General features: G+C 41.3%; 53 protein-coding genes and 1 tRNA gene (1 of these 54 only partly in view). 44 read left to right on the forward strand and 10 right to left on the reverse strand.

From position 1 onward, the window contains the following. The 9 genes from AMR95_RS14970 to AMR95_RS15010 form a co-directional block, all read left to right on the forward strand. Positions 1 to 179, forward strand: partial view of an ABC transporter permease gene (locus AMR95_RS14970; RefSeq protein WP_058838754.1) — the 3' end only. The gene continues 649 nt to the left of window position 1, outside the view; 179 of the gene's 828 nt are visible here — the last part of the coding sequence; its start codon lies beyond the left edge, outside the window; it ends in the stop codon at positions 177 to 179. A 17-nt stretch (positions 180 to 196) separates the two neighbouring features. Further along, positions 197 to 1,339, forward strand: a complete 1,143-nt coding sequence (gene ssuD / locus AMR95_RS14975) for an FMNH2-dependent alkanesulfonate monooxygenase (protein ID WP_058838755.1) — start codon at positions 197 to 199, stop codon at positions 1,337 to 1,339. 541 nt (positions 1,340 to 1,880) lie between these two features. Beyond that, positions 1,881 to 2,093 carry a hypothetical protein gene (locus AMR95_RS14980; protein WP_012009371.1) on the forward strand — a complete coding sequence of 71 codons (213 nt, stop codon included), beginning with the start codon at positions 1,881 to 1,883 and terminating at the stop codon, positions 2,091 to 2,093. Between the two features lie 115 nt (positions 2,094 to 2,208). Beyond that, positions 2,209 to 2,955, forward strand: a complete 747-nt coding sequence (locus AMR95_RS14985; RefSeq protein WP_058838756.1) for an ABC transporter ATP-binding protein — start codon at positions 2,209 to 2,211, stop codon at positions 2,953 to 2,955. Further along, a complete protein-coding gene (locus AMR95_RS14990) occupies positions 2,933 to 4,399 on the forward strand; it encodes a hypothetical protein (protein ID WP_058838757.1) in 1,467 nt (488 codons plus the stop codon). The genes AMR95_RS14985 and AMR95_RS14990 overlap by 23 nt, the downstream gene beginning before the upstream one ends. Beyond that, positions 4,383 to 5,288, forward strand: a complete 906-nt coding sequence (locus tag AMR95_RS14995; protein ID WP_058838758.1) for a PqqD family protein — start codon at positions 4,383 to 4,385, stop codon at positions 5,286 to 5,288. Before AMR95_RS14990 ends, AMR95_RS14995 begins: the two co-directional genes overlap by 17 nt. Continuing rightward, positions 5,285 to 5,566, forward strand: coding sequence for a hypothetical protein (locus AMR95_RS15000; RefSeq protein ID WP_058838759.1), 282 nt, complete (start codon positions 5,285 to 5,287; stop codon positions 5,564 to 5,566). Before AMR95_RS14995 ends, AMR95_RS15000 begins: the two co-directional genes overlap by 4 nt. An 80-nt stretch (positions 5,567 to 5,646) precedes the next feature. Next, entirely contained in the window at positions 5,647 to 6,303 is a 657-nt protein-coding gene (locus AMR95_RS15005) for a hypothetical protein (RefSeq protein WP_058838760.1), read from the forward strand. A 127-nt stretch (positions 6,304 to 6,430) separates the two neighbouring features. Further along, a tRNA-Gly gene (locus tag AMR95_RS15010) sits at positions 6,431 to 6,504 on the forward strand. A 98-nt stretch (positions 6,505 to 6,602) separates the two neighbouring features. On the opposite strand, the gene AMR95_RS15015 is transcribed toward AMR95_RS15010, so the two are convergent. Continuing rightward, positions 6,603 to 7,199, reverse strand: coding sequence for a hypothetical protein (locus AMR95_RS15015; RefSeq protein WP_224927855.1), 597 nt, complete (start codon positions 7,197 to 7,199; stop codon positions 6,603 to 6,605). 83 nt (positions 7,200 to 7,282) lie between these two features. Between AMR95_RS15015 and queG the strand changes: the two genes are divergently transcribed. The 10 genes from queG to AMR95_RS15065 all read left to right on the forward strand — a co-directional run bounded on the left by queG (position 7,283) and on the right by AMR95_RS15065 (position 17,925). Then, complete coding sequence (gene queG, locus AMR95_RS15020) at positions 7,283 to 8,431, forward strand: tRNA epoxyqueuosine(34) reductase QueG (protein ID WP_047202907.1); 1,149 nt, start codon at positions 7,283 to 7,285, stop codon at positions 8,429 to 8,431. A gap of 61 nt (positions 8,432 to 8,492) precedes the next feature. Beyond that, positions 8,493 to 9,395, forward strand: coding sequence for an amidase domain-containing protein (locus AMR95_RS15025; protein WP_058838881.1), 903 nt, complete (start codon positions 8,493 to 8,495; stop codon positions 9,393 to 9,395). Between the two features lie 43 nt (positions 9,396 to 9,438). Next, positions 9,439 to 9,912, forward strand: coding sequence for a tRNA (uridine(34)/cytosine(34)/5-carboxymethylaminomethyluridine(34)-2'-O)-methyltransferase TrmL (gene trmL, locus AMR95_RS15030; protein WP_034282301.1), 474 nt, complete (start codon positions 9,439 to 9,441; stop codon positions 9,910 to 9,912). Positions 9,913 to 10,084: 172 nt separating this feature from the next. Continuing rightward, positions 10,085 to 10,792 (forward strand): YrpD family protein, encoded by a 708-nt coding sequence (locus AMR95_RS15035; protein ID WP_039177393.1) that lies wholly within the window; start codon positions 10,085 to 10,087, stop codon positions 10,790 to 10,792. A 376-nt stretch (positions 10,793 to 11,168) separates the two neighbouring features. After that, a complete protein-coding gene (locus AMR95_RS15040; protein ID WP_024425326.1) occupies positions 11,169 to 13,064 on the forward strand; it encodes a PrkA family serine protein kinase in 1,896 nt (631 codons plus the stop codon). A gap of 126 nt (positions 13,065 to 13,190) precedes the next feature. After that, positions 13,191 to 14,354: a sporulation protein YhbH gene (gene yhbH / locus AMR95_RS15045; RefSeq protein WP_034282299.1), complete on the forward strand. Its 1,164-nt coding sequence runs from the start codon at positions 13,191 to 13,193 to the stop codon at positions 14,352 to 14,354. A 364-nt stretch (positions 14,355 to 14,718) separates the two neighbouring features. Continuing rightward, positions 14,719 to 15,351, forward strand: coding sequence for an HlyD family efflux transporter periplasmic adaptor subunit (locus AMR95_RS15050; protein WP_039177397.1), 633 nt, complete (start codon positions 14,719 to 14,721; stop codon positions 15,349 to 15,351). A 39-nt stretch (positions 15,352 to 15,390) separates the two neighbouring features. Further along, positions 15,391 to 17,010, forward strand: a complete 1,620-nt coding sequence (locus tag AMR95_RS15055) for a DHA2 family efflux MFS transporter permease subunit (protein WP_039177398.1) — start codon at positions 15,391 to 15,393, stop codon at positions 17,008 to 17,010. 17 nt (positions 17,011 to 17,027) lie between these two features. Beyond that, positions 17,028 to 17,552 carry an NAD(P)H-dependent oxidoreductase gene (locus AMR95_RS15060; RefSeq protein ID WP_024425322.1) on the forward strand — a complete coding sequence of 175 codons (525 nt, stop codon included), beginning with the start codon at positions 17,028 to 17,030 and terminating at the stop codon, positions 17,550 to 17,552. Positions 17,553 to 17,565: 13 nt separating this feature from the next. Further along, entirely contained in the window at positions 17,566 to 17,925 is a 360-nt protein-coding gene (locus tag AMR95_RS15065) for a hypothetical protein (RefSeq protein WP_058838761.1), read from the forward strand. A gap of 113 nt (positions 17,926 to 18,038) precedes the next feature. Here AMR95_RS15065 and cspB read toward each other — a convergent pair whose 3' ends face one another. Continuing rightward, positions 18,039 to 18,239, reverse strand: coding sequence for a cold shock-like protein CspB (cspB, locus tag AMR95_RS15070; RefSeq protein ID WP_008349061.1), 201 nt, complete (start codon positions 18,237 to 18,239; stop codon positions 18,039 to 18,041). A 211-nt stretch (positions 18,240 to 18,450) separates the two neighbouring features. Then, the gene (locus AMR95_RS15075; protein WP_058838762.1) at positions 18,451 to 19,542 is read right to left on the reverse strand and encodes a diguanylate cyclase; all 1,092 of its coding nucleotides are present in this window, start codon (positions 19,540 to 19,542) and stop codon (positions 18,451 to 18,453) included. A 97-nt stretch (positions 19,543 to 19,639) separates the two neighbouring features. Here AMR95_RS15075 and AMR95_RS15080 point away from each other — a divergent pair, with 97 nt between their 5' ends. Next, positions 19,640 to 20,020: a hypothetical protein gene (locus AMR95_RS15080; protein WP_058838763.1), complete on the forward strand. Its 381-nt coding sequence runs from the start codon at positions 19,640 to 19,642 to the stop codon at positions 20,018 to 20,020. A gap of 34 nt (positions 20,021 to 20,054) precedes the next feature. Here AMR95_RS15080 and AMR95_RS15085 read toward each other — a convergent pair whose 3' ends face one another. Continuing rightward, the gene (locus tag AMR95_RS15085) at positions 20,055 to 20,453 is read right to left on the reverse strand and encodes a hypothetical protein (protein ID WP_058838764.1); all 399 of its coding nucleotides are present in this window, start codon (positions 20,451 to 20,453) and stop codon (positions 20,055 to 20,057) included. Positions 20,454 to 20,604: 151 nt separating this feature from the next. Here AMR95_RS15085 and AMR95_RS15090 point away from each other — a divergent pair, with 151 nt between their 5' ends. Together AMR95_RS15090 and AMR95_RS15095 are read left to right on the forward strand one after the other, a co-directional pair. Then, positions 20,605 to 21,111 (forward strand): YhcN/YlaJ family sporulation lipoprotein, encoded by a 507-nt coding sequence (locus AMR95_RS15090; RefSeq protein ID WP_034282294.1) that lies wholly within the window; start codon positions 20,605 to 20,607, stop codon positions 21,109 to 21,111. 156 nt (positions 21,112 to 21,267) lie between these two features. Then, a complete protein-coding gene (locus AMR95_RS15095) occupies positions 21,268 to 22,143 on the forward strand; it encodes a hypothetical protein (protein ID WP_058838882.1) in 876 nt (291 codons plus the stop codon). A gap of 26 nt (positions 22,144 to 22,169) precedes the next feature. On the opposite strand, the gene AMR95_RS15100 is transcribed toward AMR95_RS15095, so the two are convergent. Then, entirely contained in the window at positions 22,170 to 22,814 is a 645-nt protein-coding gene (locus tag AMR95_RS15100; RefSeq protein WP_058838765.1) for a spore coat protein, read from the reverse strand. 144 nt (positions 22,815 to 22,958) lie between these two features. Between AMR95_RS15100 and AMR95_RS15105 the strand changes: the two genes are divergently transcribed. The 3 genes from AMR95_RS15105 (at position 22,959) to AMR95_RS15115 (ending at position 29,943) form a co-directional block, all read left to right on the forward strand. After that, positions 22,959 to 26,339, forward strand: a complete 3,381-nt coding sequence (locus tag AMR95_RS15105; protein ID WP_058838766.1) for a CheR family methyltransferase — start codon at positions 22,959 to 22,961, stop codon at positions 26,337 to 26,339. Between the two features lie 87 nt (positions 26,340 to 26,426). Continuing rightward, entirely contained in the window at positions 26,427 to 29,330 is a 2,904-nt protein-coding gene (locus tag AMR95_RS15110) for a 5'-nucleotidase C-terminal domain-containing protein (RefSeq protein ID WP_058838767.1), read from the forward strand. A 46-nt stretch (positions 29,331 to 29,376) separates the two neighbouring features. Beyond that, positions 29,377 to 29,943, forward strand: coding sequence for a class D sortase (locus AMR95_RS15115; RefSeq protein ID WP_041089565.1), 567 nt, complete (start codon positions 29,377 to 29,379; stop codon positions 29,941 to 29,943). A gap of 37 nt (positions 29,944 to 29,980) precedes the next feature. Here the strand turns inward: AMR95_RS15115 and AMR95_RS15120 are convergent, their stop codons facing one another. After that, complete coding sequence (locus AMR95_RS15120; RefSeq protein ID WP_058838768.1) at positions 29,981 to 30,889, reverse strand: RluA family pseudouridine synthase; 909 nt, start codon at positions 30,887 to 30,889, stop codon at positions 29,981 to 29,983. Between the two features lie 109 nt (positions 30,890 to 30,998). On the opposite strand from AMR95_RS15120, the gene AMR95_RS15125 reads away from it, so the two are divergent. The 15 genes from AMR95_RS15125 (at position 30,999) to AMR95_RS15195 (ending at position 48,967) form a co-directional block, all read left to right on the forward strand. After that, positions 30,999 to 31,346 (forward strand): DUF5365 family protein, encoded by a 348-nt coding sequence (locus AMR95_RS15125; RefSeq protein ID WP_041089569.1) that lies wholly within the window; start codon positions 30,999 to 31,001, stop codon positions 31,344 to 31,346. Positions 31,347 to 31,655: 309 nt separating this feature from the next. After that, positions 31,656 to 32,321, forward strand: coding sequence for an HAD family hydrolase (locus tag AMR95_RS15130; RefSeq protein ID WP_041089572.1), 666 nt, complete (start codon positions 31,656 to 31,658; stop codon positions 32,319 to 32,321). 15 nt (positions 32,322 to 32,336) lie between these two features. Next, positions 32,337 to 33,875 (forward strand): bifunctional GNAT family N-acetyltransferase/carbon-nitrogen hydrolase family protein, encoded by a 1,539-nt coding sequence (locus AMR95_RS15135; RefSeq protein ID WP_012009394.1) that lies wholly within the window; start codon positions 32,337 to 32,339, stop codon positions 33,873 to 33,875. Between the two features lie 227 nt (positions 33,876 to 34,102). Further along, positions 34,103 to 34,519, forward strand: coding sequence for a VOC family protein (locus AMR95_RS15140; protein ID WP_024425308.1), 417 nt, complete (start codon positions 34,103 to 34,105; stop codon positions 34,517 to 34,519). Between the two features lie 283 nt (positions 34,520 to 34,802). Further along, entirely contained in the window at positions 34,803 to 35,720 is a 918-nt protein-coding gene (locus AMR95_RS15145; RefSeq protein WP_039177433.1) for an AEC family transporter, read from the forward strand. 33 nt (positions 35,721 to 35,753) lie between these two features. Next, a complete protein-coding gene (locus tag AMR95_RS15150; protein ID WP_058838769.1) occupies positions 35,754 to 37,346 on the forward strand; it encodes a PucR family transcriptional regulator in 1,593 nt (530 codons plus the stop codon). Between the two features lie 255 nt (positions 37,347 to 37,601). Further along, on the forward strand, positions 37,602 to 38,942 hold the full coding sequence (locus AMR95_RS15155; RefSeq protein ID WP_058838770.1) for an aspartate aminotransferase family protein: 1,341 nt from the start codon (positions 37,602 to 37,604) through the stop codon (positions 38,940 to 38,942). A gap of 150 nt (positions 38,943 to 39,092) precedes the next feature. Continuing rightward, positions 39,093 to 39,650, forward strand: a complete 558-nt coding sequence (locus AMR95_RS15160; protein ID WP_024425304.1) for a glycerol-3-phosphate responsive antiterminator — start codon at positions 39,093 to 39,095, stop codon at positions 39,648 to 39,650. A 214-nt stretch (positions 39,651 to 39,864) separates the two neighbouring features. Further along, a complete protein-coding gene (locus AMR95_RS15165; protein ID WP_039177442.1) occupies positions 39,865 to 40,680 on the forward strand; it encodes an MIP/aquaporin family protein in 816 nt (271 codons plus the stop codon). A gap of 15 nt (positions 40,681 to 40,695) precedes the next feature. Further along, on the forward strand, positions 40,696 to 42,192 hold the full coding sequence (gene glpK, locus AMR95_RS15170) for a glycerol kinase GlpK (RefSeq protein ID WP_041089582.1): 1,497 nt from the start codon (positions 40,696 to 40,698) through the stop codon (positions 42,190 to 42,192). 139 nt (positions 42,193 to 42,331) lie between these two features. Continuing rightward, positions 42,332 to 43,993, forward strand: coding sequence for a glycerol-3-phosphate dehydrogenase (gene glpD / locus AMR95_RS15175; RefSeq protein WP_047202870.1), 1,662 nt, complete (start codon positions 42,332 to 42,334; stop codon positions 43,991 to 43,993). A gap of 145 nt (positions 43,994 to 44,138) precedes the next feature. Continuing rightward, the gene (locus AMR95_RS15180) at positions 44,139 to 45,884 is read left to right on the forward strand and encodes a phospho-sugar mutase (RefSeq protein ID WP_058838771.1); all 1,746 of its coding nucleotides are present in this window, start codon (positions 44,139 to 44,141) and stop codon (positions 45,882 to 45,884) included. A gap of 155 nt (positions 45,885 to 46,039) precedes the next feature. Continuing rightward, on the forward strand, positions 46,040 to 47,185 hold the full coding sequence (locus AMR95_RS15185) for a GAF domain-containing sensor histidine kinase (RefSeq protein ID WP_039177453.1): 1,146 nt from the start codon (positions 46,040 to 46,042) through the stop codon (positions 47,183 to 47,185). Beyond that, positions 47,182 to 47,832: a response regulator gene (locus AMR95_RS15190; protein WP_058838772.1), complete on the forward strand. Its 651-nt coding sequence runs from the start codon at positions 47,182 to 47,184 to the stop codon at positions 47,830 to 47,832. The genes AMR95_RS15185 and AMR95_RS15190 overlap by 4 nt, the downstream gene beginning before the upstream one ends. Before the next feature lie 250 nt (positions 47,833 to 48,082). Beyond that, complete coding sequence (locus AMR95_RS15195) at positions 48,083 to 48,967, forward strand: GNAT family N-acetyltransferase (protein ID WP_058838773.1); 885 nt, start codon at positions 48,083 to 48,085, stop codon at positions 48,965 to 48,967. A gap of 51 nt (positions 48,968 to 49,018) precedes the next feature. Here AMR95_RS15195 and AMR95_RS15200 read toward each other — a convergent pair whose 3' ends face one another. Continuing rightward, positions 49,019 to 49,267 (reverse strand): YhdB family protein, encoded by a 249-nt coding sequence (locus AMR95_RS15200; RefSeq protein WP_024425297.1) that lies wholly within the window; start codon positions 49,265 to 49,267, stop codon positions 49,019 to 49,021. A 248-nt stretch (positions 49,268 to 49,515) separates the two neighbouring features. Between AMR95_RS15200 and AMR95_RS15205 the strand changes: the two genes are divergently transcribed. After that, a complete protein-coding gene (locus AMR95_RS15205; RefSeq protein WP_231746903.1) occupies positions 49,516 to 49,779 on the forward strand; it encodes a YqzG/YhdC family protein in 264 nt (87 codons plus the stop codon). Between the two features lie 143 nt (positions 49,780 to 49,922). On the opposite strand, the gene AMR95_RS15210 is transcribed toward AMR95_RS15205, so the two are convergent. Then, positions 49,923 to 51,398, reverse strand: coding sequence for a catalase (locus AMR95_RS15210; RefSeq protein WP_039177466.1), 1,476 nt, complete (start codon positions 51,396 to 51,398; stop codon positions 49,923 to 49,925). 160 nt (positions 51,399 to 51,558) lie between these two features. Further along, the gene (locus tag AMR95_RS15215) at positions 51,559 to 51,990 is read right to left on the reverse strand and encodes an Rrf2 family transcriptional regulator (RefSeq protein WP_047202875.1); all 432 of its coding nucleotides are present in this window, start codon (positions 51,988 to 51,990) and stop codon (positions 51,559 to 51,561) included. A gap of 183 nt (positions 51,991 to 52,173) precedes the next feature. Between AMR95_RS15215 and AMR95_RS15220 the strand changes: the two genes are divergently transcribed. Beyond that, complete coding sequence (locus AMR95_RS15220) at positions 52,174 to 53,373, forward strand: globin domain-containing protein (protein WP_058838775.1); 1,200 nt, start codon at positions 52,174 to 52,176, stop codon at positions 53,371 to 53,373. Between the two features lie 67 nt (positions 53,374 to 53,440). Next, positions 53,441 to 54,865 carry a SpoVR family protein gene (locus AMR95_RS15225; RefSeq protein WP_442854367.1) on the forward strand — a complete coding sequence of 475 codons (1,425 nt, stop codon included), beginning with the start codon at positions 53,441 to 53,443 and terminating at the stop codon, positions 54,863 to 54,865. A gap of 47 nt (positions 54,866 to 54,912) precedes the next feature. Here the strand turns inward: AMR95_RS15225 and AMR95_RS15230 are convergent, their stop codons facing one another. Then, positions 54,913 to 56,277 carry an alkaline phosphatase gene (locus tag AMR95_RS15230; RefSeq protein ID WP_058838777.1) on the reverse strand — a complete coding sequence of 455 codons (1,365 nt, stop codon included), beginning with the start codon at positions 56,275 to 56,277 and terminating at the stop codon, positions 54,913 to 54,915. Between the two features lie 353 nt (positions 56,278 to 56,630). Between AMR95_RS15230 and AMR95_RS15235 the strand changes: the two genes are divergently transcribed. Further along, positions 56,631 to 57,461: a C40 family peptidase gene (locus AMR95_RS15235; RefSeq protein ID WP_025093318.1), complete on the forward strand. Its 831-nt coding sequence runs from the start codon at positions 56,631 to 56,633 to the stop codon at positions 57,459 to 57,461. Positions 57,462 to 57,671 lie beyond the last annotated feature (210 nt).

Here is a 57,671-nt window from a genome sequence, read left to right on the forward strand (position 1 = left end):
TAATGGGTTCAAGCAGCGGCGTCGGCTATATGATTATGGATGCAAGGCAGTTCTCTCAAACGGATAAAGTGTTTGTCGGAATTATCATCTTTGCAGTAGTAGGTAAGCTGACAGATTCATTTGTACGTCTGTTAGAAAAGCGTCTGCTCAAGTGGCGCACTAGCTATCAAGGTGAATAATAACAGGGGGCGATGTCATGAATATTTTATGGTTTATTCCAACGCATGGAGACGGCCGTTATTTAGGATCAGCAAAAGGGGCAAGACAGGCAGACTATCCATATTTTAAACAGATTGCTCAAGCAGCTGATCAGCTTGGTTATACAGGGGTCTTGCTGCCGACTGGAAGATCATGTGAAGATCCATGGCTGACGGCAGCTGCTTTAGCTGCTGAAACCACTCATTTAAAGTTTCTCGTGGCTCTTAGACCAGGGCTTATGCAGCCGTCTGTTGCTGCTAGAATGACGTCTACATTAGATCGTCTTTCAGGCGGAAGGCTGCTGATTAATGTGGTAGCAGGGGGAAGTAAAGAGGAGCTTGAAGGAGATGGACTGTTCATTTCTCATGATGAACGCTATGAGGCAACAGAAGAGTTTTTGACGATTTGGAAGCGGTTATTGAAAGGAGAAAATGTTCAATTTCATGGCAAACATCTACAAGCGGAAAATGGCCGGCTGTTATTCCCACCAGCTCAAACCCCCCATCCACCAGTCTTTTTTGGTGGATCATCATCAGCAGGAATTCAAGCGGCTGCCAAGCATACAGATGTCTATTTAACTTGGGGCGAACCGCCTGCACAAGTAAAAGAGAAAATTGAACAAGTGAAGAAACAGGCTGAAAAGGAAGGAAGAACGGTGAAGTTTGGCATTCGTCTTCATGTGATCGTGAGAGATACCGAAGAGGAGGCATGGCAGGCAGCGGAACATCTGATTCGTCATTTAGATCAGAAAACAATTGAGGAGGCGCAAAAAGTTTTACAGGGGATGGACTCAGTAGGTCAAAGACGAATGGTGGAATTGCATCAAGGGAGGAAAGACAAACTTGAAATTAGCCCAAATCTTTGGGCAGGCATTGGCTTAGTACGCGGCGGTGCAGGAACAGCACTCGTCGGAGATCCGCAAACAGTAGCAGATCGTATCATAGAATACCAGTCTCTAGGCATTGATACATTTATATTTTCTGGCTACCCGCACCTAGAAGAAGCTTATTATTTAGCAGAGCTTGTTTTCCCGCTTCTTCCATTCAAGAGATCGGGGGATACAGGACTCTCTGTGCCAGCTGGTGAAATCATTGGGAACAATCATTTTCCAGATGCAGCCTCTGCTGCTAGTTCCTCATAAATATGAAAAAGCAAAGCAGTCTGCGATGGCTGCTTTGCTTTTTTTCATAGAATAGGAGCGAGTCATATGTTGTGTACTGCTGAACAAGGTAAGGGCTTTTTTCCCAATCGATTTTCTTGTATATACATATTTTCAGAGTCAAGAGAAGAAGGAAAATATACTCACTCTTTTATCGGAATGATCAGTAAATATTTCATAATTGATGTTATTGCGACATATAATCAGGACTTTTATATCTGATATATCGGGGGAATTCTTTCTATCTCACAAAAAAGAAAGAATAAAAATGATAGATGATAAATATGGACTATTTGAAAAAGGGAAGAAAAAAGATGGTGCAAATGACATTAAATGGGTTTTGTGGTTCTTAAGAGGTGTTAAAATCTAGTAAATAAGAGAGGGTTTAAACAGATGAAAGTGAATAATTGAATAAAAAGTCACGTTTTAACCAAATGTATGTTCGGTCAAAAATGGGATGTTCTGTAGATGTTTGGCGTGTGACGCCTATGATACGATCATCATAAGCTGGGAGGTGAAAAGTATGACTTATGCAGCGCCGCAAGTTGACTATTCCACTATGGAACCTGCTATTATGGACCAAGCTTGGTTCTTAGTATTTGTTGCTGTCCTTCTTGGATTGGGAGCAACAGTCGTTCTAGGAGCAGCAGTTTGGTGTATCGCAAACGGCAAGGGTAGCTTTACAGGAGCCGTTCAGTGGGAAAGTGGCTTAAAAGTCCAAATTGAATGTAAGTAGCTATACTTAGGATTCATCTTTTTACTTCTTAGATAAGACACCAGGGCTAAACCGTCTGTGGCGGGCGGTTTAGCCTGATCTGTTTTTAAAGAATATGCAGACACTTGGAGGTTATATGTTTACGATCGAGAATTTAACCAAGACGTATAAAAATAACGTGACTGCTGTCAATGATTTTCATTTAAAGATCAACCCTCATCAAATCGTTGCTGTTGCTGGACCGAATGGTTCGGGTAAAACAACGATGATTAACTGTATACTTGGCATCATTAAGCATACAGAAGGAAAAATTCATTTGCAGGGCGTCACTAATGATGAACCATCCTTTAAAAAACAAGTAGCCTATGTTCCAGATGACCTGCTGCTCCCTGAAGCATTGACTGGTGCTGAATATTTAGAGTTTGTTTCTTCTATGTATGAATGTAAAACAATTCACAGAAGAAATCAACTAATTGAACTGTTTGATATGGACTCGGCTTTATCAAGACCGATCGAAACCTATTCACATGGGATGAAAAAAAAGACACAGCTGATTGCTGCCTTTATGCTTGATAGTCAATTGGTGATCATGGATGAGCCCTTTAGAGGACTTGATATTGAAGCGGTTATAAACACAAAGAAACTGATGAAGCGGTATGCCGAGCATCATGGTGCGATCTTGCTTTCAACGCATGATATGCTTTCAGCGGAAGAGCTGTGCCAGAAAATCGCCATTATTTCTAAGGGAAATAAAATGGATGAAGGAACAGTCTCAGCCTTAAAGGAGAAGTATCAATCAAGCACACTGGAACAGGTGTTTCTGAAAGCTTCAATGTTAAGTGATAGGGGTGCACATTTTGATGAAATCATTAATCATTTCTAAAATGATGCTTAAAATGTGGCAGCAGGAGATGTATAAGCTCTTTGATACTCAAACGAAGCGGATCATTGTGGTCTTATTCTTTTTGTTTGCCGTCACAATGGGGGCCATTATCGGATATAGCTTTACAGGTGTCTTTATGAAGGCTTTCTTAAATGGAGATGAACGGTCACTTGGATTACTCGTTGTCTCAATGGCGATCAATGCCTCTATTTTTACAAGCTTGTTATTCGTGTTGATCAAGGTCAGAACACCTGAACAAGACCGGTTTTCTATGCAGCTCAGCTGGTTTCCGCTCTCTACCTTTCAGAAAAGTTTTGGATACTTCATTCCGATGGTGACAGTGGTGACAGGACTTGTTTTATTTTTTATCGGTATTCTGCTTTTACCTAATTTTATTGCCCAGGGAATAGGTATTTTCTTTATCTTTACTTTCTTTTTGATGGTGCTTTTGCAGTCGCTCTTTGTCTTAATGCTCCTGCAGTTTATTTACAATATCACTTATTTACTCGTTTTGAAATTAAAATTACCGTTGCAAAAATTTGCAGCGATATTTGTTTTATTGGCACTCGTTGTTGCGTATGGATTGACGCATTTTGATATTAGCCAAATTCAGCAATCATATCTACAGTTTGATTATCATTTGATGTATTTTACAGCACCGTTTTTCTTAGCGGCACAAGGAATGTCTCCTGAAGGGGTGAATTATGCCATCTTGATTCTGTTCATCCTTTTATCGGCAGGCGGCGCATTTCTTTCTCTTGCGATGATGCCGATTATGGCAGAGAAAAAAGCGTTAACCTTTTTACACAAGCTGCCATTCTCTTCTTCAAAAAAGTGGTCACTTATTGTGAAGGAAATGAAGTCACAGGTACGGAATGAAGAAAACATTTTAAACTTTCTTATTCTTCTCATTGTGATCTTATTCGTTCGTTATCAATTTGGATTCCGTTTTGAAGAAGAAGCGTTTTTTGTTCTATGTGCTCTTGCTGGATTAACAGCTTTCAATTCGTTTGGCAATGATAAACGAATGCTGGGGATGTATAAAACATTTGGCCTGAGATCATGGGAAGTGGCTTTGTATAAGTTTATCGGCCTTCTGCTTGTTGGTGTACTGCAAATTGTTTTATTCATGCTGACAACGCTGACGCTTCCTGATCAAATTTGGCACGCGTTGATTGGTGCCGCTGTCTTATGCAATGCCACTGCACTCTTTTATATAGTAGGTATTTTACTTCCTCTTGATCGAAACAATCCCTACACAGGCATATTTTCATTTGGAGCGCTTATTTTACTCATGATTCCGATTGTTTTTATTGGAAACTATGTCATAGGGGCATCGAGTCAAACGCTTCAATGGCTGCTTGTCGCTGCATTTGAGGGCCTGCTTATCTTTGCCATATACAAAGGTTTTTCATGGAGGTATTCACATGATTCAACTTCTTAACAATAAGCTAAAGATTGAGCGGGTACCGGAACTAGCGCCGTATGTGACCTTACAAAAGAGGCATCTTACGGATACGCAGTATGGAAGCACACTCCCGATCAATGAAAGTGCCTATCATATGTTAACGAAAGTGGACGGTAAAAGGACAGAAGCGAGTATTACAGCAGAGCTCGCCGATTTATTTCAGGTCGATGAGTCGGTGATTGCTCGTGACTTTTATCAGCTGATGACGGGATTGAATCAGCATCACTTGCTGTCCATTCATTATCATTCACCGTATCGGATTGTGACAGCCTGCTGTCAATTTTTCAAGCAGTATCAAGTCAAAATGAAGGAACGATTTGATTGTACTGGTCACTCGTTCCTTCACATTTTTGGAACGGCTTTGTTCATGGTGACGCGTAAAATCATCTTTTTCTGGATGCTTTTCATGGTCATGGCAGGGCTCGCTTTTTTATTCATTCCTGATCCATCGATTGCAGCCATTGCGATTTATTTTACGATTATTTATTTCGGGTTAATTACCGGAACTGCCTTACATGAGGCGGCACATGGCTATGCGCATCGAAAATTTGCAGGGCGAGATGGTCCTCAAGGCTTTTTTGCGAGTGACATGATGTCAGTGAAGTTTGTAAGACCCGTATTAGATCCGTTTCAGAAAAAGCAGGTATGGATTACGCTGCTTGGACCGCTCGTTCCCGGTGTGATTGGCGCAGCAGGCATCATAGTGACCATTTTATTTCTAAAAGAAAATCCGGTTTCGACAGGTTTTTTCATTTTTTCAATCACGTATTTTATTCAATTACTCTATCTTCTTCCGTTTATGGGGGATGGTAAATCCATTATGAAGCAGCTATTGCTTGGTGGAATAGGAGGACAACGATCATGAACGTACAGGCGATGAAACAAGGCGCAATAGTTGGTGGTTTTTTGGGGTTCTTAGGCTTTCCGATGCTGACAATCGGCGTACTGTTCTATCATTTATTTCAATCAAAAACGAATGATGCTTTATTATTTAACAGTCTCGCTTTTGAGATGGAAGGCTCGTCCGCATTTACTTTTCAGATCAAGCCGAACTTTTTTATTTATATGATTGTGATTTTTGCTGTGAGTTTTCTCATTGTGGCATGCCTATCAGCAATAAAGCAGAAAAGAGCGAAAGGTTAGGAGAATTCTCCTAATCTTTTTTTGTATGACAAACCAAATTTTAGTATAATAAGAAATAAAAAACATCAAAGGGGATCACAATGTTTAAAAAATGGAGCATTCTTTTATTCACAGTTTTTCTATTAGCAGGATGTGGCGAGAAGGCTGCAGAAACGACGACAACCGAAAAGACGGTTTCGACAATAAAAACAGAGCCTGCCACTAAAAACCAAGTAACCATCGAACAAATGAAACTCTCAAAAAAAGAAAAAAACTTACTAGAAGCAGCAACGACTAATGAAAAGGTGGCTCTAACACTGAAAGGATTAACGAAGAAGAACAAGAGTATTACGTTTATCGGGAGCCATTACAAAAATGGCCGATTAGTGAATAAGGAAGCATCATCTGCTACCTTTACTTTACACCAGAATGGAACCGACCAAACGGTGAATGTACTTCTTCAATTACATCATGAGAAAGATACATATGAATCACAATTTAGTATTTGGTCAGATAAAAAGAATGATGGGATGACGAAAGCGACATCAAACTTTCCGTTCAAAGTAAGTGACTATGTATTTTCTGCACAACCTGAAACTGTCAAAGTTGCTTCTGGAGAAAAGGCTCTGATTGCGTATACAGCGGCGATGGGGAAAGACGGGGGTTCAACTATATTTGAAGAGATTGAGAAGAATCCAAAGCAAGCGCTGAAAAATAAGTCACATGCATACTTATTTTATATCCAGCTAGATAAATAACTATCGTAATATATACGGAGAATATGAATTTTTTTGACGAAAAATCTTCATATTCTCTTGACGAATTGTTAAGAAAGTTGTAACATAATAAAAGTCAACGCGATGACGTTGCTTTTAAAAAATTGATGCGGGTGTAGTTTAGTGGTAAAACCTCAGCCTTCCAAGCTGATGTCGTGAGTTCGATTCTCATCACCCGCTCCAATACATAATTTTGTTTATAACGCAGTATTTCGTTTCATAGATAAACGAAGTGTTGCGTTTTTTATTATGTCAGTATAATGTGAAAAAGCACTGTCAGGCTACAGTGCTTTTTCAATGAGTTCATATTTGCTTTCTCCGCCATGTATTTGTACAAACATCTTCGTCAAGGATTGAATAAGAGCTTCACTCTTTTCCCGGGAAATAGATGGAGGGAAAAGGATGATTTGAAGAATGTTCTTTGTGTCTGGAGAAATATGTGCTGTACTTGCTTGAGAAAATAATCCATTCAGTCCTGCGCCGTCCTGCCATTCGATGTGACCAGCCTCATGTTTTGTCAGTGAAAGCGGTCCTTTGATGCGATCGGCATCTAATGTCAGGATGGGTAAGAAATATTTTAGTGAGAAAAATATCGACAAATCCTGTACGGAATTGGTCGAGTCAATAAATTGTTCCTTTTGGATATCAGAAAGAAGTGAAAGGAAAGGAACATCCTTTAAAAGATCCGTCCATTCTTTGATGGCTGGTACTTCTTCTAAGACTTTATCTTCGTATTCAAAAAATAAAGATTCTTGAAACAGGCGTAAGCGGCCTTTTAACATTTGAGGTGATGTGCCAACTTCAATATGCGAATATTCAATCTGCCCAACATGGATAGACGGGTTTTGAGGATGAGAAATTTCCATATGTATCTTCACAGTGACTCACTCCAATCGGTCATGATACACTCGTATTATACTGAAAACAACAGAAGAAACAAAGAAAGGAGGTTTGCAAGGTGATTCATGTTGGAGAATTAAAAGAAGAATTGATTCAATATGCGAAAGAAATTGGTGTGGATAAAATTCGATTTGCAAGTGCCGATACATTTGATTCATTAAAGGACCGTCTCATCTTACATGAATCGTTAGGGTATTTGTCAGGCTTTGAAGAGCCTGATATTGAAAAACGGACAAACCCTTCTTTGCTGCTTCCGAAGGCCAAATCAATTGTTGCGATAGCGCTCGCGTACCCTTCCAAAATGAAAGATGCTCCACGAAGTACAAAGGATGCGAGAAGGGGGATCTTTTGCCGGGCTTCATGGGGAACAGATTATCATGTCGTGCTGAAAAAAAAGCTTGATATGCTCGAAGAATTTTTGCGGAGCAAGCATGTCGATATACGGACAAAATCAATGGTGGATACAGGAGAATTGTCTGATCGTGCTGTAGCAGAACGTGCTGGCATTGGTTTTAGTGCAAAGAACTGTATGATTATCACGCCAGAGTTTGGATCCTATGTGTATTTGGCTGAAATGATCACAAATGTCCCGTTTGAGCCGGATGAGAAAATTGAAGACCAGTGCGGAACATGCAATAAATGTGTGGATTCGTGTCCAACAGGTGCGCTTGTGAATCCTGGACAGCTGAATTCTCAGCGGTGCATTTCATTTTTAACGCAGACAAAAGGGTTTTTACCTGACGAATTTCGTTCGAAAATAGGAAATCGATTGTACGGGTGTGATACGTGTCAAACTGTCTGCCCGATCAATAAAGGAAAAGATTTTCATCTGCATCCTGAAATGGAACCGGATCCTGAAATTGCAAAGCCGCTGTTAAAGCCGCTTCTGACGATCAGCAATCGTGAGTTTAAGGAAAAATACGGTCATGTTTCAGGTTCATGGCGGGGGAAAAAGCCCATTCAGCGGAATGCAATTTTGGCACTCGCTCATTTTAAAGATACATCTGCCTTACCAGTGTTAATTGAGCTGATGCACAAGGACCCAAGACCGGTCATTCGGGGAACAGCTGCTTGGGCAATTGGGAAAATTGGCGATGATCAGCAGCTCCCAGAGCTGGAAAAGGCCCTTGAGCGGGAAAGTGATGAAGAAGCGAAAGCGGAGATTGTGAAAGGGATTGAGCTCCTGCAGACACCTTTAAATACTAAATAACATCCCTGTGAACATAGAATGAACCAAACAGAGATTTTAAAAAATGTTTGGTGGTGTCTGTGTGAAACAATTATTAGAGAAAACTTTAGAAGACAGGCTGGCGTATTTAATCAATGACCGTGCAATCAAGCAGCCGCAGCTTATGTCTGATGTGGAAGCAGTAGAGCGGAAAAAAGAGCTTTTTGCTAGAAGACAGGTTGAAATTGTGAAGGCGAAAGCAAAAACAAAACTTCTCGATTCATCCATTCAAGATGATGGTGCTCAGCATGTGCAGTATCTTGCTCATCTCACATATGTCTGCAAGGATGTAGACGATTCTTTTTATTTAGAGGAACAGGTGGAAAAAAGAGAAGCATTTCTTTATAACGACATGCTTGTCAAAGATCGGATGATGCTAGAAGAACGGCAAAGGGAAGAGCTTATGGATGAGCGCTTTCAGATCGAAGAACAATTCGGCAGAGCTTTTCACTATGACCGGCGGGCAGCTGTGCAGTATGCGGAGACTTACTGGAATAAGCGGAATCCAGCCTATAAAAATTTTGAAGATAACTGTACAAATTTTATTTCACAATGTTTGAAAGCAGGGAATGCGCCAACAAGAGGATATCCGAACCGCGGGTCTGGCTGGTGGGTGCGTCCGCATACGTGGAGCTATAGCTGGACGGTGGCTCATGCGATCAAAAATTATTTAGCGAATTCGAAAGCGGGTTTGAGAGCAAAGAAACTCAAAGAACCACGCGAGCTTCAAATTGGAGATGTCATTTGCTACGATTTTGAAGGTGATGGAAGGTATAATCATACAACTATTGTTGTTGATCATGACAAAGGCGGAATGCCTCTTGTGAATGCACAGACGTATGACTGCCGCATGCGTTATTGGTCATACGAGGATTCGACCGCCTATACACCTGCTATTCGATATATGTTTTTTCACATTTTGGACGATGCCGCGAAAGGTAGTTAGTGGTATAATGTTGAGCGGAAAAGAAAATTAGAGGTGAACTTTTTTGGGACTTCATGTCGTTTTATATCAACCAGAAATTCCAGCTAATACTGGAAATATTGCGCGTACATGTGCAGCAACAAATACAACCCTTCATCTGATTCGTCCGCTTGGTTTTTCGACAGATGACAAAATGCTGAAGCGTGCAGGACTCGATTATTGGAAATATGCCAATGTGGTCTATCATGATTCACTTGATGAATTGTTTGAGGCTCATCCGAAGGGGCAATTTTTCTATATCACAAAATTTGGCCAAAAGCCGCATACGACATTTGATTACTCTCAGCTGGATGAAGACTATTTCTTCGTCTTTGGCAGAGAGACAAGTGGATTGCCAAAAGATTTGATTGAACAGAATATGGACCGTTGTCTTCGCTTACCGATGACAGAGCATGTTCGTTCTCTGAATCTGTCGAATACGGCAGCCATTCTTGTATATGAGGCACTTCGCCAGCAGCAATATCGCGATCTCATATAAGATCATGATAAAAGCCGAGATACTGATCTCGGCTTTTTTATGTGAGATAAGATACAGATAGATGAAAAATACGACTTAATTATACTTTTTTTGACATGTTAAAAAATAGGTAGTATGATAGATTGTGATGGCGTTTTCAAAAAATGATGAATCCATTAGGAGGAGTAATGAGATGAAAAAGCTACTGATCACTAGTGCCATTAGCTCAGCAATTTTAATGGGGACGATTCCAGTCAGTATTCCAGGACTCTCTCAGACGCAGGAGATAGAAGCAGCTCAGCTATCAAAAGGGATTGGCGGGCGTACTTATATCAATAGTAACGGATCCATATTGGTCACAAAAATTCAGCTCCCTCCCGCAATGAGTGTGTCAAATGGTACAGCTTATATTTATTCTGGATTCACAGGTTCAAAGGAAGCGGATATTGGGCTTCAATACAGTCCAACCTATAATGTGTGGAAACCTACGATGAAAGTGGGAGCAAATAATCAAGAGACATATATCGAAGGAAAAAATGACTTTACGTATACAAAGGGATTTAAACCTGGAAGTACTGTTCAAATGACGATTTATAAAAATTTGAATGGGCATACAAGAGCGACGTTCTGGGGTACAAATAATGTTGGCTATACCGGACGCATTATTACAGAAATTCAAAACTCAAACATTGGCGCTGTGACTAAGTGGAAACTACTGTCGACGGTAGCAGTAACTGACGATATTTATCGAAAAGACATCCGTGCGAACTTCTCTACTCGTTTTACTGACATCACATTAGATAATCGTGCCGTCACACCTGTGGTCGATACGCAAGACTTTACGAAGGTTCAGGTGTCAGGGAATACAGTGAATATGCAAGTGCTGAAAACAACGAACTAAATGAAAAAAGGATGTTCCGCAAATGGAACATCCTTTTTTTCATTTCCCAGGCTTGCCTTCGTAGCCAGCAGTGAAAATGGATACTAAAAACGTAATGATGACGCCCATCATAATGACCGTTCTCATATAAGCTCCCCCTTATCCCTTTGTTCCGTTCGCTGCCTGTTTCATATGATGTGAAGTTCACCTTGAAAAGCAGGAGAAGAAAATCATTTTTCTCCTATTTTTCCTTTATTATGAAGGGTCTTGCGGATGGTTGTCAATTCAGTTTGCCAATTCGTCATTTTGAAGAACGAAAGCATGTAATAGGACGCCTCCGCATAGATTGTAAAACAGTATCTGATTTCTAGCTTCAATCTTGAAAGAGGAGGTTCATATGGATATTTTAAAGAAAATCGAACAGCACAGAGAAGAAGAGCAGCGTCTCAAATGGGAAGGCACATTCAGCGATTATTTAGACATTATTAAGGAAAATCCACTTGTCGCTCAATCTGCTCATTCTCGCGTTTATCATATGATTAAAGACAGCGGGATTGAAGAGGAGAATGGGGTCAGAACCTACAAATTTTTTGATCAGGAGCTGTTTGGGTTAGAGGAATCACTCGAAAGATTAGTGGAGGAATATTTTCACCCTGCTGCAAAGCGGCTGGATGTCAGGAAGCGTATTTTATTACTGATGGGACCAGTAAGCGGAGGGAAATCGACGCTTGTCACTAGATTGAAAAGAGGACTTGAAGAATATTCACTGACAGATCATGGCGCAGTTTATGCGATCAAAGGCTGCCCTATGCATGAAGATCCGCTTCATCTTATTCCGCAAAATTTGCGGGAGGATTTCTATAGAGAATATGGGATTCGTGTGCAGGGGAATTTGTCGCCTCTGAACATGATGAGACTGGAAGAGGAATATGGCGGCAGAATTGAGGATGTAAGGGTCGAGCGGATCTTTTTCTCAGAGGATAAACGGACCGGCATTGGTACCTTTAGTCCGTCTGATCCGAAATCTCAGGACATTGCCGATTTAACAGGAAGCATCGATTTTTCAACCATTGCTGAATTTGGATCAGAGTCAGATCCCCGTGCGTACCGCTTTGATGGAGAACTCAATAAAGCAAACCGAGGGATGATGGAGTTTCAGGAGATGTTAAAGTGTGATGAGAAATTTCTATGGCACCTCTTGTCATTAACGCAGGAAGGAAATTTTAAGGCAGGGAGATTTGCCTTGATTAGTGCAGATGAATTGATCGTCGCCCATACGAATGAAACCGAGTACCGGTCGTTTATTTCAAATAAAAAGAATGAGGCTTTGCATTCAAGAATTATTGTGATGCCAATTCCTTATAATTTAAAGGTCACAGAAGAAGAACGCATTTATCATAAAATGATTTCAGAAAGTGATGTCTCAGATGTGCATATTGCCCCGCATACGCTGAAGGTAGCAGCAATGTTCTCCATTTTGACGAGATTGAAAGAGCCGAAGCGTTCTGATATTGATTTGGTGAAAAAAATGCGTCTGTATGACGGAGAAAGTGTCGAAGGCTTCCAGTCAGTCGACATTGATGAGATGAAAAAGGAATTTCATGATGAAGGGATGAGCGGAATTGACCCGCGTTATGTAATCAACCGAATTTCATCTACCATCATTCGAAAGAATATGGAATCGATCAATGCACTGGATGTCCTGCGCTCCTTAAAAGAAGGGCTTGATCAGCATCCATCTATCTCCAGCGAGGACCGGGAACGTTATTTGAATTTCATCTCAGTCGCGCGAAAAGAGTATGATGATATTGCGAAGAAGGAAGTGCAAAAGGCATTTGTGTATTCCTATGAGGAGTCTGCGAAAACGCTGATGGATAATTACTTGGATAATGTTGAGGCTTATTGCAATAAAAACAAGCTGCGTGATCCGTTAACGGGTGAAGAAATGAATCCTGATGAAAAGCTCATGCGTTCAATTGAGGAGCAGATTGGCATTTCTGAAAACGCCAAAAAAGCATTTAGAGAAGAAATTCTGATTCGTATTTCGGCTTATGCGAGAAAGGGAAAACGCTTTGATTATAATTCTCATGAGAGATTGCGAGAGGCCATTCAGAAGAAGTTGTTTGCCGATCTAAAAGATGTGGTGAAAATTACGACATCGACGAAGACACCGGATGAACAGCAGCTGAAGAAGGTCAACGAAGTAGTGGCTAGATTGATTGATGAGCATGGCTATAATTCAACAAGTGCAAATGAACTTTTAAAATATGTAGGCAGTCTTCTGAATCGTTAATAAATGAAGGAGGCATTATTGGCGCATCAGCACCGGTAATGTCTTTTTTAGAAATGATCGTCAACTTGGATGACGAGCAGCATAGGATAAAGGAAGAATTGTGGAAAAAGGTGAGGAGGGGGATGGATGTCCCGGCAAGAAAAAAGTCAGTTTATTGTGTCTCAGGAAGACTGGTCCCTCCATCGAAAAGGTTATGACGACCAGCAGCGTCATCAGAAAAAAGTCAAAGAGGCGATTAAAAACAATTTGCCGGATCTTGTCACAGAAGAAAGCATCATCATGTCGAATGGAAAAGATGTTGTTAAAATTCCGATTCGTTCATTAGATGAATATAAAATTCGGTATAACTACGACAAAAATAAACATGTGGGTCAAGGGGATGGAGACAGCGAGGTTGGCGATGTTGTTGCGCGTGACGGCTCAGACAGTAAGCAGGGTCAAGGAAAGGGGCAGGGCGCTGGAGATCAAGCTGGTGAGGATTATTACGAAGCAGAAGTCTCATTAATGGATCTCGAGGAAGCACTGTTTCGTGAACTGGAGCTGCCAAACCTCAAGCAAAAGGAGCTTGACGACATCATTGTCGAACAAATTGAGTTTAACGATATTCGCAAAACCGGGTTAACAGGAAATATCCACAAAAAACGAACGATGCTGTCGGCATTTAAACGAAATGCGATGACAGGCAGTCCTTCCTTTTATCCCATCTACCCGGAGGATATCAAGTATAAAACGTGGAATGAAGTGACCAAACCAGAGTCGAAAGCCGTCGTTTTGGCGATGATGGATACGAGCGGAAGTATGGGTCTTTGGGAAAAATATATGGCGAGAAGTTTTTTCTTTTGGATGACACGTTTCTTACGGACAAAGTATGAGACAGTTGATATTGAATTTATTGCTCACCATACAGAGGCGAAGGTGGTAGACGAAGAACATTTCTTCTCTCGGGGGGAGAGCGGGGGGACCATTTGCTCGTCTGTCTATCGAAAGGCACTAGAGCTCATAGACGAACGATACCCACCGTCGCGGTATAATATTTATCCTTTTCATTTTTCTGATGGTGACAATTTGACATCAGATAACGCCCGGTGTGTGAAACTTGTTTCTGAGATCATGAAAAAAGCCAATTTATTTTGCTATGGTGAAGTGAATCAATACAACCGGCATTCTACGTTAATGTCAGCATACAAGCATATTCAGGATGAGAAATTTAAGCATTATATTCTGAAGCAAAAATCAGACGTTTTTCTCGCACTAAAAAAATTTTTTCAGCAGGAAGAAGTTCATTCATAACGCGCACATTTGAAAAAACCTTTCAGCATAAGGGCTGAAAGGTTTTTTGTGTGGAGAAGGAAGGGATCACCAGAAAAAAAGTAAAACTTTCTCTTTGACATTTCAATTTTCATTTATTAATATTTAATCTTGTTAAATATAAGTTTTTCAAAAAAGATGCCGATCGTCTTTTCTTCTTTTTCTGCTCCTTGCTCATAATTGAACAATAAATATAAATGGGCTGCACACCATGTTTCGGGCGGGGGTAGATCAAGGGAAAAGGACAGATTGTTGAGCTTGTTTCATATTCTGTCAGATGATGGGCATTCTAAGTTTGCTAAAGCAGATGACACTATATTTTTATACATGAAAGGAGAAACAAAACATGAACAGAGGGCGTTTATTGCTAACGAACATTATTGGCCTTATTGTAATTCTTGCCATTATTGCCGGAGGTGCTTATTACTACTACGAAAGCACAAACTTTGTCAAAACAGATGAGGCTAAAGTGACAGGTGACATGTATCAAATCACAGCACCAGCAGCTGGACAAATCAAAGGCTGGGATATCAACGAAGGTGACGAAGTGGAAAAAGACAGCACAGTTGCAAAAGTTGAAGGACAAACAAAAACAAACATTAAAGCAGTGGCTGATGGCACATTAGTCAAAAAAGAAATCCAAAACAACCAACAAGTGCAGCCTGGTACAGTTCTTGGTGAAACAATCGATTTAAGCAAGCTTTACATCACAGCAAATATTAAAGAAACAGATATTAAAAACATTGAAAAAGGCGATAAAGTCGACATCGTTGTAGATGGAGATCCTGATACAACATTTGAAGGAACTGTTGAACAAATTGGTTATGCGACAAACTCAACATTCAATATGCTGCCAGCAACAAATTCAAGTGGTAACTATACAAAAGTAACGCAAAAAGTAGCAGTGAAAATTTCAATTAAAAATCCATCAGACAAAGTACTTCCAGGTATGAATGCTTCTGTCAAAATTTCATCTTAATGATGATTGATATCAAAAAATGAAAGGAGGTTGTCTGAGATGGCAAATCAACCTGCAGCGACAAAACAGGGAGCAGGCTCCTTGTCTTTACTGATCATTTTAATGGCCGGTTTGTTCGTAGCGATTTTAAACCAAACGCTTTTGAACGTAGCTATGCCCCATTTAATGACAGAATTTAATGTGAGTGCAACGACGATTCAGTGGCTGACAACAGGCTACATGCTTGTCAACGGTGTGCTGATTCCGTTGTCTGCGTTTTTAATCACACGTTTTGGACAGCGTAGCTTATTCCTAGTGGCCATGATCTCATTTACACTAGGTACATTTATTTGCGGTATTGCGCCAAACTTTTCAACCATGCTCATCGGCCGTTTGATTCAGGCTGTCGGCGGCGGTATTTTACAGCCGCTCGTCATGACAACAATCCTTTTTATTTTCCCTCCGGAAAACAGAGGGAAAGGAATGGGGATTTTCGGTCTTGCGATGATGTTTGCTCCTGCAGTAGGACCAACATTATCTGGCTACATTATTGAACATTATTCTTGGCGTATTATGTTTTACGGACTTGTGCCAATCGGTGCGATTGTCATTATCGCGGCTTTCTTTATGTTTAAAAATATTGTAGAGCCTAAAAAAATCAAGCTGGACAGTCTTGGTGCGATTCTTTCAATCGTTGGTTTTGCTTCCCTTCTTTACGGAGTGAGTGAAGCAGGAAGTGATGGTTGGACAGATCCGATCGTCTTATCTACGATTATTATTGGTGCGATTGCGATTATTCTCTTTATTTTCCAACAGTTGAAAGTTGATAATCCGATGCTTGATTTCCGCGTATTTAAATACAGCATTTTCTCATTATCAAGTGTTATTAACATCATTATTACGGTTGCCTTATATACAGGGATGTTCTTACTTCCGATTTATCTGCAAAACCTCGTTGGGTTTACGGCATTGCAATCTGGGCTATTAATGCTTCCAGGGGCACTTGCGATGCTCATTATGTCCCCGATATCAGGGATCTTGTTTGATAAATTTGGACCTCGTCCGCTTGCGATTGTGGGGATGCTCATTACCGTTGTCACGACATATGAGTTCACAAAGCTGACCATTGATACTTCTTATAGTCACATTGTGCTCATGTATGCAGTACGTGCATTTGGTATGTCACTTCTTATGATGCCGGTTATGACAGCAGGGATGAACCAATTACCACAGCACTTAAACAGCCATGGTACAGCGATGTCTAATACATTGAGACAAATTAGCGGTTCCATCGGTACGAGTTTGATCACAACGATTTATACGAATCGGACGACATTCCATTATTCCAATATGGCGGATCAAACAAATACAGCCGACCCGCTCTTTATGAATTCATTCCAGGCGGCTGTATCGAATGTGATGCATCATATGGGCATGACAGCAGAAGCTGCTCAAAAATATGTATCCACCCAGCTCTTTACGAAAGCACAGATCGATTCAAACGTGATGGGTATCAATGATGCTTACATGTGGGTGACATTATTCTGTGCGGCTGGTGTCATTCTCAGCTTGTTCCTGCGAGATGTTCGTAAGGATAAAAAGCGAAAAGAACAGCAGCATAAGAAACAAGAAATATCATTGCTTCCAGCACCTAAGGAAGCAAACCAAGATGCAAGATAAGTGTGGAGGGACCGTACATGAAAATTTATGTTGTATACGATAGTGAAGGTGACCATACAAAAGCACTTGCAGAAGCGATTGCAGCAGGCGCAGGTGAAACAGAGCAAGCTGAAGTATTCATTGATCACGTGAAAGATGCAGACATTCGGAAGCTCGATCAAATGGATGCGATCATTTGGGGCTGCCCTGGTCACTTTGGTACTATTAGTTCTGGGTTAAAGACATGGATTGACCGTCTTGGCTACTTATGGGCAGAAGGAAAACTAATCGATAAAGTCGGTGCTGTTTTCTGTACAACTGCTACAACACACGGCGGTTTAGAAATGACAATGCATAATTTGATTACCCCAATGTTCCACCAAGGAATGCTTGTTGTCGGCCTTCCTGGAAATGTTCCTGAGAATGCTTTATACGGCTCTTACTATGGAGCTGGTGTGACATGTCCGATCGATTCTGATGAATTGATTTCGACTGAAGGCATTGAACTCGGAAAAGCACTAGGAAGACGTGTAGCATCAGTCACTGCGTCATTTAAGCGATAAGGAGAGGGTTCTTTTGGCGACGATTATTGTAGCGTTAGTAGCTGCTGTTCTAGTCATTATTGGATTAGTAGCGTTCAATGTCAGACACGCATCGGCCGATAAGGAAGAGATCAAAGAAGATGTCTCCAATCAGCCTGACGTGCCGCATAGCGAGCCAGAAGCTGTGGCGAGACCTGTAGAGCCTGAAGTTGAAAAAAAAGCGTCAGAGCCTTCTCAAACAGATGATGCTGCGGCTGGCGACGATTTCTATAGACAGGCGCTTCAAAAGTTTAAACAGCCAGAACCACCTGTCAAAGAAGAAGAACCAGAGACTAAAATGAATGATGATATGTATCGTTCTGCTTTACAGAAGCTAAAGCAGAAGGACAAATAAAAAAGAGAACCTCTCATCAGGTTCTCTTTTTTTATGCAACAAAAAAACCGCCGACAGAAGCCGGGCGGTTTTCCTTCACTCTATAAAGTGCTAAAAGAGCAGATGCTCTTAAATTACGCTTTGTTAACGTTAGCAGCTTGTGGTCCACGGTTACCTTCAACGATTTCGAAAGAAACTGATTGACCTTCTTCTAAAGTTTTGAAGCCTTCGCCTTGGATAGCAGAGAAGTGAACGAATACATCGTCTTGACCTTCTACTTCGATGAATCCGAAACCTTTTTCAGAGTTGAACCATTTTACTTTACCTTCTAACATGAAATTTCCTCCTAAAGCGATCTTAACGCTTAAATTCACTATTCTTGCTCTTACACAAACTTCAAAGACGAAAACTCTTACAAAACTTTCTTCTTAAAGATGATACGAACAAAAATAATTACCTTTACTTTACCAGTGTTTGCGGGAAAAAACAACTGTTATACGAAAACTTTTTTAAAAATAATTAGCGCTAACAAATTGAGGAAAATGCCTATGTCAAATGGTCTTTTTTTCTCTCTGAAAAGCTCACTTGATTTCGGCCGGACTCCTTCGCTTTATAGAGCTCCTGATCAGCTATAATCGGTAATTGCTTAATGTCTGCACTAGTTCCATGAGAATAAGCACATCCGATTGATACTGTAGTATGAATGGACAGACCGTTTTTTAAATAAATCGGCTGATCTGCTATTTTTTTTCGTAAGCGTTCTGCAATCTGCCATGTTTTCTCAATTGTACAGTTTGGAAGAAGGACAGCGAATTCTTCACCGCCAATCCGCCCAATATAATCAGAGCTTCTTGTGTTTTTAATCAGCCTTGTACCGATTTCTTTTAAAACGATATCTCCCTCATGATGCCCATATTGATCATTAATGGTCTTGAAGTAATCGATGTCTAGGTAAATAAGGGACATTTGATGGATAGGCTGCTTCAACTTCTTAGTAAAAGCATCACTTAATACCTCATCGAACTTCCGTTTATTTAAAACACCTGTTAAAAAGTCATAATGAGCTTGGAATTTATACAAATTTAACAGCTGATATGCTTTTGTTTGATGCTCAATGACATAAAAATTAAACAATCCAGCAATATATGAGAAAATCCAATAAGTAGAATGCAGTTGAAATGATGTCTCATGCACGACCATGATAAACAGGCTTGTGGCCATCACATTACCAATCGTAATGGATAACAGCATTTTCACAACATGATTCATATGACGCTCTGCAATCAAAAAAGAAGAGGCTGCGATAAACATCATGGAAAAAATATTGATGGAAGAAGCGATGTTGGCTTCAATTAATAATCGGCCAATGACGACAACAAAGGCTGCAATCATTGTTTGGGCGATGCCTCCATAAAAGGCCGTTAAAATAAGGGGAATATGTCTTAAATCGATGATCGCTGGTCCTGTTTTAATAGAGAAGAACATTAAAAGGACACCGAGTAACCCAGAAAGCATGCCTTTGCATATTTGTCTGAGCAAGGTATCTTCTTTTTTTAGAAAATTCTCTTTAAACACAAGCATAAATAAATAATGGAAAGTAACAAGAATTGTTAAATTAATAAAGAGGTCTCTTAGCAAAATAGAATCACCTTTTTAAAATTACTAAAATTTGTTGCAAAAGAAAAGGGTAAAAAGGATAATTAATAAAAATTTTAATGAAGAGGAATTGAAGAAAATGCGAGGAAAACGCTTTCCAGATCAAACGGACTGGCTTTCTTTTTTTGAAAAAATGCCAGATGCCGGATTTGAAAAAGAAATGCCGGTTGAATATCAAGATTTGACGTTTCGGTTCGAGAATCAGGAGGAGCGATTTGTTGTGGACATGTCGCTTGCTATGCGGGAATTTACCTTAAAGGTCGTTCGAAAAAAGACCGAATCCGTTTTAGGCATATATGATTTTAAAACAGTGCAGCATGTAGAGATAAAAAAAGATCGGAAGGAAGAAAAGGAGCTTTTGCTGATATTAGAGCATCATGACGACTTCCTCACAACAATCGAAATCTCATTTTTACCTTCCTTTTGTCTCATGGTCAAAGAACATTTTTCTGGAGAATAAACAGGAGCCTCTTTTTATGAAGGCTCCTGTTTTATTATTTGTGCTCGATGTCATTGATGACTTGCTGGATTGATTCATCATCCATCACATTCATCACATTTTCATCAATGTGAAGAGATTGCGCATAAGACTCTCTTGGCTGATAGGTTCTTGTTGGTGATTGGTGCTGGTTTGTTTGATTTGGCTGGACAGCTGTGAATGCTTGCTTGATCATTTGTCCAACTTCACCTGTTCCTTTTGATTCTTTATGTGAGTGGGACTCATGGCGAGATGAGTTTTGGTGCTGATGGTTTGCGCCTTTCATCATTGAAGACATATTCATTTGTGTCATGCTTTTCAGCCTTCTTCGTAATACCGGGGAGAATAATGCAATGATAGCTGTTGATACTGCGATCATTGCGCCAGTGCTCATACCTTTTCTTTTCTTAAACAAACGAATCCCTCCATTTGGTCGTGATGATTCTACATCATGTTTAGGATGACCAAACCCAGCTGAATTATGAATTCATTTTACGAAAACAGAGGATGTGTGCATAAAAAGCCGGCTGGATGAAAAACCTATGAGCAAAAGGAGGGAATAATTGATGAATAAGAAATGGATGCTATCTTTACTGCTCGTGCCAACATTAATCACCGCTGGGTGTGGAATGAACAATCAAGGCGATGAGCGTAGAGGAACAATGAAAAGGCAATATGAAAATGTCACATATAAGAATGACAACATGAGACAGGATCAGCCAGATGTTCAAACACCTCAGAAGGTCAAAGTGGCAGATAAGGCGTCAGAGCTTGTAGCGAATATGTCTGAAGTGAAAACAGCGAACGTGCTTGTCACTGGAAAAAATGCATTTGTAGCCGTTGTGCTTGAAGGCAATAAAAGCGGTGATGTGACGGACGATCTGAAAAAGAAAATTTCAGACAAAGTCAAATCAACGGATCAACAAATCGACAACGTGTATGTATCTGCTAATCCAGACTTTGTCGATCGTATGCAAGGGTACGGAAAACGTATTAAAAGCGGAGAGCCAATTTCAGGATTCTTCGATGAATTTACTGAAACGGTTAGACGTGTCTTCCCTGAATCAAAATAGCTACGACAAAAGCCGTATGTCATATGCGGCTTTTTTGTTTGGAACCGCACCTCGCGTACCTGACTGCATAAAGTAAAAAATATATCACCTCTTGTTGATCTTTGTTTCTTCATAGAAAGAGAAAGAGGGTGCAGGATGAATTCAGGTGGGGAGCAAATGAAAGCCAAGCCGTCATTGATTCATAAAAAACTTGTAGGCGGAATGATTGCAGCAGGTCTGATTTTTTATGCTTTCACCGCGTACTTGATTTATGTTGCGTTTCAGCTGACAGGACAATATTTAGAGCAGCAGTCTTCTCCTAAAACGATTATAACGGAGGGACTCAATAAGCAAGTATATGAACATATTCGAATCTACTATGCAGAGGAAGAGGAAGCTTTTGTTGATCTGACAATAGAGGCTTTGAAACAGGCAGAGAAGAGGACAGCGTCAGTGTTTCAATTTGAAGCTGACAGACCTTTAGACGTTATTTATTTTGATGATAAAGAGTCGATCGAACAAATGGCAGGGATTAAGCATATTACTGGATTTTACTCTGATCATGATCAAATGATAGGGTTATATCCAGATAAACGGGAAGCATTATTGAAGAAAGAGACACTGCCTTTATACTTTTTCAATACGTTGTTTATTCATGAGTATGCTCATTTTGTTTTCTATGAAAAGGTCCATTCATATGAAGTGTCTCCAGGAATGTTTCCGCTTTGGTTCCACGAAGGAACAGCAGAATGGACGGCCTATGACGTGTTAAATGCTACGTCTGAACGCTTCGACGTGATTCCTTTTCAATCTCTTCATTCTGATCAAGACTGGCAGAATTCCCGGGTGACGTATGAGACAGATGTATATTTACAAAGCTATTATATGATCTATGAGCTGGTGCAGCTTTACGGACGAGACGTCATACATGAAATCATAGAGGAAACTGCGAAAACGGGCCAATTTGCTAGCGGCTTTGAACAGGCGACGGGGAAGAGGCTCACAGATTTTGAAGATCAGTTTAAAGTCATGTATCAAAGAAAAAACGGCTGACCAAAGAAGGGGGTCAGCCGTTTTTCTTAATGAAGAGGCTTTTGTTGATCGGCCTTACTAGGAGGCATTTGAACCTGCCCCTGAAGCTGTGCAAAAGCTGACGTCATGGCGGTCATGTCTTGTTTGGAAAGCTGAGGAACTTGATAGTAGCCATGCTTATTTTGATACAAGAAAATTTCATACGCCATTTCGATAAAGTTCGGAATCTGCGCAGCAAGCACACGTCTGACAACAGGGTTTGTTACTTCTAATGCTGACATTGAAAGTAACCCGGCGTGTGATTTGACTAGGCTGAGCATGTGTCCTGTGATGCCTAAGTCTTTTACATCCTGTAGTGACTGGTTCGGCTTCTTCGGCTGAGAAGGTTTGATTCCGTATGTCACTTGAGTGTGTTCTTTCATCATATAAGTAGCGGTTTCTTCACTAGGCTTTTGGCCTGTAGAAAAACAATCTACAGTGACATTGTACTGGGATAAAACGAATTGATATTGTCGATCCAGGATGTCGGATAATGCAGGATCTTGAATAAATTGCCGCAAGATCATATATTGATCCAAAATATTAATCGTGCCGGCTAAAATTTCATGTAAATCGAATAACTCATGCCCGCCATGGTTGAGCTCAGGCTGCTGAGCGCTTCCTTGAAACATTGGCTGCTGATCGTTTTGCATTGAGATTCCTCCTTCTGTTTATACACTCTGTTTTAATGTGAGGATGTTTTCACGATTTCATGCAAAAAACATTATTTACAATTAGAGGGTTTTCTTTCTTTTTGTCGAAAAAAAGTATCAGACGAATGAACATGGGGGTACCAGATGCAGGACAAAATCATTAATCGTTTGATAGAAGACGAACATGTGCAGACACCAGTGATCGGCATCGGTGTTTCGCCGTTTGAACAGCATCATCTTGAGGCTTTTTTTCAATCATTACCACATGAATTAAATGCCTCTTTTATTGTTGTGCAAAATCATGTGACAGGCGATTGTATAACAGATTTGGAAGCACTTGTTTTACCGATTGGCTACCGGGCAAAAACGATTAAACATGGTGAGAAAGTCATGAAGAAGACGATCTATTTTTGTCCGCAGCATGCAGCAGTGACGTTAACGGAAGATCACCGGCTTCATGTGTCTGAGCAGCTGCCAACAAACAAGGCATGCTCTGTCAACTCGCTTTTTAAGTCACTTGCCAGCGTTCAAAAGGAAGAGGCGTTTGCGATCTTCTTTCAAAAAGGTCATTGTGTGGGGAGTGGATTGCTCCAGTTGGTTGAGCAAGGCGGTACAGCCTTATCGTGCAGTGAGGTAGAGAGTGGTTTTGACAGTTTGTATCATCACACATTCAAAAATCCGTCCACCCTTGCGGCATATACGGCCAATATCATCAATGTCCCGCATGCTGATGCGATGGATCCAGCTTTACTAAGAATCATTGAACGTCTTGAAATGTATAAAGGGATTGCCTTTTCAGCCTATGAAAAGAAAAGGCTGCTTTCTGTCATTCAAAAGCGTATGCGCACTGCAAACGAGCCGATGTCATTATTATCAGAGTACGATCGTTTATTAGAAAGAGAACCAGATGAGCTTGATCGCCTGCACGCTCAGCTCCTAAGCGGCACGACTACTTTCTTTAGAGATACGGAGGCTTTGCGAGTATGTGAACAGAAGGTGATACCGTCAATCATTGACCATTCAATGAACAACGGGAAATCTCGATGCCGAATTTGGATTGCGGGATGTTCGACAGGGGAAGAAGCTTATTCTTTTACAATTTTATTTTTAGAAGAAATGAAGCGAAGAGATGTGTCCATTGAACTTCAAGTCTTTGCGACAGATATCAACCGAAAAGCCATTCAAATAGCTAGTAAAGGTCTTTATTCGAGAGAATCTATGGCAAGCATACCGGAAAAATGGCGGGCGCGATATTTCGAAAAGAAAGGTGACGCTTTTATTGTGAAGCAGTCGCTTAGAAAACATATTGTTTTTGCTCCTCACAATTTATTGATTGATTCACCTTTTATCCACCTCGATTTTATCAGTTGCCGAAATGTTCTGATGTACTTTGAGCCAGAAGTGCAAAAACGAGTATTATCCCGATTCCAATATGCTTTAAAAGATCAAGGGGTGTTGATTTTAGGGCCAAATGAAACTGTCCCCAATATCCCTCGATTGTTTCAATTGTTCAATGAGAAGTGGAACATTTACACCTATTCCAACGTTCCTGCACCTAGTGTCCCTTGGGTACATGACGCTCGTGATGCCGAGTTAAAAAAGCGAGCTGCACAATATATGAAGGATGTAAGCGAGGATTATGATGCATGTATAGTCATTAATGATTGTAACAAAATCCTGGCGATGTCAAATGGGGCATATTCCTTCTTAGACCATGTAGAAGTGTCAGATCAATCATGTGAATATGTGACACCTGAATATTTGAAAGAGATGTTAAGTCAAACCTTTCAAAAGGTGTGGACTGACGAGACAGAGGTTGTGTTTCAGCATGTTCTCATTTCGGAAAAAGGAAAAAAGCAGTATGCGGATTTTACTGTAAAGAGTTTTGATCGCCGTTTTAAAGGAGTATACGTCATTCTTATTCGAATGAATGAGAGAGGAAAAAATCAAAAGAACAGCAGGGAAAATGGGATGTCAGATCAGAATTCAGTCTATCAACAGCGTATTGTCGACTTAGAAAATGAACTAAATGAAGTCAAACAAAAAGAGCAGGAGGCAAGGGCTCAATTAAAAGCGAAAAACACGCAAATAGCGGAGCTTGAGAAAAAACACGATCATTTTATTAATATCATAAACAACTTAAGGGTAACAAGGGAAGAACTGTATAGACCTTCTGTCAAGCCGGAGCTTGCGACGTTGTTTGTGGACCGAGACATGAATATTCGCTACTACACTCCTACAGCTGCCTCTTTATTTACTTCAGCTCAAATAAGGCACCAGCAATCCTTTCAGTCGATGGCTAAGAAACTTACGCAGGAAACGCTCTATCATGACATACAATCCGTTATCTCGGATAAGCGCGTCATCGAACGAGAAATTGAAACGAATGAAGGAGAACAATTCACCGTTCACATCACACCTATCCTTGACCAAGATCATGAGGGAGCGGTGATGACGTGGATTAAAATGACGGAAATGACAAAAATCAAACAGTCACTTCATCTAGCGGTAACAGCACTGGATAATAGCCATATTCATATTGTTGTTGCAACTGAGGAAGGGGTCATCCAATGCGTGAATCAGCGTTTTTGCCAGTTTGTGCAGCAGCATGAATATGACCTGATCGGCAAAGATATCTTTTCTGTCTACCATTCTCTGTGTCAATGTGATGATTTAGAAAAGCAATGGGACGTTTGTTTAAAAGAAGGCAGCTGGACAGGTGAGCTGTACTTTCAGGATTTATCAGGCCGTGAACGATGGGAGAGGGTCTCTTTACATCGAATTGATGATCCTGACAAAATGCAGTCTACCGTGATGCGGATTTCAGAGGACATTACGAATCAAAAGCAGTCAGAGAAGATGCTGATGAAGTCAGAGATGCTTTCCGCAGTAGGTCAGCTTGCAGCCGGCATCGCCCATGAGATAAGGAACCCGCTGACGTCGTTAAAGGGATTTTTACAGCTGATGATTCAAAGTAAGAAATATCAGAAGGATTATGCAGATGTGATGATGTCTGAATTTAATCGGCTTGAAGCCATTATTAATGAATTCCTTGTGCTCTCTAGAAGCAAATCGGTGAAATTTGAGCCGGTACAAGTCAATCTTCTGCTCGAAGAAGTGATCATGGTCGTTGAATCACAAGCGGTTTTAAAAGGCGTGTCTATTCAAAAGAATTTGTCTCCGTCGCTGCCAAACATTCAAGGTATACCGAATGAACTGAAACAAGTCTTCTTAAACATTCTTAAAAACGGTATTGAAGCGATGGATGGTGTGACAGGTGTTATTCAGGTCACATCCGTATTGGAACATAATCAGATGATGCTGATCTTTGAAGACCAAGGTAAGGGCATACCAGAAGACGAAATAGGGAAACTGGGTGAACCTTTTTATACAACGAAAGAAAAAGGGACTGGCCTTGGTTTAATGATGACGATTAAAATCATTGAAAGCCATGGCGGCAGCATTCGTTTTGAAAGCAAAAGCTTCGAGGGGACACGGGTAATTATTACGTTTCCAATGAGCTAGCAGACATAAGATTTACAAGAAATCCATCTACCATCAATATTTACTTAGTACACTATGAGAGATAAAGCTCGGAAGGGGAGAGGTTTAATGAAACGTGTTCGATCCATTCGAATGATCTGCTGTTTGGTTTTGGTGATTTTTAGTCTGCAATCCTTACTGCCTGGCATGATCACAGCAGAACAAGCCAGTGCGTCTGAAAAGAAGGAAACGGTATGGAACCAAAAGAAGCCAATGAAAATCAAAAAAGCCCGTCAGCTAATCGGAGAGACAGTGACAGTGAGCGGAATTGTGACAGCAGATCAATCGGCTATAGGCAATGGGAAACTGTCAACGTACATTCAAGACAAATCAGCTGGAATCAATATATATTCAGCACAGCCTGACAACTTCCCAGAACTAAAAGCTGGCATGAAGGTGACAGTATCGGGGAAGATCACGTCTTATAAAGGACTGATTGAAATTGTGCCGGATCGAGACCGCCTGAAGATCGATGGTGTGAATCAAACCTTGCCAAAGCCGAAGCGAGTCTCCGTGAAACAACTAGAAACGGATCAGGCACGTAAACATGAAGGAAAACTTGTGAAGGTCAAAGGCTATGTTGAATCAAAACCAGAGCAGCCGGCTGGCGGTGGATACAATGTGGTGATCATTGATAAAAAATATCACAGCACCACCCTTAGAGTGATGGTGGATACAAGTGCCATTGATGAAGTGAAGACAGGGAAATGGTATGAGTTTACAGGAGTGTTAAGCAAGTATGATTCGCTGCAGGTGCTTCCACGACACAAGGGTGATGTCAGCCTGCTGAAACGCCAGCCAAAGCCGCCAAAAATCAAGAAAGAATACGAGGCAACGGTTGACCGGGTGGTGGATGGAGATACGATTCATTTAAAGAAGCCTGTGCTTGGTACAACAAAGGTGCGCTTTGTGAATATGGACACGCTGGAAACGTACCATAAGCCAAAAAATGAATTAGATCAAAACCAGCTGCGTTTTGGACAGAAGGCGGCGGACTATTTAAACACACTTCTTTCAAGCGGAGATAAAGTCACATTAAAGATTGGTCCTGAAGCGAAGGACGGCTATGGACGTCTTTTAGCTCAAGTGAAAACCAAAAAAGGGGTCAATACGAATTTAGAGCTTGTGAAAAAAGGATATGCTCCTACGTATTTCATCTGGCCGGTTGGAGATGAAAAGGACTATCAGACGTTCCAAAAAGCTGTCAAAGAGGCGAAAGAAAAAGGGCTTGGCATTTGGAATGAAGCAGATCCGCTGCTGGAACAGCCGTTTGAATTTAGAGCACGTGAACAGAAAAAAGGACTGACACGCTACGTCGGTGATTCATCAGCGAAAACGTACGTATCGCCTGACAGCTGGAAAGAAATCGCTGTAGATAAACGCATCTTTTTTGCTTCGAAAGAAGAAGCAGAACAGGCTGGCTATCAGCCGGCAGAAGGAACTGGGGAAGTCCCATTAACCATTTTAAGCTTGAATGATTTACACGGGAAAATTGATCAACAATACGAACTGGATCTGAAAGGTGATGGCAATAAAGGAACGTACGGACGGATGGATTATGTGGCGGCTTATATGAAACAAAAACAAGCAGCAAACAAAAATACGATCACAGTCCATGCCGGAGATATGATTGGCGGCAGCTCTCCAATATCTTCTCTTCTGCAAGATGAACCAACAGTTGAACTCATGGAGAACATTGGCTTTGATGTTGGCACGGTCGGCAACCATGAATTTGATGAAGGGGTGGACGAGCTATTACGGATCATAAATGGCGGAGAACATCCTAAAGGCACAAAGGGATATGACGGACAGAATTTTCCGCTCGTTTGTGCAAACTGTGAATACAAGGATACAGGTAAACCACTTTTACCTGCATATGAAATCATGGATGTCGAAGGAATCCCTGTAGCATTTATCGGTGTTGTGACAAAGTCAGCCGCAGGAATGGTCATGCCAGAAGGGATTAAAGACATTCAGTTTACAGATGAAGTTAAAGCGGTAAATGAAGCTGCGAAGGAATTAAAAGAAAAAGGGATCAAAGCCATTGCGGTTTTAGCTCATATGACAGCCTCGCAAAATGGAGATACCATCACTGGAGAGAGTGCGAAGCTTGCCAAAGAAGGCGATGATGAAATTGATGTCATCTTTGCAGGGCATAATCACGAAGTCGTAAACGGAGAGGTCAATGGGAAATTAATTGTTCAAGCCTTTGAATATGGGAAGGCCATTGGCGAAGTTAATGTAACACTTGACCGCAAAACGAAGGATATTGTCAAAAAGAGTGCAAATATCCAGTATGTAGACCAGTCTGGTATTGAAAAGGACAAGGAAGCAGCCGTCATCTTGGCTCATTACGGGAAAGAAGTTGAGCCGATAATTAGTGAGGTAGTTGGTGAAGCTGGTGTCAAAATGGAAGGCGGCTATTCAAATGATGGAGACACGCCGCTCGGTAATTTGATTGCCGATGGTATGAGATATTCTATGAAAAGTGATTTTGCCATGATGAATGGCGGCGGGATCAGGCAAAACCTTGAAAAAGGGCCGATTACGTGGGGAAATCTGTTTAATATTCAGCCCTTTGGCAACGTTTTAGTTAAACTTGAGATTAAGGGAAAAGACTTGGCTGAGATCATTGAAGCGCAAATTTCTCCTCAATTTGGACCAGATTATAGCATTTCAGGCTTTTCATATTCCTATGATCCGGTAACATATAAAGTAGTCGACTTAAAGCTTCCAGATGGTTCAGCCGTTGCGCTCGATCAAACGTATACACTCACGGTGAATAATTTTATGGCAACTGCAACTGGCAGTAAATATGCACCGATAGGACGGCTGGGGAAAAATCCTGAAACAGGTCCAGAGGATTTAGAAGCCACTGTCGCTTTTGTGAAGAGCTTTGAAGGAGCTTCCATTGTGTATCAAAAAGAGGGACGCATTCAAAAAGCAAAACAAGAAGAAAAAGCAGCAAGCTAATGACCGTATCATCTAAGAGAAATGTAACAGGTAAAGGAGTTTAAGCATGAAAAAGTGGCTTGCACTTACTGTGATGACAGCAGGAATTGTCTTGCTCGGCTGGGGAATTTGGCAAATCGCCTCTACGCACCTTCAAACGGCACAATCATTAGAAGATGCAAAGAAAGCGGTAGCGGACGATCAAGGGATGTCAAAGAAGCAGTTTTCTCCTGATGTGGGGAAAGCCTCTGGCATCCTGACGATTCCGAAATTAAAAGCAGACCTTCCCATTGTCGAAGGGACAGATGCGGATGATCTTGCCAAAGGAGTCGGGCATTACAAAGGCAGTTATTACCCAGATCAGAAGGGACAAATCGTCCTATCTGGCCATCGTGACACGGTATTTCGCCGAACAGGTGAACTGAATATTGGGGATCAGCTGAAAATCACTGTGCCGTATGGTGAGTTTGTTTATGAAATCACACATACGAAAATCGTGGATCAGCATGATACATCCATTATTACTTTGCAGAATAAAAAGGAAGAGCTGGTGTTAACGACATGCTATCCATTTCATTTCGTTGGCAATGCACCAGAGCGGTACATTATTTATGCAAAAAGAGCATCTGTCTAAAGAAAAAGAGCCTGCTGTTTAAATGCAGGCTCTTTTTTTAATGGATAATTTCGTCCATGAGCTGGGACATATCTAGAGGAAGCGGTGCTTCTATGCTCAGGTGCTCACCTGTAAAAGGATGTGTCATGTCTACTTGTTTGGCGTGGAGAGCGCATCTATTGATATGATGACGAGCTCCGCCATAAAGTGTATCTCCAGCTAAAGGGTGCCCGAGACTGCTAAGATGTACTCGAATTTGATGTGTTCTTCCGGTCTCAAGTTGCAGCTTGACGGCTGTCATTTGCAGACGTTTATTGCTGTCCATGACCTGAAAGTGAGTGACAGCATTTTGACCAGTAGGAGAGATTCTTCGTCTGACGGCATGATGCTTGTCACGGCCAATTGCTGCATCAATAGTGCCTTTCTTTTTCTTGAAAAGTCCTTCTGCGATGGCGATGTAGGTTCGGTTGATCGTTTTTTTAGAAAGCATTTGATCAAGCACAGCATGAGCTAACCTGTGTTTAGCAAAAATGACCGTGCCGCTTGTGTCTTGATCGAGTCTGTGAATATGTCTCACTCGCTTTTCCTCGCCATTTGCTTGAAAATGAAAGGCCACAAGGTTAGCCAGTGTGCCCGTTTGTCCCTTTTCATTCGGGTGCGTCGGTCGTCCAGCGGGTTTTTGCACAATCAATAAGTGCTCGTCCTCAAAGAGCACCTCTAATTCACCATATTCTGGCGTCACATCACTTTCTTCCGTTTCAAATAAATCGATCAGTATGTGATCACCTGTACTGACTTTTGCCGCGTGATGGGCAGGCTTTTGATTTAAACGTACTTTTTGATGCTCCATCCAAAAATGGATAATCGGTTTTGAAGCCGACACTGCTGTTTTTAAAAACTGACTCAGTGAAGAATCTTGATGCTGCTCACCTACTTTTAGCGAGAGCGTGTGTCCTTTAATGTTCATGATATCCGTTCCTCTCTTTGGGTATATATAGGAAACACTTACCTTGGCGAACGCCTTTTTTTCTGTGCTATTCTGAATGGAGAAATAACGACAGAGAGGTAGATGTCACGTGAGAATAATGAAAGCTGCTACAGACCTGCAAGAGCAGGCAATTGAAGAAATATCAAAGGATGTTGAAGATCTTCTATCCCATGCTGTCGGTGAAGACCCAGCTGCGCGTCAAAAAGAACGCCCGCTAACCTTTGTTGAAGGGGTTTATAACGGAACGATGGACGATGCTTTTCGTATTTTATCGGGACTTCAGCTATTACATACCATTATTGTAAAACCTAAACGCCATATTACAAAGTGTGATCGTGAGCTATTCGAGCGAAACCGTGAGCAGGTCAATGCATGCGGCTTTTCTTTTCCGTTTGATTTAGACGATTTTGCCAGCCGCCGCCTTCAAAATGCGTAAAAGTTGGTGTGAACTTCCTTGTTAACTTACAAGGCTGCCGCACATACTATTTTTAAGGGAACGGAGAAACCTTTAGATCTGTAATACCAAACCCGCTCTTTTTCAACATTGCCTATTTCTCCACGAATCGGAGCGCTTGGATCTCTTGCAGAATGAACTGAACACGGGTAGGAGCCTGACAAAATGGTACAGGCTCCTTTTATACATAATTATTTTAGCAGACATTCATCTTTGAAAGTCAATTTTATTCACGATATGATAGCATTGAGTATCATATTAAAGACTTTCGTAAAAAAAGGAGTGGCCTCGTTGGTAAAGGCGATTATATTTGATTTTGACGGATTAATTTTAGATACAGAAACACATGAATATGAAGTTTTACAAGAAATGTTTGCGGAGCATGAGTCGGAGCTGCCTCTTTCCGTATGGGGCAACGTCATCGGGACGCAGGCAGGCTTTAAGCCGTTTGAATACTTAGAAAAACAGCTAGGAAAGACGCTCGATCATGAGGCACTCACAGCGGACCGGCGTTCTCGTTTTCAAAAGAGAATGAAGGATGAATCAGCACGACCTGGCGTAGAAGCTTATTTACAGGCAGCGAAGGAGCTAGGGATCAAGATTGGACTTGCTTCCAGCTCAGACTATAAATGGGTGTCTGATCACCTGAAGCAAATTGGTCTTTTTGATTACTTTGAATGTATCCGCACGTCAGATGATGTGGAAGAAGTCAAACCTCATCCAGAGCTTTATTTGCAAACCGCAAGCTGTTTAGGTGTAGAGCCAAAGGATTGTGTGGCTTTTGAGGATTCAGTGAATGGATCAGTGGCTGCTAAACGGGCAGGCATGAAATGCGTCATCGTCCCAAACAAAGTGACGAGCACGCTGCAATTTGAAGAATACGATGTGAGATTAGAATCCATGGCTGAAATCGAATTGCTCCAGCTATTCCATCAGCTTGAAAAAGAGGATCAGTAAGGGGGCAAAAACATCATGGCAGAAAAACTCGATTTAACGCGGTTTGAAAAAAGAATGGTGATCCGTAATATCCGGGAAGAAGATATTGACCGAATCATTGCCTTGCAGGAGGTATGCTTTCCGGGCATGGACCCATGGAAACGAGAGCATCTTGAAAGCCATCTTGAGCATTTCCCAGAAGGTCAGTTTTGTGCTGAATTTGAGGGGGAAATCATTGGCTCTTGTTCAAGTTTATTAATTAACTTTGATGAATACGATGACCGTCATACTTGGCAGGACATCACAGATGATGGGTACATCACAAACCATAATCCAGATGGGATGAATATGTACGGAATTGAGGTTATGGTTAGTCCTGAGTACCGCCGCATGAAAATTGGCCATCGTTTATATGAAGCAAGAAAAGACTTAGCAAGAAGATTAAATTTGAAAAGTATCATTATTGGCGGACGCATCCCGAATTATCATAAATACCAAGAGGAAATGACGCCTCGCCAATATGTGGAGCAGGTCATGCTTCACCAAATTTATGACCCTGTTTTATCTTTTCAGCTGTTAAATGAATTCAGCCTCATGCGGATTAATCCGAATTATTTGCCGGATGATAAGGCATCCAGCACATATGCCACGTTAATGGAATGGAACAATGTCGATTATCGTCCGCAATCGAAAAGATATTATAAATCGGCGTTCCCAGTTCGTATTTGCGTCATTCAATATGCGATGAAACAAATTCATTCCTTTGAGGAATTCATGAATCAGGTGGAGTATTATGTTGATGTCGCATCAGATGCGTCAGCTGACTTTGCCGTATTCCCAGAGATTTTTACAACGCAGCTCATGTCTTATTTAGAGGAGCGCTCCCCAAGTCTTGCAGTGCAGCGTATCACGGAATATACCGAGGACTACATTAATTTGTTCACAGACCTTTCTGTGAAGTACAACATTAATATCATTGGTGGATCCCATTTCGTTGAAGAGGAAGGGAAAATCTACAATATCGCTTATTTATTTAGACGTGATGGAACGATTGAAAAGCAATATAAGCTCCATATCACACCGAATGAAAGAAAATGGTGGGGGATTTCAGCAGGTGATCAGGTTCGGGTATTTGATACGGACTGTGGTAAAATTGCGATCCAAATTTGCTACGATATTGAATTTCCTGAGCTGGCTCGGATTGCAGCTGATAAAGGAGCAAAAATTATTTTTACTCCGTTCTGTACAGAAGACCGTCAAGGCTATTTAAGAGTGCGTTATTGTGCACAGGCTAGAGCGGTTGAAAATCAGATTTATACCGTCATCTCTGGAACTGTCGGAAACCTTCCGCAAACCGAAAATATGGATGTCCAATATGCACAATCAGCGATTTTTGCCCCATCTGACTTTGAATTTGCAAGAGATGGGATTGTAGGAGAATGTAATCCGAATATAGAAATGGTTGTCGTTGGCGATGTCGATTTAGAAATTTTAAGAAGACAGCGGCAAGATGGAACGGTACGTCAGCTCAAAGACCGAAGAAGAGATGTGTACCATATTGAATATAAGAAATAATGAAAGGAAGCGCCTACCACAAGGCGCTTCTTTTTGATGACATTTTTTAAAATGACATAGCAGCTGGACGAGCTAAGGCTTTCGTAGCCACCTGTTCAAGATTCATCATAAGTATTGTAAACAAAGCTAAAGAAGGAGGAAAGCTTATTTTTTCATGTGATAAAGGGATGCTCGAGAAAAATCTGAATATACTGAAACGAGATCATGTGTTCAAAAAGGAGAGGAAAATGGGGCGACAAGCTAAACATTTGTATATCAATTTACCGGTAAAGCATGTCAAGGAATCAAAGGCTTTTTTTGAGCAGCTGGGTTTTGATTTTCAAGAGCAGCTGACGAATGATCAGGCAGCTTGTTTGGTCATTGGTGACACCATTACGGTTATGCTGTTAACCCATAAGCATTTTCAAACCATCTCAGAGAAGCAATTGGTGGATGCAAGGCAGGGATCCGAGGTCATTGTCTCTATGCGGGTTGATTCACGAAAAGAGGTCGATGAGCTGGTGGAGCAGGCGATGGCAGCAGGCGGGTCACCGTTTAAGGAAAAGCAGGATCATGGGTTCATGTACGGTTGGAGCTTTCAGGATCTTGATGGTCATTTGTGGGAAGTGTTCTATTTGGATGAGGAGAGAAGCGGCCTTTCATAAGGGCGCTTCAGCTTGTAGACAAACCCTCGCATTCGGTGTCAGGCCTGCGCTCCGATGCTCACGAATGTCAAATTCGCTCCGCTTCGGTACTCGTCCTTTCTAGACTGCAAAGGTTTTCAATCACACTGAAAAGAAGACAAAGGGCTAAAATAAAGAACATTTTAGCCCTTTGTCAATAATTAGAAGCTACCTTCATAAGGGTGCTTCTTTTTTATTGTTTAACAGTGGTATGATTATGAGGAAACAAAAAATAGGAATTCATCTAGAGAAAAGTAGGTGCAGCATGGAGTTTTTACTTGTCTTACTGCCAGTGTTCGGTATTTTCCTTATCGGGTATATTGGGCAGAAGGCCATTGGATTTGACATACATACGCTCTCATCAATGTCTTTATATTTAATGTCACCATTTCTTGCGTTTGAAACCTTTTATCAAAACAAAGTGTCGATGGACTATGTGTACTTATCTATTTTTGTCGTCGGACTTTGTCTTTCACTTGTTTTATGTGTCTTTATTTTATCTCGTATCTATGGTTATTCGAAGGAAATGTATTGTGCCATGATTCTGTCGTCAGCATTTATGAACAATGGGAATTACGGCACGCCTGTTGTCCTGCTTGTCTTCGGAGCAGCTGGTTTAGATATTGCTATCGTTTTAATGGTGCTGCAGCAGCTTGTCATGAGTACGATCGGTATGTATTATGCAGCAAAGGGCGGAGAGGATGCAGGGGATGGAAAGGTCGTGCTGAAAAAAGTGCTGCGTATGCCGGTTGCTTATGGGGCACTCCTCGGTCTATTATTTCAGCTGATGGATCTTTCACTACCTAAAGAGGTGATGACGGGTGTCCAGCTTGTGGGAGATGCCGCCATACCGACGATTATGCTTATTTTAGGTATGCAGCTCGCCGTCATTTCTTTTAAGCAAGTGGATTATCGCAACATTTCTTATGCTGTATTGCTGAAGCTGTTTATCTCACCACTCATCGCATTTGGCTTTACACTCATTTTACCGGTAGATGATCTAGTGAAACAAATTATGATCTTAGTTGCAGCCATGCCGACAGCAGCAAATACTACGCTCATGGCTGTACAATTTCGAACGAAGCCTGAGTTTGTCTCAAGCACGACATTTCTCAGTACCGTTTTAAGCATCGTGACATTACCCGTTTTATTATGGATTTTATCTATGCACCCTCTGGGATAGGGGATAGGCGGCAAAACAAAGGGGGACATATCAATGAATGTAGATGTTCATTTTCAAGTGAGTGATGTGTTGAAAACAAAGTATTTTGCCCATTCGAAAGTGTTAGCAGGAGAAAAGGGATTGTTTCGGCAGGTCAGATGGGTTCATGTGTTAGAAGTGCCTGCTGTAGAAGATTTGTTAAATGGGGGAGAGCTCATACTAACAACAGCCGCAGGCTTCCATGATCAATTGGATGTGTTTCAAGCATTTTTAAAACAGCTGATCGATTCTGGTGCGGCAGGCTTGTGTATTGAATTTGTTCCGCTCAGATTCGATGTACCGGAAGAGCTGATTGTGTATGCAGAAGAAAGAGATTTTCCGCTGATTTTGTTTACAAAAGAAGTGAAATTCGTCAACATCACACAGCATCTCCATACGATGATGATTGAACGCCAGTATCAAATGATGGCTGATCTAGAAGCACTATCATCAAAGCTGAATGAGCTTTTGCTGACTCCCCATCCGCAGATGGATATTTTGGATCAAGTGTATCAGCACGTAAGGGGCATTCTTTTACTCATTCCTGTTCAGGGGGAGCCGATTATTGTATGTGATTCCTCCAAACAAACCGAAGAGCTGGTCATGAATTATTTACAGTATGCTTCCTTGCCAAAAGGATACGAAGTGACCAAAAAAGAAGTACTTGCACTCAAGCAGACATTTGCAGACCTTGTGCTCATTCATCAAACAAACACACTCTCAGAATTTGAACTGCTCGTAATGGATAAAGGAGCAAATGCTCTGGCCCAGCAAACGCTAAGAGAGCTTTATACAGAAGAATTGAAGAAGACCAAAGAGAACGAATGGCTGCAAAAATGGTTCCAAGAAGAGCATACAGAAAGAGATATATTAGAGCATCTTGAAGAAACAGAAGGATTGAAAAAGCCAACCGGCTGTGTCGTGATGCTCTTTCAAAAGCATCATCAAATCGAAGAAATCGCAGGAAATCTATATTTTCTCGTATCGTGCCGCTCCATCTTTCAGCGTGCGGGTTTCCATTTGATTCCGTATGAGCATCAAGGACAAACCTTGTTTATTTTATTGAACACGAGAAAGAAAGAGGACTGGAAAGAGCGTGCAGAGAAGGCTGCAAGCGACATCAAACAATTGTATGATCGGGAGCAGCCACGCGGAACCGTGATCAATTTTAGCATCGGTCCATATTGTGAGCAGTTTCAGCATATGAGAAAAAGCTTTCAAGCAGCCAAAGAAGTGCTGCATTTAAAGAAAGTGATGCCCCAGCGGGTGGAAAGCCCATTTTATCAAGATTTGCATATGCTCCGTCTCATGCCTGTCATGCAGGAAAGCGGACTGCTTGAATGTATGGTGAAAGAGTATTTGGAGCCTGTGCTTTTATATGATAAGCAAAATAGCGGGAGACTCTATCAAACGCTGAATATCTTTTTACAAACAAACGGTTCTAAAAAGGAAACTGCAAGCCAGCTCTTTATTGTCAGGCAGACCCTTTATCATAGACTAGATAAACTGCATGCATTGCTTGGCGAGGATATGATGCAGGCCCCGAAACGACAGGCGCTTGAATTTGCGATTCTTGCATATGAATTTCTGCAAGGAAATCGCCGTTAACGATTTTTGTTAGATTTGCTAAGGCACCCGAGTAGAATGTCTTATCGTTCTTTTCAATCAGTTGACGATCTGTCTAATGTAATCAGCCCGGCCCCTTTTTTATAATGAAAGTAACGGTTGGTTCTCTCTTACAGGCGGCCTAGTTTCAGTTTCATATGCCTCCCTTTTCATCCATATAATGAATGGAGAGGCAATGTGCTGCTGAACCGGTCTAAGCTTCTTTATTGATGAAAACGGATACATGGGGGCGGAAAGATGAAAATACATGAGCAGGCTCAAAATCTTCAGGCGAAAGATGATCAGTTGATCTGGCATCATATGAAAGGGACAAACAAGGAAAATGAAAGCATGGTTATTCACGAGGCAGAAGGCGCATGGGTGACAGATATTCATGGGAATCGCTATTTAGACGGGATGTCAGGTCTTTGGTGTGTAAATGCCGGATATGGCAGAAAAGAGCTTGCAGAAGCGGCATATAAGCAGCTAAATACAATGCCTTATTATCCGCTGACGCAAAGTCATGTGCCAGCGATTCAATTGGCTGAAAAGTTAAATGAATGGCTTGGAGGGGACTATGTCATCTTCTTTTCTAACAGCGGTTCTGAAGCCAATGAAGCCGCATTTAAGATCGCCAAACAATATCATGCGCAAAAAGGAGAGAGCACAAGAACAAAGTTCATCTCCAGGTATCGGTCGTATCACGGCAATACAGCAGCTGCCCTTGCCGCAACGGGGCAGGCGCAGCGTAAATATAAATATGAACCATTGGGTCAAGGCTTTATCCATGTCGCACCGCCTGATATGTATCGTCATCCTGAGGATCAAGAAACTTTGGCAAGTGCAGCGGCAATCGATCAAGCCATGACGTGGGAACTAAGTGAGACCATTGCTGGAGTTATTATGGAGCCGATTATTACAGGCGGCGGTATCTTGATGCCGCCAAAAGGGTATTTGAAGAAGGTTAAAGACATCTGTGAGGCTCATGGAGCGCTTCTCATTGTGGATGAAGTCATCTGCGGCTTTGGCCGGACAGGGAAGCGGTTTGGTTTTATGCATGAAGATGTAAAGCCGGACATCATCACAATGGCAAAAGGGATCACAAGCGGCTATTTACCTCTTTCTGCAACGTGCGTGAAACGAGAAATCTATGAAGCCTACGCAGGGGAAGATACGTATGACAGGCTGCGCCATGTGAATACATTTGGCGGACACCCTGCTTCCTGTGCGGTTGCCCTTGCGAACCTAGAGATCATGGAAAACGAGAAATTAGTAGAACGGTCTGACACGCTTGGGCAAGACATGCTTGAACGTTTGCAAGAGTTAAAAGAGCATCCATTTGTCGGTGATGTCAGAGGAAAAGGCCTGCTGTTTGGAATTGAGCTTGTCCAGGATCAACAGTCCAAAAAACCAGCTGATCCACAGGTTGTCGGTCAATTGATTGCAGAATGTAAAAAACGCGGACTGATCATTGGGAAAAATGGTGATACGGTTGCCGGCTATAATAACGTTGTCCAGCTTGCACCGCCGCTCAATATAACAGACGAAGACGCCTCATTTATTATAAACACGCTTAAAGAAAGCATGGCACAGTTATAGCAGAGAGATTTCTCTGCTTTTTTCTATGGAAAAAGCACATACGCTGCTAAGTAAAATCGGCATTGGATACACTAGGTGTATTGAAAAATAGAAGAGATTCTATTACTGTTAGGAGATGACTGAACCAATACACTTTGAAGGAGACGGCATATGAGTTTTCATGATCAACCCATTCTACCTGCTGTTCGCAATATGAAGCAATTTGAGGAATTTTTAAAAAGTCCATTTACATATGGGGTCTTACTTGATGTCCATTTAGGCCGGCTAAAGGGCATCATGAATGAGGCAAATGCCCATCATAAAAAAATGTTTGTCCATGTCGATCTCATTCATGGGATCAAACATGATGAGTATGGAACGGAATTTATTTGTCAGGAAATGAAGCCGGCAGGAATTATTTCTACTAGGTCTTCTGTCATAGTAAAAGCCAAGCAAAAAAAGGTATATGCCATTCAGCGAATGTTTTTACTTGATACAAGTGCCATGGAAAAAAGCATGGAGTTCGTAGGGAAACATCGCCCAGATTTTATTGAAGTATTGCCAGGGGTCGTGCCGGATCTCATTACAGAAGTGCGCGAGCGAGCTGGGATTCCAATATTTGCAGGCGGGTTTATCCGTACAAAAGAAGATGTAGAAAGAGCGCTTGAAGCAGGTGCTACAGCTGTGACAACATCGAATACAGCCCTTTGGAAAGCGTTCCAAAAGTGAAAAAGATAAAATGTGAAAATTGATTGACAACGTTTTCATCCTCTGATACTATAGCACTAAGTTAATATCATGTGATGGAGAAACGGAGATCCACAACAGCGCTTTACTAGGTGACAAATGACCCTGATGTAAAGTATGTTTGTTGTGGATCTTTTTTCTTTATCTTTTTTACACATTCATAGGGGATGGCAACTGAACCAGAGGAGGAATTTTCATGACACCATTTTGGGGTGAAGTCGTAGGTACAATGCTGCTTATTATTTTTGGAGGCGGTGTATGTGCGGCAGTCAATTTAAAGAAATCGCTCGCATATCAGTCCGGCTGGATTGTAATCGCTTTCGGATGGGGATTTGCAGTAGCCATAGCAGCTTATGCAACAGGTGGAATCAGCGGAGCGCATTTGAATCCTGCACTGACAATCGGGCTTGCGTTAGAAGGAAGTTTTCCTTGGGCTGATGTACCAATGTATATTGCCGGTCAAATGCTTGGCGCATTATTAGGAGCTATTATTGTCTTTTTACATTACTTACCGCACTGGAAAGCAACAGACGATCCAGGTGCAAAGCTGGGTGTATTCTCAACTGGTCCTGCGATTCCGCATACTTTTGCAAACGTACTTAGTGAAGTCATCGGTACATTTGTATTGGTTCTAGGAATCTTAGCGATTGGTGCAAATAAATTCGCAGACGGAATCAATCCGCTGATTGTTGGTTTCTTAATTGTCGCAATTGGTCTTTCATTAGGCGGAACAACTGGTTATGCAATCAATCCTGCACGTGATTTAGGTCCGAGAATTGCTCATGCGATTCTACCGATTCCAGGTAAAGGTCCATCGAATTGGAAGTATGCGTGGGTGCCAGTCGTTGGTCCAATTTTAGGCGGCGCATTTGGCGGTGTTTTCTACAATGCAGCCTTTAAAGCGAACATCACTCCAGCCTTTTGGATTGTAAGCGTTATTTTAGTTGTGGTATTGTTAGGACTCTATGTCTCTACGAAAAATCAAACAAATGCTGTAAATGAAAGTATGTAAGGGGAGGAAAACACCATGGCAAAAGAAAAATATATTCTCGCTTTAGATCAAGGGACAACAAGCTCAAGGGCGATCTTATTTGATCAAGAAGGCAAAATTGCACATACAGCTCAGAAGGAATTTAATCAATATTTTCCGAACCCAGGCTGGGTAGAACATAACGCAAATGAAATTTGGAGCTCTGTTCTATCCGTCATTTCAACTGCTTTAATTGAATCAGGCATTGAAGCAGATCAAATCGCCGGTATCGGCATTACGAACCAGCGTGAGACAGCTGTTGTTTGGGATAAACATACAGGCGCACCTGTTTATAATGCAATTGTTTGGCAGTCTAGACAAACGTCAGGCATTTGTGAAGAGCTAAAAGCGCAAGGACACAATGAAACGTTTAGAAATAAAACAGGTCTTCTCATTGATGCTTATTTCTCAGGGACAAAAGTAAAATGGATTTTAGACAATGTAGAAGGTGCTCGTGAGAAAGCAGAAAATGGCGACTTGCTGTTTGGCACAATCGATACATGGCTCATTTGGAAGATGACAGGCGGTCAATCACACGTCACAGATTACTCCAACGCGTCAAGAACGTTAATGTTCAACATTTACGATCTGAAATGGGATGAAGAATTACTGGATATCCTTGGCGTACCTGCTTCTATGCTTCCAGAGGTGAAACCATCTTCACACATCTATGGTGAAACAACAGACTATCACTTCTTCGGCAGAAATATCCCGATTGCAGGAGCGGCGGGAGACCAGCAGTCTGCACTATTCGGTCAGGCTTGCTTTGAAGAAGGAATGGCGAAGAACACGTATGGTACAGGATGTTTCATGTTGATGAATACAGGGGAAAAAGCAATTAAGTCGGATCATGGTTTATTAACGACGATTGCATGGGGCATTGACGGTAAAGTTGAATATGCTTTAGAAGGAAGTATTTTCGTAGCTGGTTCAGCGATTCAGTGGCTGCGCGACGGGCTGAGAATGTTTAAAGACTCAAAAGACAGCGAAGCCTATGCGGAGCGCGTTGAGTCAACAGATGGCGTATATGTCGTTCCAGCATTCGTTGGTCTAGGCACACCATACTGGGACAGTGATGTCAGAGGCGCTGTATTCGGATTAACACGCGGTACTTCTAAGGAGCACTTTGTCCGTGCAACGTTAGAATCACTTGCTTATCAAACGAAGGATGTTTTAGATGCGATGGAAAAGGATTCAAACATCTCATTAAAAACTTTGCGTGTAGATGGCGGAGCTGTAAAGAATGATTTCTTAATGGGCTTCCAAAGTGATTTGCTGGATGTACCAGTAGAGCGTCCAGAAATTAATGAAACGACGGCACTCGGTGCGGCCTATCTTGCGGGAATAGCAGTTGGCTTCTGGAACGACCGTTCAGACATTGCAAAACAATGGAATCTTGACAAGCGCTTTGACCCTAAAATGGAAGAGGACAGCCGTGACTCGTTATACAGCGGGTGGAAAAAGGCTGTAAAAGCAGCTCAAGCTTTCAAATAAACCAAAAGTATGGTATACTTCAAGTAAGTTAATAGAACGGTTGGAGAACTGGAGAGACCGCAGGCACCGAAGTGTAGAAATACGCTTTGGGTGTTTGCGGTCTCTTTTTCTTTACCGTACAACATGGGAGGAACAAGAGATGACTTTTTCTAGCTTAGAAAGAGAACAAATGCTGCAGGAAATGACAAAAAAACCATATGATGTGTTTATCATTGGTGGGGGTATAACAGGCGCTGGTACAGCACTTGACGCGGCTTCACGCGGAATGCGTGTCGGTCTTGCAGAAATGCAGGATTTCGCAGCAGGTACGTCTAGCCGCTCAACGAAACTAGTGCACGGCGGACTTCGTTATTTAAAACAATTTGAAGTGAAAATGGTCGCAGAGGTCGGTAAAGAGCGTGCCATCGTATACGAAAATGGTCCTCATGTCACGACGCCAGAATGGATGCTTCTTCCGATGCACAAAGGCGGGACATTTGGGAAGTTTTCAACCTCTATTGGATTGAGAGTGTATGACTTTTTAGCTGGCGTAAAGCATAGCGAACGCAGAAGCATGCTAAGTGCGAAAGAAACGCTTGCAAAAGAACCGCTTGTCAAAAAGGACGGCTTAAAAGGCGGCGGCTACTATGTTGAATACCGTACAGATGATGCACGCCTCACAATCGAAGTGATGAAAGAGGCTGTGAAATTCGGAGCGGAAGCGGTCAACTATGCGAAAGTAAAAGAATTTATTTATGATAAAGGCAAAGTGGTTGGTGTTGTCATTGAAGATGTCATGACGAAGAAAACATACGATGTGTATGCGAAGAAGATCGTCAATGCGACAGGTCCATGGGTAGATCAGCTTAGAGACAAAGATCACTCAAAAGAAGGAAAACACTTACAGCATACAAAAGGAATTCACTTAGTATTCGACCAATCGGTCTTCCCATTAAAACAAGCGATCTACTTTGACACACCTGATAAACGTATGGTCTTTGCCATTCCAAGAGAAGGCAAAACGTACGTTGGAACAACAGATACAGTGTACAAAAAACAGCTGGAGCATCCGCGTATGACAAAAGCGGATCGTGACTATGTTATCCAAGCGATTCAGTACATGTTCCCTGATCTCAATATTACAGAAAAAGATGTGGAGTCCAACTGGGCCGGTCTTCGTCCGCTCATTCATGAAGAGGGCAAAGATCCTTCAGAAATTTCTCGTAAGGATGAAGTGTGGACATCATCTTCAGGCTTAATCACCATTGCTGGTGGTAAATTAACAGGCTATCGCAAAATGGCTGAGCATATTGTCGATCTCGTACGTGATGGATTGAAACAAGAGACTGGCAAAGATTACGGACCATGTAAAACAAAGCATATGCCAATCTCAGGCGGCCATGTAGGCGGATCTAAAAACATGGCAGCTTTTGTTCAAGCGAAAACGGCAGAAGGAGCATCTGTTGGTTTAACAGAACCGATTGCACAAAAACTAGCTGAAAAATATGGTTCAAACGTCAGCAGTGTCTACAAACGAGTAGAGCAGCTTCAAGGGGAAGCAGACAAACGAAACATTCCAGCATATGTGCTGGCAGAGCTTGTCTATGCGATCGAAGAAGAACTAGCTGTAACACCTGTCGATTTCTTCTTAAGAAGAACAGGAAGCCTATTATTTAACATCAATTGGGCAAAAAAATACGCACAGCCTGTTGTTGATTACATGGCAGAGCGTTTTGGCTGGGATGAAGCAGCAAAACAGAAACATCAAACAGAATTAGATCAATTATTCCATGAAGCAGTCGTACCGCTTGATGCTGAATAAAAGGAAAAGCCGATCATGTATCGGCTTTTTTATTTATACAGCATTTTTTCCAACTGCCAATGATATAGCATGACATAAAGGGTGATTCCATATAAAATAACAGTAGATGTTATTTTATTGATGATAAGAGCTGGGGAGGACGACCATGAGTTGGAAGACGAATTATGAGCGATGGATCAATGAGAAGCACCTGGATACTGAACTAAGGGAATGGCTGGAGACGCATCAAGATGATCATCAAGCACTTGAAGACTGTTTCTACAAAAACCTTGAGTTCGGCACTGGAGGAATGCGCGGTGAGATTGGTGCAGGCACGAACCGAATGAATGTGTATACTGTTCGTAAAGCTTCAGCAGGTCTTGCTGCGTATATTGCGAAACATGGAGAGGATGCAAAAAAAAGAGGCGTCGCCATTGCATATGATTCACGTCATAAATCGCCTGAATTTGCGATGGAAGCAGCCAAAACACTTGCTTCACAAGGCATTCAAACGTACGTATTCGATGAATTGCGTCCGACACCAGAGCTCTCCTTTGCGGTTCGTGAGCTGCATGCATTTGCTGGAATCGTTGTGACAGCAAGTCATAATCCACCAGAATATAATGGCTATAAAGTGTATGGTGAAGATGGCGGGCAGCTGCCTCCATTTGAAGCAGATCAAGTCATTCAAGAAGTAGATGCAATTGAAAATGAACTGTCGATTTCAGTTGATTCTGAAGAAACGTTGAAACAGCAAGGGCTGATCAAAATGATCGGAGAAGAAATCGACCATGCTTATATTGAAAAATTAAAAACCATAAGTGTGCACCCTGAGCTGGCACATGAGGTCGATGTCAAAGTCGTGTTTACTCCGCTTCATGGGACGGCCAATCACCCTGTCAGAAACGGGCTTCAGGCTCTAGGTTATCAGCATGTCACGGTTGTGCCTGAGCAGGAAAAACCAGATCCACAGTTCTCAACAGTGACCTCACCTAACCCAGAGGAGCATGCAGCATTTGAGTACGCCATCAAGCTTGGCGAAAAACAAAATGCCGATATCCTCATTGCAACAGACCCAGATGCTGACAGATTAGGTATTGCGGTCAGAGATCACGAAGGAGAATTTACTGTTTTAACAGGCAACCAAACAGGCGCCCTGCTGCTCCATTATTTATTGTCTGAAAAACAAAAGCTGGGTCAGCTGCCGCCTCGTCCTGTTGTGATGAAAACCATTGTCACAAGTGAGCTTGGGCGTGCTGTAGCATCAGCTTTTGGGGCCGACACGATAGACACACTTACAGGCTTTAAATTTATTGGAGAAAAAATTAAGCAGTTTGAAAAGAGCGGAGAATACACGTTTCAATTCGGTTATGAAGAGAGCTATGGCTATTTGATCGGTGACTTTGCTCGGGATAAAGATGCGGTGCAAGCGGCACTATTAGCCGTTGAAGTCGCTGCCTTCTATAAAAAACAGGGCAAGTCCTTGTACGACGCGCTTGTCGATATTTTCAAGCAGTTTGGATTTTACCGTGAAGGATTAAAGTCATTAACCTTAAAAGGAAAAGAGGGAGCAGAGCAGATTTCAGCGATCCTTCATACCTTTAGAACAAATCCGCCAGCTGCCATCGCAGGGCAGCGCATCACAGTGATCGAGGATTACCAATCAAGTCAAAGACATCTTGTGGCTGAAAAGAAAGAGGAAACCATTCATCTGCCAGCATCAAACGTGCTGAAATATTTCCTTGAGGATGGTTCGTGGTTCTGCTTAAGACCTTCCGGCACTGAGCCTAAAGTGAAATTTTATATTGCAGTCAAAGGCACATCTTTAACAGATAGTGAAGAAAAACTAAAGCATCTGTCAGAAGAAGTGATGAAAGTCGTTTATGATATTGTGGAAGAAACAGCGAAATAACGAAAGACAAGGCCATCGTGTATGAATGCATGATGGCTTTTTCTCAGTCAAAAGGATGAGAAGAAATCATTCTTTTGGAGAAAGAGCCGCGTGGGGACTCATGGTATAATGAGCGTAATGATAAGTGAAGGCTGTAAATGCCGGGGGTAAACAGTATGGGAGAATACCAAGAGAAGGTTGAAACATTAAAAACGTTAAAAGAAATTGCTGAAAAGTTAAATGAAGGCATGGAAATGAAAGAAACGCTCCATGAAGTGCTCCAAATGCTGATGGATGTCACAGGCTTTCATTCAGCATGGATTTATTTTATAGAAAAAGACGGCTCATATGAACTGATGGCAGAGGTTTCTTTACCTGAAGCACTCGCAAAGCATCAAAAACAGCTCATGTGTCAAAATGATTGTTATTGCATCAACCGATACACAAAAGGCTCACTGCAATCAGCCACCAATATTATGAACTGCAAACGGATTGAAACGGCGATTGAACAAAAGCTTGGAGATACAGAAGGGATTACACATCATGCGACGGTGCCACTACAAGCCTGTAAGCGTACGTTCGGCTTATTAAATGTGGCGGCAAAGGGAAAAGTCACATTTACACAAGAAGAGCTGAATTTGCTTGAAAGCATTGCGCTTCAAATTGGCACAGCGATTCAGCGGATGAAGCTTGTGCAAAATGAACAGCAGCACGCCCTTTTACAAGAAAGAAACCGGCTGGCACAGGATTTACATGATTCTGTCAACCAAATGTTATTCTCTGTGAGTCTGACTGCTAAGGCTGCACGGCAAATGACAAGCGATCAGAATCTAGGGGAAATGATTGATTTTATTCAGCATTTGTCACAAGACGCTCTGATTGAAATGCGGTCACTCATTTGGCAGCTGAGACCAAGAGGCCTTGAAAAAGGGTTTACGACAGCAATTGAAGAGTATGCTCAGCTTTTAGGATTACGCTGCAATTTATCTTTATCAGGCTGTATAGAAATGGATCATTCTCACAATGAAACTTTGTTTCGGGTCTGTCAAGAAGCGCTGAATAACTGTCAAAAACATGCGGAAGTAGAAGAAGTAGAGGTCAAACTTGAGCAATCAAAAGACACGTTCGAGATGAAAATCATTGACCTCGGAAAAGGTTTTCAATATGACGAGCAGATGAGCCTTCCTTCACTTGGGCTGAAAGGGATGTCCGACCGCATCCGAAGAGCAGGTGGTACATTTTGTATCCATTCAGAGTTAGGGAAAGGAACAACGATTCATGTAAAAGTGCCATTTTCACAAGAAAGGAAGGGATCGTCATGAGAGTTGTCATTGCAGATGATCATCATATTGTGAGAAAAGGCCTGGTGTTTTTCTTACAGACACAGCCTGATGTGGACATCGTTGGTGAGGCGTCCAATGGGCAAGAGGCATTAGAGGTTGTCAGAGATACTCAGCCTGACATTGTCTTAATGGATTTGTCTATGCCTGTCATGAATGGCATTGAGGCAACGAAACAAATGACGCTGGAAATGCCGGACACCCGCATTGTGATCCTGACAAGCTATGCGGACAAAGATTATGTGATTCCCGCCATTCAAGCAGGGGCGAAAGCCTATCAATTAAAGGATGTAGCACCAGAAAAGCTGCTTTCGACCATGATTGAAGTACAAAATGGCACCTATCAGTTAGATGGTCATATCACGACTTTTCTTGTGCAGCATCTGACAGAGCCAAAAGAACAGAAATGGGCATTGATGAAAGAGCTTACCAATAGAGAGCGAGATGTTTTATTTGAGATTGCAAAGGGCAAAAGCAACAAAGAAATTGCCTCATCGCTGTTTATTTCTGAAAAGACTGTCAAAACGCACGTATCTCATGTATTATCAAAGTTAGAGCTGGCAGATCGAACCCAGGCGGCTCTGTATGCAGTGGATTATCAAAAAAGTCAGCCAAAAGAGCTGCTATGACAGAAAGGATTTTAGTCGTTATGCTAAAACTTTTAAGCGCACATTCAATTCAATGAATTGAATAAAAAAGAGCACAGATGTTGGTTATTTGATGTGCCCTTTTGCTTAAAAAGAGAAGCATGGACAGTCTAATTTCTAATAGAAAAACGTAAAAGACTTGACGAGTGGATGCTCATCAAGTCTTTTTTTATTTTATAGGAGGTGATGAACTGGTCAATCACAGGTGAATCTAATATGGGAGGAAATCAAAGTGGGAAAATATGAATTAGTAAGTGATTATCGCCATGATGTCAAATTAAAAGAGAGCTTTAATAAGCTTGCGATCGATACATTTGATTTGGATTTTAGCGGCTGGTACGAAAGAGGCTATTGGGATGAAAAATATATACCTTATTCCTTTGTACATAACGGGAAGGTAATCTCTAACGCTTCTGTCTATCTTATGTCAGTGATCATTGATGGGCAAACGTATCGAGCAGTTCAAATCGGCACTGTTATGACAGATCAAGCCTATCAGCGCAAAGGATTAGCTTCAAATTTAATGCAGCATATCATGGATCAATACAAAAATGAGTGTGATGTCATCTTTCTTTTTGCTAATGAAACTGTGTTAGATTTTTATCCGAGATTTGGTTTTACCCGTCACCACGAAAGTGAATTTAGCTTAAATATCAATAAAAGCGCTATTCAAATAAAAAAAGGCGTAGATGTTAAAAAGCTGACATTGGAGCAAGACCTCTCATTACTTGAACGTTTCGCAGAAAAGCGGCAAACTCACTCAATGAAGCTGGATGCTCAGCATCACAGCAGCTTATTGATGTTTTATTTTACATTAGTATGGCCGGATGACATTTTTTATATTGAAGCATTAGATACCATTGTGCTGATGAATGAAGTAAATGAAACGATGCATGTGTTTGATATCATCTCGCTTCAAACGCCAAATGTACAAGAAGTTGTAGAAAGCATTGTGAAGGAAACAACGGAAAAAGTGATCTTCTATTTCACGCCTGATACGACAATTGAAGGTTTACACGCGGTTACAAAGCCAAATGACGAGGATGCACTATTTATTTACACAAAGGAACATTGGGCAAAAGGCCACTTTATGTTTCCAATCACAGCGCACTGCTAATTGTATGTAAAAAGGAAGGGCTAAAATAAACTTCATTCTAGCCCTTTTTCTTTATGTGTACATCGGTTGTGAATAAACTTCAGCAGCAGCAGCCTCTGAAGCGTGGTCAATGTACTGCAGGAGCCCATATAAACATTTTTCAACATCTGCATCGTTCCGGTTAAATTGATACGCATGTAAGAAATGCTCAATGCGTTTCGAGAGCAAATCATCTTGCGTACGTACCATAAGAATAAGTAAATTATCCCATTGCGAGCGATGCGTATAATAAAGTGCTTTATCATAATCCGCCACATTCATTAAACCTTCTCCTTTCCCTTGAGAAGTCCTCATTAGTTTGCTCGGATCATATCGACTTTTTCAGGGGAAAAGTTGGTGTCCGCATGAATTGCGTACCGGGAATTATAGGCTGAATAATTGCTTCATGTATGAAAAAGGATCAGCCAGCTAAAGCTAAACAAAACATATATGAAAGTGAGATCAATGATATCATGCAGCCGAAATGGTGGATGCTTATTGCAGCAGGAATCGTTTTGCTTGGCAGTTTGATGATTCATCCTGCATCAAAAGCAGCGGTGCAGCCGTTTGAAAATTGGGAAAGACTCGCGTACACAGCGTTGCAAGATGAATATAAAGGTGCCGCTTTAAACGATTATCATTACATTGGTCGGACAGAAGTAAATGATGAGCAGACAAAAGATGTGTTTCGCGTAACTGTTAAGGAAGGCAAAACTCGCTTTGCCGCACATGCAGAAATTTATTTTCATCCGGTGACCGGTCATTTGATTAGTATTAACGTGTTTCGACTATAAAGAAGCACCTTTTTTTGTAAAAGGTGCTCGAGGTGTTCTGACAAACCTCAATAACTGCCTTTACTAGCACGCTCAAAAAAAGACAAAGGGCCAAAATTAAGATCATTTTAGCCCTTTGTCCAACAATTTATTTCGAGATGGATTTACTTCATGCTTCCTTGAAGATAAGCGCGAATATCCACACCAAGTGAATCCGCTAATCGCTGGCCGTAATCTTCATCGGCACGATAGAAGTTGCAGATTGCAAGTAATTTTGTTTTGTCATTTACATCTTTCAAATCAGCTGTTAGGTTTTTAATCAATGCTTGTTTCTCTTCTTCAGAGTAGCTTCGATATCTTTCTCCAGCTTGTTTGAAATCGTTCGGTTTTTCAATTTTTTGTCTCACCATACGGTCACCGTGAAGAACTGGCTCACTTTCTTTGTAGTGAGGGTTTTCTTTTGGCTGATCGTCATAACGGTTTGGTTCATAGTTAATATGACCGCTTGGACGAGTCGTTGTCATAAAGCCATCCTGCTGGTTATTGTGTACAGGTGCATAAGGGCAGTTAACCGGAATGCGCATGTAGTTCGCACCAAGACGGTGACGCTGCGTATCAGGATATGAGAACAGACGGCCTTGAAGCAGTTTATCTTCAGATGCCTCAATTCCTGGAACAAATGCACTTGGCGTGAAAGCAGACTGTTCTGTTTCAGCAAAGAAGTTTTCAGGATTGCGGTTGAGTGTCATGCGTCCTACTTTTTGAAGCGGGTAATCTTCCTCGCTCCACGTTTTTGTTGGGTCACATGGATCATAATCAAGTTCATCATAATCGCTAAGCGGCATAAGCTGAACATATAAGTCCCATGCTGGGAAGTTGCCTTTTTCAATGCGGTCATATAAATCTCTTGTCGCATGCTGGAAGTCGTTCGCTTGAATTTCTGCTGCTTCTTCCATAGATAAGTTGTGAATACCTTCAGAAGGTCTCCAGTGATATTTCACATATTTTGCTTCGCCGTATTTGTTCACCCATCTAAATGTATGCACACCAGAACCGCGCATTTCAGCGTAGCTTGCAGGGATTCCTTCGTCAGAGAAGAGCCATGTGAGCATATGAGTGGATTCAGGTGTTAAGGTCATAAAATCCCAATAACGGTCAGGATCTTGAATATTGGTTACAGGATCTGGCTTGAGAGAGTGAACCATATCAGGGAATTTCAATGCATCACGAATAAAGAAGATCGGCAAGTTGTTACCAACGAGATCATAGTTACCTTCTTCTGTATAAAATTTGACAGCAAAGCCGCGCGGGTCACGTAAGGTTTCAGGAGAACCTTTTGGATGAATAACGGTGGAGAAGCGGACGAAAACGTCTGTTTGTTTTCCTTCTTCACTTAAGAAGGCCGCTTTTGTATGTTTCTCCATGCTGTTTTCTACTTCAAACACACCGTAAGCGCCGGCGCCTCTAGCATGAACGACACGTTCTGGAATACGTTCACGATCAAAGTGTGCGAGTTTTTCAATCAAATGGTAATCATCAAGAAAGGTAGGTCCGCGGTGACCAGCTGTTCTTGAGTTTTGGTTATCGCCAACAGGAACGCCTTGGTTCGTTGTCAAATTTTTATGATTTGAATTTGTCATTCTTTTCTCCTCCTGTAAACAAAAAAGTGTTTTCTAGCAATCTATATACCCTAATTATATTGAATCAAACATGATAGTCAATATTTATTTATAATAATTTTAAATAAATTATTATTACAAGAAGGTAAAGAAAAAGACGAAAGAATAAAATTCTTTCGCCTTAAAGCAGGAGCTCTCTGAGAGCATCTTTGTTTTGTGTTAAATCTTTTAGTGTGTATCCGTCAAGAACGCTTAAATAAGCAGTGAGTGCTTCATGAAGTACATGCTTTAATGAACAAATCGGGGAGATGATGCAGCCATTTTTCTTTGGATCAAAGCATTCAACCATGACTAAATCATCCTCTGTATAACGGACAACCTCTCCAATGTTAATGCTTTCTGGGCTTTTTCCAAGCCTGATCCCGCCATTTCTTCCGCGAATCGTGTCTACATACCCGCGTTTTCCAAGATGATAAATCACCTTCGTCAGATGATTTTTAGAAATGCCATAAACATCGGCGATCTGCTGAATATTTGACAGTTCATTGTTTTCTCTTGATGCTAAATAAATGAGTACCCTTAATGAGAAATCTGTGTAATTCGTAAGTTTCATTTTGACGACCTCTAAACCTAATAGAGTTTTGTATCATCGTAACACATTTTAGACAAAAACTGTTCGAGAAAGTGTGAAATGTGACAACATTTAAAACATGTATTATAAATATTGCTTTTAGGGACTGTCTTCCATTACGATAAAGATGTATTCAAAATACTTCTTTTGAAAGAAGGAATGACGATGTTATCTACAGATCAAATGAATGCAATAAAGCAATCAGCTCCTCTATTAAAAGCCGAGGGAACCAAACTTGTCACTGTTTTTTATGAAAATATGATTCGCCAGCACCCGGAGCTACTCAATCAATTTAATAAAACAAATCTTATGAACGGAAGTCAGCCAGAGGCACTTGCTGCGACACTATATCAGGCTGCACTGCACATTGATCGATTAGAGGTATTACTTCCTGCGGTCAAACAAATTGCCCATAAGCATGTCAGTGTCATGGTCAAAAAAGAGCAGTACCCAATTGTCGGATATCACCTGATTGAAGCGATGAAAGATGTGTTTGGTTTAAGAGAAGAAGATAACACTCTATTAGCGTGGAAAGCTGCATATGACATCATTGCGAATATTTTCATTACCATTGAAGCAGAAATGATGGATGAAAATGTGAAGCAGGCAGGCGGATGGGCAGATGTGAAGCCGTTTGTGATAAAGAAAAAGAAGCAAGAATCACCATCGCTTATTTCCTTTTATTTAGTACCAGAAGATGAATCAGAGCTGCCAATGTATAAAGCAGGTCAATACATTACGGTTCAGACAGATATGCCAGGAGAAGCCTATATGTGCAGCAGACAATACAGCTTATCAGACGAGCATCATCCATCTTATTACCGTATTACAGTGAAGCGTGATGGTCATGTGTCCACATTTTTGCATGATGAAATGGAAGAAGGGGACGTTCTTCAAGTGAGTATGCCGCAGGGAATGTTCTGCTTGCAAGATGACATAAAAGAGCCTGTTTATTTCATCAGTGCAGGGTCTGGTGTCACACCAATGATTGGTTTAGTGAAAACTGCAGCACAAAACAGCCAGACATTTACGATGATTCATGCTGATCGATTAGAAGATGTCACCGCTTTTGAAAATGAGTTTGAACGCGTTTTAGCTTCAGCAGCCCATGGGCGCATCATTCTATGTAATGAACAATTTGCGCAGTCTGGAAAGGGTGAGCTTGTTGAGAAAGCGGCTTCCCGCATTGACCGTCCATTTCTTCAATCGGTGATCGGAGAAGGGAAAGGCCAATTTTATCTATGCGGTTCCCCGGTGTTTACACAGGAGATCATTCATATTTTAAAAGAGCTGAGAATTCCAACAGACCATATTCATTTCGAAGCATTTGGCGGGCAATCCACGAAAGAAATGGAAGTCGTCTAAACGGTTAGCGGAACATCATGTTTTTTTACATACGCTCATATAGTAGGGATAAGTCCGATGAGGAGGGATGGTTTCCTTGAGCGTATCTGAAAAACGTCTTTTACAAAGAGCGATTGATGAAATTACAGAAATTGCAGAAGGATTTGGTCTAGATTTTTATCCGATGAGATATGAAATCTGTCCCGCGGAAATTATTTATACGTTCGGTGCATATGGAATGCCAACACGATTCAGCCACTGGAGCTTTGGGAAGCAATTTCATAAAATGAAGCTTCATTATGATTTAGGGTTAAGTAAAATTTATGAGCTGGTGATCAATTCAAATCCTTGCTACGCCTTTCTACTTGATAACAATACGCTTGTTCAAAATAAATTAATTGTGGCTCATGTACTGGCACACTGTGATTTCTTCAAAAATAATTGCCGTTTCCAAAACACAAAACGAGATATGGTCGAAAGCATGTCAGCAGCGGCAGAGCGGATCAAAGAATATGAGCATATTCACGGAACAAAAGAAGTCGAATCCTTTTTAGACGCGGTATTGGCTATCCAAGAGCATATTGATCCGTCTCTTGTTCGATCAAAATTAAGCTGGAGTATAGACGATGAAGAAGAATATGAAGATGATAAACCAAAACGTCAAACGCCTTATGATGATTTGTGGGGAATGGATGAGCCGAAGACACGTGAGAAAAAGAAAAACGTCAAACAATTTCCGCCAAAGCCTGAAAAGGATCTTTTACTCTTTATTGAGGCGCATTCCCGGGAGCTGGAGCCATGGCAGCGAGATGTTCTTACTATGCTGAGAGAAGAAATGCTCTATTTTTGGCCGCAGCTGGAAACAAAGATTATGAATGAAGGCTGGGCATCGTATTGGCACAAGCGGATTATGCGGGAGCTTGATTTGGATACAAGTGAATCGATAGAGTTCGCAAAATTAAATGCAGGTGTGGTGCAGCCATCTAAAACAGGCATCAATCCTTACTATTTAGGGCTGAAGATTTTTGAAGATATCGAAGAGCGCTATGACAATCCATGTGAAGAATTAAAAAAAGCTGGGGTCACAGAAGGATCTGGCCGCAGCAAAATGTTTGAAGTCAGGGAAATTGAATCGGATATTTCCTTTATTCGAAACTACTTAACGAAAGACCTTGTGATGAGAGAAGACTTGTACTTGTTTCAAAAGCAGGGGAGAGATTATAAAGTCATTGATAAAGAATGGAAGGCGGTACGTGATCAGTTAGTTAGCATGAGAGTCAATGGCGGCTTTCCGTATTTGACCGTGATTGATGGCGACTATTTAAAAAATAATGAACTTTATATCAAGCATTGGTATGAAGGCATTGAACTTGATCTGAAATACTTAGAAAAAGTCCTGCCGTATTTATATCAGCTATGGGGAAGAAGTGTGCATATCGAGTCCGTTCTTGAAGGAAAAGAAGTCATGTTTTCTTATGATGGAAAAGGGGTTCATAGGAAATATCTCGCATAAAAAAGACGAAAAAAGATGTCTCTTAGCAGACATCTTTTTTGCTCGTTTTATTGGTTTTTCAGCAGTTTGAAAATGTGCTTTGCTTGATCGGTGTTTTCCATCAGACCTTTTAGCTGCTCACTTGTTGGACCATATGCATAGAATGGAACTTCATCACCGGTATGACCTGATGTGGTCCAGCCTGTATGTGATCTCGTGTTGATCACTTCTTCAATCGCATCATCAATTTTAACAGCATCCTTTGTTTCAGCTGCCTTTTGAATGGCGGCTGTTTCCTCTTTTGTGAAATCAAGATTGATATATTGTTTCAGCGCTGACTCAACAGGCATGCCGCTGACAATTTTGTTTGCGATAAAGTCAGGCGTCTTTTTCGCTGCTTTGACAGGCTTGTAATCCCAGCTGCCCGAACCGTCTGCTCCAAAGGAAAGTCCGCCAGTTGAATGATCTGCTGTCGTGATGACTAACGTGTTTTTATCCTTTTTCGCAAAACGAATCGCTTCTTCAAATGCTTTCTCAAAATCCTTCATTTCGCTCATCGCACTGACAATATCATGATCGTGTCCAGCCCAGTCAATTTGACTGCCTTCAACCATAAGGAAAAATCCTTTTTTGTTTTTAGATAGCTGTTTGATGGCTGAGGATGTCATATCTTGCAGGGAAGGAGTCGTTTTATCACGATCGATGGCTTTATCTAGACCTCCATCAGCAAAAATGCCTAACACTTTTTCATTTTTGTTTTTTTGTAAGGCGGCTTTATTGGTGACATAATCATAACCGGCTTGTTTGAATTCTTTCGTCAGATCACGATCCTTCCGGACAAAATCGACAAGTCCACCGCCAAGCATGACGTCGACTGTATGCTGTTTACCGATTTTCTCATCGAAGAAATCATCAGCGATGGCTGCTGTGTTTTTCCTAGACACATCGTGAGTGGCATACGCAGCAGGCGTGGCATTCGTTAATTCAGATGTCACGACAAGACCCGTTGACTTTCCTTTGCGTTTGGCTTCTTCTAAAACGGTTTTTAATTTTTTGCCGTTTTTATTTACACCAATGGCATTGTTGTATGTCTTTTTACCAGTGGCCATGGCTGTACCAGCCGCTGCTGAATCGGTAATGTTACTTTTAGAGTCGTCAGGGTATGTTTTATGCATGCCAGTGAGGTAAGGGTCAAACGCTGTTTGCTTTGAAAGGTCACCGTTGTGTTTAAATGAGCGGTAAGTTGAAAGATAAGGTGTTCCCATGCCATCTCCAATCAGCACGATCACATTTTGCACATCATTTTTCGGCTTCTTTTTAGCCTCAGCTTTGTCAGCTTGTCCAAATTCAATCCCTGAAAAAATGCCAATCGATAGCACAGATGCTGCTGCCACTGCAGCGATTTTCGTTTTCGAGTTTTTCAACACACTCATTCATTTTGCCTCCTCATTGTTTATGTATCGCTCTTACGTTTACAATGGTAGAGCAGAAGTGTGGATTCCTTTTTACAGCATCGTAAAGTTCACTTTAAAATTGTAAAGGTCCACTTTACATAGAATGAACCAAAAAGAGAAATGAATGTATCATTTATCCATGACAAGATGCGATTATTTTGTCATGATTGTGTAATGAAAATGAAATAAAAAGAACCCTAAAAAAAAATAAATTTTGCCGAATTAATAAGCATAATGTCGTAGGAAGTCAAGACTATTTCTTCTGGTATTTGATCCTTATAATAGGGAGTAGATAAAAAATCGGATCAGATAGATACATACAGGAGGAACAAATGAAAAAACAATTGATCACAGCTGCAAGTGCAGTTCTACTTGGGACGACATTATTTGCCGGAGCTGCCTCAGCACAATCAGTAAAAGTTCAAAAAGGTGACTCTCTTTCTGTTCTAGCGAAAAGATACAAAACAAGCGTGAGCAAAATTAAATCAGACAATAAGCTGAAATCTAACGTAATTTATGTTGGACAAACCTTAAAAGTGAATGGCACTTCTTCGAAAAAAGCAGTGAAAACATCAAAAACAACAACAAAAGTAAAAACGGCTTCAGCAACTGCCACTCATAAAGTTGTCAAAGGCGATACATTATCGAAGATTGGCAAAAAATACGGGATGACTGTGAAAGAGCTGAAATCGTTAAATAAGCTTAAAACAGACCTCATCAAAATCGGACAAAAGCTAAAGGTGAAAAAGACGTCTAAAGTAAAGACGAAACCTGTAAAAGAAAAAACAGTCTCTACTTCTTCCTTAAACACGTCTAAACTCATAGCAGATGCTAAAGCACAGAACGGTACACCATATAGATGGGGGGGAACGACACCGAAGGGCTTTGATTGCAGCGGATTTATGTGGTATATCATTAACAAACAAAAAAAGATTTCAAGACAAACCACTGAAGGCTTCTGGGGATCGATGAAAAGTGTATCCAAACCAAAAGTTGGAGATTTTGTCTTCTTTACAACGTATAAATCGGGTCCATCTCACATGGGTGTCTACCTTGGGAACAACAAGTTTATCCATGCTGCTTCTGACGGAGTAACGATCAGTGATATGACATCAAGCTATTGGAAGCCTATTTATCTTGGAGCGAAAACATTTGTAAACTAATTCATTTTAAGAGACTGCTATGAAGCAGTCTCTTTTTTCATATATTATTTGTGCCGCGGAACTGGTCTTTTCTCATAGATCACTATCAGTCTAAAGGCTTTAAAATAACATAATTGTGGACCTGCTTTTTAAAAAAAGGTCTAATTTTTGTTGCATAATAAGTATACTAAAAAAATATAATCTTCTATGTTGTATAATAAATAGAGAAAG

It is taken from the genome of Bacillus sp. G1(2015b), assembly GCF_001482475.1.
In the GTDB taxonomy this organism is placed as follows: domain Bacteria; phylum Bacillota; class Bacilli; order Bacillales; family Bacillaceae; genus Bacillus; species Bacillus safensis.

Bases quoted from the DNA above. Each gene is read 5' to 3' on its own strand.
- AMR95_RS15155 (WP_058838770.1), top strand. From the start codon at position 37,602: ATGAAAATACATGAGCAGGCTCAAAATCTTCAGGCGAAAGATGATCAG.
- AMR95_RS14985 (WP_058838756.1), top strand. From the start codon at position 2,209: ATGTTTACGATCGAGAATTTAACCAAGACGTATAAAAATAACGTGACT.
- AMR95_RS15110 (WP_058838767.1), top strand. From the start codon at position 26,427: ATGAAACGTGTTCGATCCATTCGAATGATCTGCTGTTTGGTTTTGGTG.
- AMR95_RS15095 (WP_058838882.1), top strand. From the start codon at position 21,268: ATGAAAGCCAAGCCGTCATTGATTCATAAAAAACTTGTAGGCGGAATG.
- AMR95_RS15190 (WP_058838772.1), top strand. From the start codon at position 47,182: ATGAGAGTTGTCATTGCAGATGATCATCATATTGTGAGAAAAGGCCTG.
- glpK (WP_041089582.1), top strand. From the start codon at position 40,696: ATGGCAAAAGAAAAATATATTCTCGCTTTAGATCAAGGGACAACAAGC.
- ssuD (WP_058838755.1), top strand. From the start codon at position 197: ATGAATATTTTATGGTTTATTCCAACGCATGGAGACGGCCGTTATTTA.
- AMR95_RS15165 (WP_039177442.1), top strand. From the start codon at position 39,865: ATGACACCATTTTGGGGTGAAGTCGTAGGTACAATGCTGCTTATTATT.
- yhbH (WP_034282299.1), top strand. From the start codon at position 13,191: ATGTCCCGGCAAGAAAAAAGTCAGTTTATTGTGTCTCAGGAAGACTGG.
- AMR95_RS15115 (WP_041089565.1), top strand. From the start codon at position 29,377: ATGAAAAAGTGGCTTGCACTTACTGTGATGACAGCAGGAATTGTCTTG.
- AMR95_RS15185 (WP_039177453.1), top strand. From the start codon at position 46,040: ATGGGAGAATACCAAGAGAAGGTTGAAACATTAAAAACGTTAAAAGAA.
- AMR95_RS15100 (WP_058838765.1), bottom strand. From the start codon at position 22,814: ATGCAAAACGATCAGCAGCCAATGTTTCAAGGAAGCGCTCAGCAGCCT.
- AMR95_RS15135 (WP_012009394.1), top strand. From the start codon at position 32,337: ATGGCAGAAAAACTCGATTTAACGCGGTTTGAAAAAAGAATGGTGATC.
- AMR95_RS15105 (WP_058838766.1), top strand. From the start codon at position 22,959: ATGCAGGACAAAATCATTAATCGTTTGATAGAAGACGAACATGTGCAG.
- AMR95_RS15090 (WP_034282294.1), top strand. From the start codon at position 20,605: ATGAATAAGAAATGGATGCTATCTTTACTGCTCGTGCCAACATTAATC.
- AMR95_RS15160 (WP_024425304.1), top strand. From the start codon at position 39,093: ATGAGTTTTCATGATCAACCCATTCTACCTGCTGTTCGCAATATGAAG.
- AMR95_RS15150 (WP_058838769.1), top strand. From the start codon at position 35,754: ATGAATGTAGATGTTCATTTTCAAGTGAGTGATGTGTTGAAAACAAAG.
- AMR95_RS15140 (WP_024425308.1), top strand. From the start codon at position 34,103: ATGGGGCGACAAGCTAAACATTTGTATATCAATTTACCGGTAAAGCAT.
- AMR95_RS15205 (WP_231746903.1), top strand. From the start codon at position 49,516: ATGATTCATCCTGCATCAAAAGCAGCGGTGCAGCCGTTTGAAAATTGG.
- AMR95_RS15005 (WP_058838760.1), top strand. From the start codon at position 5,647: ATGTTTAAAAAATGGAGCATTCTTTTATTCACAGTTTTTCTATTAGCA.
- AMR95_RS15050 (WP_039177397.1), top strand. From the start codon at position 14,719: ATGAACAGAGGGCGTTTATTGCTAACGAACATTATTGGCCTTATTGTA.
- AMR95_RS15055 (WP_039177398.1), top strand. From the start codon at position 15,391: ATGGCAAATCAACCTGCAGCGACAAAACAGGGAGCAGGCTCCTTGTCT.
- AMR95_RS15000 (WP_058838759.1), top strand. From the start codon at position 5,285: ATGAACGTACAGGCGATGAAACAAGGCGCAATAGTTGGTGGTTTTTTG.
- AMR95_RS15120 (WP_058838768.1), bottom strand. From the start codon at position 30,889: ATGAACATTAAAGGACACACGCTCTCGCTAAAAGTAGGTGAGCAGCAT.
- AMR95_RS15040 (WP_024425326.1), top strand. From the start codon at position 11,169: ATGGATATTTTAAAGAAAATCGAACAGCACAGAGAAGAAGAGCAGCGT.
- cspB (WP_008349061.1), bottom strand. From the start codon at position 18,239: ATGTTAGAAGGTAAAGTAAAATGGTTCAACTCTGAAAAAGGTTTCGGA.
- AMR95_RS15035 (WP_039177393.1), top strand. From the start codon at position 10,085: ATGAAAAAGCTACTGATCACTAGTGCCATTAGCTCAGCAATTTTAATG.
- AMR95_RS15215 (WP_047202875.1), bottom strand. From the start codon at position 51,990: ATGAAACTTACGAATTACACAGATTTCTCATTAAGGGTACTCATTTAT.
- AMR95_RS15235 (WP_025093318.1), top strand. From the start codon at position 56,631: ATGAAAAAACAATTGATCACAGCTGCAAGTGCAGTTCTACTTGGGACG.
- AMR95_RS14995 (WP_058838758.1), top strand. From the start codon at position 4,383: ATGATTCAACTTCTTAACAATAAGCTAAAGATTGAGCGGGTACCGGAA.
- AMR95_RS15080 (WP_058838763.1), top strand. From the start codon at position 19,640: ATGCGAGGAAAACGCTTTCCAGATCAAACGGACTGGCTTTCTTTTTTT.
- AMR95_RS15200 (WP_024425297.1), bottom strand. From the start codon at position 49,267: ATGAATGTGGCGGATTATGATAAAGCACTTTATTATACGCATCGCTCG.
- AMR95_RS15145 (WP_039177433.1), top strand. From the start codon at position 34,803: ATGGAGTTTTTACTTGTCTTACTGCCAGTGTTCGGTATTTTCCTTATC.
- AMR95_RS15210 (WP_039177466.1), bottom strand. From the start codon at position 51,398: ATGACAAATTCAAATCATAAAAATTTGACAACGAACCAAGGCGTTCCT.
- AMR95_RS15060 (WP_024425322.1), top strand. From the start codon at position 17,028: ATGAAAATTTATGTTGTATACGATAGTGAAGGTGACCATACAAAAGCA.
- AMR95_RS15220 (WP_058838775.1), top strand. From the start codon at position 52,174: ATGTTATCTACAGATCAAATGAATGCAATAAAGCAATCAGCTCCTCTA.
- AMR95_RS15225 (WP_442854367.1), top strand. From the start codon at position 53,441: ATGGTTTCCTTGAGCGTATCTGAAAAACGTCTTTTACAAAGAGCGATT.
- AMR95_RS14990 (WP_058838757.1), top strand. From the start codon at position 2,933: ATGAAATCATTAATCATTTCTAAAATGATGCTTAAAATGTGGCAGCAG.
- glpD (WP_047202870.1), top strand. From the start codon at position 42,332: ATGACTTTTTCTAGCTTAGAAAGAGAACAAATGCTGCAGGAAATGACA.
- AMR95_RS15180 (WP_058838771.1), top strand. From the start codon at position 44,139: ATGAGTTGGAAGACGAATTATGAGCGATGGATCAATGAGAAGCACCTG.
- AMR95_RS14980 (WP_012009371.1), top strand. From the start codon at position 1,881: ATGACTTATGCAGCGCCGCAAGTTGACTATTCCACTATGGAACCTGCT.
- AMR95_RS15230 (WP_058838777.1), bottom strand. From the start codon at position 56,277: ATGAGTGTGTTGAAAAACTCGAAAACGAAAATCGCTGCAGTGGCAGCA.